Raw genomic sequence first — 54,681 nt, 5'->3', positions numbered from 1 at the left:
CGTAGGGGCTGTCGCAATGCTCGCCGGGCTGGATTGCCGGCTCGTCTTCCTGGGCGGCGACGGCCTGGGCGCGGGCGATCCAGGACGCGACCTCGGCGCCGCGCGCGAAGGCCTCGGCGCTCAGATCCTCTTCCACCAGCAGGCCGCGATAATCGCCCTTGCCCGGATAGGTCCAGCGGCTGTCGATGCGGGCCAGCGCGATGCCCTCGAGCTGCACGCCGGCCGCACGCGCTACATAAGCCTGGATGGCGGCGTCTTCGCGGTGGTAGTCCTTGACCGAGGTCGAGGACTTCACTTCGACCATGCGCCAGCGCCGCGCCCCGCCGTCGACCGGCAGCAGGATGTCGGCGAAGGCGAGGGCGCCGGCCGCCGCGAAGCCGGCCTCGAACACCGGTTGCGCGCTGGCGAGCAGTTCCCGGCTGCGCGCCAGCGCCGCATCGAAGCCCTCGGTTTGCGGGTCGAGCAGCACGCCCAGGCGGCCGGGATCGTACAGGCTGCGCGCCAGGTCGCCGACCTGGTGGCCGACCGCGAAGGCGGCCTGGCTGGCGCCGTCGTCCTGGCGCAAGCGGGGACGGTGGAGTTCGAGCCAGAGACGGCGCTCGCATTGGCGGAAGGCCAGCAGTTTCGATTTCGACAGGCGGATGGGCATGATCTGGTAGCTTGAGTTGGTTGACCGATTATTGCATTTTTGTTGCTAAAATGAAATAAAATTGCATGGCTTTTCATCAGGCCAGGAAGCCGATCGAGGCCGGCTTGCCGCCCTTGAGCGCGCACTCCTGTTCCAGGGCCGCCACCAGCCGGGCGGCGTCCGCGAAGGACGCGAAGCGGTGGCGGCGCGCGAGGGCGGCGAAATCGCCGGGCGTGAGGCGCTCGAGCCGGCGCACCCGCTCGAGGTCCGCGGGCAGCGGCGCGTCCAGGCCCAGCGCCGCGCACTGGCGCGCCAGCATCAGCGCGGCCTGGCCGGCGCCGAGGTAATCGAGGCGGATCTTGATGTCGAAGCGGCGCAGCGCCGCCGGATCGATGTCGTCCATCAGGTTGGTCGAGGCGATGAAGACGCCGCCGAAGCGCTCCATGCGGGTCAGCATCTCGTTGACCCGGGTGACCTCCCAGGAGTGGCGCGCGCCCTCGCGCTCGCGCAGGAAGCTGTCGACCTCGTCGATCATCAGGAGGGCGCCTTCGCGCTCGGCCTGACGGAAGGCGGCGGCGATCGCCTTTTCGCTGTCGCCGACCCACTTCGACATCAGTTCGGAGGCGCTTTTCAACAGCAGCGGCATGCCGAGGTGCCCGGCCAGCCAGCGTCCGAAGGCGCTCTTGCCGGTGCCGGGCGGACCGTAGAGGCAGAGGCGGGCGCTGCGGCCGGCGGCGAGACCCTTCGCCAGCGCGGCCAGGTCGGTGTCGGCATTCAGGATCGCCGGGTCGTAGTGGGACGGCAGTTGCACGGCGGCGCCGGCTTCCAGCCCCGGATGGCCCTGGGCCTCGAGGGTGCGGCTGGCCAGCCATTCGAGGGCGCGGGCGCTGCCGGCTGCGTCGAAGCCGCCGCGAATCGCACGCACCACCGAGGCCGCGCGGTCGACCACGGCCGGGGCCAGCGCCTCGGCCTGGGCCAGGCGCGCCAGGGTCGGTCCATCCACCAGGTCGCCGCATGCGGCCTGCAGGATGCGTTCGCGCTGGGCGCGCGGCGGGACCGGCACCTCGACCAGCACGTCGAAGCGGCGCATGAAGGCCGGATCGATACCGTCGATCTCGTTCGAAAGCCACAAGGTCGGTACGCGATTCTGTTCCAGCGCGCGGTTCAACCAGCCCTTGCGCCGCTGCGCCAGGCCGCGGCCGCCGAGCGGGCTGGCGCAGTCGCTGAATACGTCCTCGACCTCGTCGAACAGCAGCAGGGCGCGGCGGCGGTCGAAGAAGCTCTGTGCGGCGCGGTAGGCGCGCAGGCGGCGTTCGCCGTTGACCGGGTCGCCGTCCTCGTCTTCGCTGGCGACTTCGAACAGCTCGCAGCCGAGGGCCGCCGCGAGGGCGCGCGCCAGTTCGCTCTTGCCGGTGCCGGGGGCGCCGTGCACGAAGATGTTCACGCCCTCGCGGCTGGCCGCCAGGGCCTGGGTCAGGTAGGGACGCAGGATCGCCAGCGCCTCGCCGAGGTGGGGAAAGTCGTCCAGTGTCAGGCGCGCCGGCGCGCTCGGCGCCACGGTGTCGCGCAGCAGCGTGATCGGATCGGTCTCGGATCCGACGATCGATTCGGCGAACTGCTTGGACAGCAGGTCGAGCTTGGAGGTGAGGGTGCCGGTGCTGGCGTGGTCGACGCTCAGCAGTCCCGAGCGCGCCAGGATGCCTTGGCCGGCCAGCGCGGCGCGCACCCGGTCGGCGGGAAGGCCGAGCAGCAGGGCCAGCACGTCGACCACGGCCACCGAGGACAGCCGGCCGAGCTTGTCGGCGGCACGGTCGAGGGCGGGCTCGTGGTGCAGCATGGTGGCGAAGCTGAGGATGGCGCGTTCGGCGGCGTCGAGGCCCACCAGTTCGGCCAGCCGCGCGATATTCGTCTCGAGGATCGCCGGCAGGCCGTGGCCCTTGGCGCGCTCGGCCTGGCGGTGCAGCTCGCGCAGGCGGGTGCGCACGGCCGCCGGGTCGAAGTCGCGGTCCTCGGGGTCGATCCATTCTTCCAGGCCCAGGGCCAGGGCCAGGGCGTCGTCCATGAAGGAACGGGCGCCCACCAGCTCGCGGTGGCCGGCCAGCGGGACCATCATGCGCAGGATCCACAGGCGGGTGAGGGGCACCAGGGTGCGCGGGGCGGCAGGGGCGGTACGGCGGCGATATGAGGTCATGCATTTCCTCCTTTGATGCCGCCATTCTCCAGCGCGCTGCGACAGGCCATGTCGCAGCGGATGCGCATCGGGATGTGCGCGGCGCCGGCGCCGAGTTATGCTGGCCGCCTTCTTCAAGCACAGGAGCGCCCATGTCGCAACTTACCCTCTACCGCGCCGAAGCGCGCAGCACCCTCAGGACCGGTGTCCCGTTCACGCGCCGCGCCGGCCGCCGCCTGCCATCCAACGTGCCCTTCGTGGTCGACAACATCTGGGAATTCACGCGCCCGGACGGCATGCCGTCGCGCCGCCACTGCGTGTGTGCGAGCCCGACGCCGGCCCTGGCGCTCGAGGGTGCGAGCCAGGGCGAGACCAGGCGCGAAGACTACGTGGCCTGCCGGCTGGAGCTGGTGGGCAGCCCGCGCCTGCTGCAGATCGGCGTCAAGGATGCGCGTTACCACCCGGATGTCGAGAAGGTGCAGCAGGCCGTGCTGGGCGCCTTGCGCAAGGATGGCTGGGCGGAGGCGCCGCTCGAACGCAAGCTGGCGCTGGCGCCGCTGTTCGTGCCGGGCCTGAGCCGGGAGGAACTGCGCGCGGCGATGGCGCGCGAGCCGCTGCTGGCCGAGGTGGTGGAGAGCGCCGCGGCCAGGGTCACGCTCTGGACCCCGCTGGCGGCGCCGCATCCGGAGGGCGAAGTCTTCTTCGAGCTGGACGAAGGCCAGGCCTTCATCCTGCATCCGCTGGCGGACCAGGCCTCAGGCGGGCGCGCCGCAGCGTGCTAGGAAGGCGCCGAACAGCTCGCGCAGCAGGGGAATGCCGGCGTTCAGGCGGTGGTCGCCCTGCACCAGGTGCAGGGTGCAGCCGCGCAGCCGCGCAAAATGGATCGCATTCCCGCAGGGGATGACCTCGTCGTCCCAGCCGTGCACGATCTCGGTGTGCGCGGCCGGTACCGCCGGTTCCTGGCTAGGGTAGGCGGGAATGCCGAGGGCCGGCGCCAGCAGGAAGACGCCACGCGCGTTGAGCCGCATGGAAGCTTCGGCCGCGACCCAGCCGCCCATGCTCGACCCGACCAGCAGCAGCGGACCGCGCACGCCGGCGCAGGCGTCCATCAATTGCGCCAGCCGGGCCGCCGGATCGGTGGTGTGCGAGTAGTCGAGAGAGGCGGTGTCCCAGCCGTGCTGCTGCGCCACCGCGGCAAGGGCGACGATCTTGCTGCCGCCCGGGCCGCTTTCCTTCCCGTGCATGAAATGGACCAGTCCTCGGGTCATCGGTGTTCTCCTTCAGCGGCCGGCGATCAGCGATGCCAGCAGGTTGCCATGGCCGACCAGGTGGTGGCGCGCGTCGCGCGTGGTGTCGCTGCGCGGGTCATAATAGCCGACGACGTGGTGGCGTGCGTCCCTTGCGGTCTGTTGGCCGTCGGCGGCGGTGTCGATATAGCCGATGGTGTGGTAGCGCGCATCGGTCAGGGTTTGTCTGCTCATCGTTTCTCCTGGTGGGGGCGGGGTCCGGCCAATGTAGGGCCGGCGGCGACAGGCGGTGTCGCAGCGCGCCTGGGACGCCGCCTGTCGCGGCCGGCCCCAGACTGTCGCCTCGTCGAATCGAAAGGAACAGGCATGGATGAGATTTACGTGGCCGGCGACGGCTTCATGGTGGTCGCCGGCGGGCAGACCGGCGCCGACCGCGCGGCGCTCGACTGGGCGATCGAACAGGGCATCCCGCACGGCGGCTGGTGCCCGCGCGGCCGCAAGACCGAGGACGGCGTGCTGCCCGAGCGCTACCGGCTGAAGGAGACCCCGGCCGCCGCCTATCTGCAGCGCACCGAATGGAATGTGCGCGACAGCGACGCCACCCTGATCTTCACGCTCGACGACCGCCTCGACGGCGGTTCGAAACGCACCGCCGCCTTCGCGGACAGCCTGGGCAAGCCCTGGCTGCAGGTGCGTCCCGGCGTCCATCCGAAATACGTGGCGCGCTTCCTGGCGCGGCATGGCGTAAAGGTGCTGAACGTGGCCGGCAAGCGCGAATCGTCGGCGTCGGGAATCGGCGAACTGGTGCGGCAGGTGCTGTCGCAGGCGATACAGCGATAAGGAGACGGAGATGGCGCATATCGTCCTGCTGGGGGATTCGATCTTCGACAACGCCCCCTACGTGCCCGCCGGGACCGAGGTCCAGGCCCGCCTGCAGTCGCTGCTGGAAGGCAGCCACCGCGTCTCGCTGCTGGCCCGCGACGGCGCGGTGCTGGCCGACATGCTGGAGCAGGTGGCGCGCCTGCCGTCGCTGCCGCAGGCGGCCGACTGGCTGGTGGTGAGCTGCGGCGGCAACGACGTGCTCGGCCTGGTGGGCGCGATGCAGTCCAGGGTCGGCTCAGTGATCGAGGCGGCGAGCCTGCTGGCCGACTGGCAGACCGGCTTCCGACGCGACTACCGGCGCATGCTGAACGTCGTGCTGTCCAGGCGGAGGCCGGTGGCAGTGGCCACGATCTACGATGGCGTGCCCGGCCTCGAGCCGGGATTGCGCACCGCGCTAGCGCCCTTCAACGACGTGATCCTGCGCGAGGCCGTTGCGCACCGGTTGCCGGTACTCGACCTGCGCCTGGTCTGCGGCGAGGCCGGCGACTATTCGACGGTCTCGCCGATCGAGCCCTCGGCGCAGGGCGGCGCGAAGATCGCCGCTGTGATCGCGCAACTGGTGCGCGAACAGGATCCGGCCGCGCCGCGGACGGTCGTATATGGCGGCGCCTCATCCTGATTGCATGGGATTTCCCGTTGGCAATATTTTTGGTAACATGAGATTTTGAACCGATGGCCGCTGGCACGCCCGGCGCCACTCAATCACCATGCCCGGACAGATCGAACACATCGACGCCATCGCACGCCGGAAGGGGCGCGCCGTGCTGTATCTCGAATTCCATCCCCAGCCTTTCGAGGAATGGCGCGACTATCGCTATGAAAAGGATCCGATGCGCGCCACCGTGCTGGCCTGGCTGGACGCGCACGCCGTGCCCTGGACCCCATGCGGCCCCTTTGCCAATCCAAACGTGATGGCGCCCTGGCTGGGCCAGGTCTACCTGGACGTGCCCTACGACGAGTCCTTGCCCGCTTACCGCGTGCTGTGCGACTACCTCGAGCATCCTGACGGGACGATCCGTCACGAAGGAGTGCGCTTCTACGCCATGCCGCTGGACCACGCGATGCGCAACGCCGCGCACGACGAACCCGGTTTCTGGGAACGCTGGGCGGAGGACTTCTGATGCCGACCAACCAGCAATCCCTCCTGCGCCAGTGGCATATGCTGCGCATGGTGCCGCGTGCGCCCGCCAAGGTCTCGGCCAAGGATTTGTGCGAACGCCTGTGCGCAGCCGATTTCAACGTGACCAAGCGGACCGTCGAGCGCGACCTGAAGGAATTGTCGAACGTGTTCCCGATCGCCGTCGACAACCGCGACAAGCCCTACGGCTGGAGCTGGCTGCGCGACGCGTCCAGTTTCGACCTGCCGGGCCTGACCCTGCCGGAAGCCTTGACCCTGACCCTGGTCGAGCAGCACCTGCGTCACCATCTGCCGCCCAGCGCGGTAGACGCCCTGCGCCCGCACTTCCAGTCGGCCGCCCGCACCCTGTCGACGGTGGCCGACAGCACGCCCTCGCGCGCCTGGCTGGACAAGGTGCGCAGCGTGCCGCCCCAGCAGCCGCTGCTGCCGCCGCGCCTGGACGACGACTGCCAGCGCGGCATCTACCTGGCGCTGATGCAGGACCGCCAGCTCAAGCTGCATTACCGCAAGCGCGACGCAGAGGCCGCGACCGTCTACCCGTCCGTGCATCCGCTGGCCGTGGTGCAGCGCGGCGGCCTGGTCTACCTGGTCTGCATGTTCGCCGGCTATGACGACGTGCGCACCCTCGCGCTGCACCGGGTGCAGCAGGCCGAGGTGCTGTACGAGCCGGCGCGCCGGAATGCCGGTTTCGACATCGACGCCTATATCGCTTCCGGCCAGTTCGGCGTCATCGCCGGCGCCCCGGTCAGGCTGCGGGCGGTCTTCACGCGCGCCGCCGGCGAACACCTGTTCGAGACGCCGCTCAGCGCCGACCAGGTGCTCACGGGCGATGGCGACGGCCGGCTGCAACTGACGGCCACGGTGCCGAATACCCGCGAACTGGTGTGGTGGCTGCTCGGCTTCGGCGACGGCGTGGTGATCCAGGAGCCGGCCGGCCTGCGCGAGGAACTGGCCGGGATTGCGCAGCGGATGGCGGCGGCCTATGCCTGAGACGCGCCAGCGCCTCGATTACTCTCAACCCGAAAGTACTGATAGATGAAGAAACCACACGCACACCGCGCCATCCTGGTGCTCGAATCGCCCTGGGGGCTCGACGACGCGGACGCCAACCGCAGCAGCGTCATCCCGTTCATCGAGGGAGTGGCAAAGCTCGCCGGCGACACCGAGGTGTTCCACGCGAACTTCTATGACAAATCGAGTTTCGCCAAGGCGCTCGACTGCCTGTGCAAGACCCGTTACCGCAACACGACGGTCTACATTGCCGCCCACGGCAGCGAACGGCGTGTCGGCAACGTCGATCTGCTGGAAGCGCTCGTCCAGATCAACAGCAGGTCGCGCGACTACAACATCACCGGCGTGCTGCTCGGCGCCTGCTATGCCGGCAAGGCATCGAGCACGCTGCAGGCCTGCATCGAAGAGAGTGCGATTCGCTGGTGTGTCGGCTATGCCTCGAGCGCCAAGTGGATGGAAGGCACGCTGATCGACTGCGCCATTCTTTCCGTGATGAGCGAATTGACGGAGGCGGACCACCGCGATGCGGACCGCCTGACGGAGGCGCTGGCGGAAGCGCTGGCGCCATTCTCGGCCAGCTATCCGATCGGCGAAGACGGCAAGGACCGTCCGGTTACCTTGAAAGATTCGTTGCAAGCGGTGGTCCAGCCTGCCGGCCAGGGATACAAGGCGCGCAACGTGAGTGGGCAGGTGTTTCAGGCGCATGCGCGGCGCCAGATCTGACGGCGCATCGAGATGAAGAAACACGAATACCTGCGCGATCCCGAAGTCGCTGCTTTCGTCGAATGGATGGGAGCTAACCTGGGGGCCGACTCGACGCGCGGCCACGGCTATGTCCTTCCGCGCGAGCAGCGGCTGTGGTTTCGCAACCTGGCCGATGCATTCGCCCTGTACGCATGGCGCTTCAATTTCCTGCGCCTCGACGGGCGGCGCTGTTCCGGCATGAGCTTCGCGGAAAGCAAGGCGGTGCTCGACGTCTTGCAGGCACAGTTGCGCACTGCGCTGGAAGCGGGGGACGATGCCCTGGTTCGCGATGCGGCCGTCGAAGTGGTGCGCTGGGGCGGCGTCGCGCCGCATAACGAGGAGTGGTTGCGCGTCAATAAGAACGGCCTCGCCGCGCTGATCGGTCGGGTCAGGGTGGCGATCGGGCAGCAGGACGACGCGGCGGACTTCTGTCCAGGCCTGCGCTTCAATGCGGGCATGACGAAAGTGTATTCGCTGCTGGTCGACTATTTCGTCATCTACGACAGCCGGGTGGCCGCCGCGCTGGCCTGGTTCGTGGCGGCATGGGCGACCGAGACGGGAAGGGGCGTTGTCCCCGCATTGCTGCAGTTTGTTTGCATGGATGCGAAGGAAGCGCCGAACGCGGCGCGGCGCAAGCTGCGCAACCCGCGCACCGATACCCTGCAGTTCCCGCCGCTGCGGAACGACCCCTATGCCCACATGCGCTGGAACCTGCGGGCCAGCTGGATCGTCGAGCAACTGTTGCAAACGCAGCGTGGTACGCCTTTCGGCACCGGCCCGGACGCCAGCCGCAAACTGGAGGCGGCGCTGTTCATGTGGGGTTACGATCTCGCGGAGCCAGCACCGGCGCCGGTGCTGGGCGCAGCCTAGTTACCGGCAGCCTGGCTGAGCATCGCCGCCAGGCAGCGTTCCGCCGCAACCGACAGCACCAGCTCCGCCGCCATCTGCGCTCGCGTCAGGGCCACGAACAGGCGCCGGCGCGCGGCGTCGTCCAGCGACGCGAAATCGAACTCGGCGATCACGACCGCCGGCGCGCTCTGGCCCTTGTAGCGGTAGACCGATTCGACCAGCAGCTCGCCCTCGCTCCAGCGCGGCTCGCCGTTGCGGTCGTATTCGCCGGTGAAACGTCGGGTGCGCCACGGGCCGATGGCGACCCGGTTGAGCAGGGCGGAACGCTCGCGGCCACGTCCGCCGACGACCGCGATGTCGGCCAGCGCAAAGCCGCGCGCCAGCAGCGCGGCGACCGCGGCCTCGGTCTGGGCCAGCAATTCCTCGTCGGAGCCGTAGCGACGGATGCCCGGCAGCTCGCCCGGATAGGGGTTCAGGCTGCGGACCGGCGGATCGACCAGGGAGAAGGCATTGATGGTGTCGCAGATCGCGCGCGGGCTGCGAAAGTTGTCGCTGCAGCGGATCGTGACCGCCTCGCCCAGCTCGAAGCCTTCGTGCTGGTACAGGCGCTGGGATTCGTCCTCCAGCACGTAGAGCTTGCCGCCGGGGCGCAGGCGGCTGCACAGGCTTGCCACCCAGGCGGCGTCGAAGTCCTGGGCCTCGTCGATGACCAGCAGGTCGAGGGAGGGCGCGAAGCCTGCGCTGGCCTCCAGGTAGGCCGCGGTGGTGCGCTCGAAACCTTGGGGAGAAAACTCCGGCTCGCCGTGCACGCGGCGAACATGGTCGACGCAGAGTTCGTGGAAGTTGACGACTTCGGCTTTCGGCGAGGCCAGCCGGCGCACGTGGTCGGCCAGGGTCCGGTTGAAGCATACATAGGCGGCATTCAGGCCGGCGCCGGCCGCGTCTTCGAGCAATTGCAGGGCAAGCTGGGTCTTGCCCGAACCCGCGGTGGCCTGGATGCGGAAGACCCCCGACGGCGCCTCGATGCGCGGCACCCAGGTCGCCAGGCCGTCCGACAGGCGCCGCACGGCACCCTGCAGCTGGTCGCGCATCGCCGCCAGGTCGGGCGTGACGCGGAACTGGTTCAGCAGCAGGCGCCGCAAGGCTTCACGGTCGGCGCCTGCCTGCGCCTCGTCCAGCCAGGCGCGGACGGTCGACACCATCTGGCCGTAGCGGGAGGCGTCGATGATGCGTTCGCGCGGCATCGAGATCACCTGGCTGTCGCCGAGTTCGTAGTCGGGCAGGACCAGGCAGCTCATCAGGGTGCCGTCGAGTCCCGCTTCCTGCAGGCGTCTCTGCATGGCGACGCGCTGCAGGCGGCCCTGGCGCGCGACGTCGGATTCGCCGTCGCCGTAGAGCTTGAAGATCCCGCCATCGCGCAGCACCACCGCGCCGGCCTTCACCTCCAGCAGCAGCAGCGCGCCGGCCGGCGACAGCACGGCGATGTCGATCTCGCCATAGCAATCCCGCCCGCCGTTCAGCGTATGCAGGGCGATGTTGTGGAAGACGTCGAATCCGGCAGGCAGGTGGTCGCGCAGGCGCTCGAGGACTTCGAGTTCGCGGAAGCGGCCGCCGTCGATGCGCAGGGGAGGAAGCAGGTGGGGAGAAACGGTGGCCATGGCACGCGGCGGAGTAAAGAACTTACCTATTATCAGTAAAGATGACGGACTTGCCCAGTCTTGCCTGTGAGATATTTTTATGGCAATGTGCGATTTCACGTGCGCGGATGGCAAGCTTTTCCGTGTATCCATGAATTGATAAGACGGAGAAACCCCATGCAGGGAAAACACCTCGCGTACGCCCTCGTGAGCACGACGCTCGCGATCGGCATGACGACCGCCGCGATCGCCGCGCCGGCCAATACGGCCCAGTCGCCGGCCAGCGCGGCCGCCGCCAGCGCCTACAACCAGCCGCCGAAGGAAATCCTCGACGTCATGCGCGCGCCGCCGCCGCCGTCGCCCTCGCTCAGCCCGACGCGCGACAAGCTGATGCTGATCACGATGGAGGAATACCCGTCGATCGCCAAGGTGGGCACGCCCTTCCTGCGCCTGGCGGGCGTGCGCATCGAACCGGGCAACCACAGCCAGCACGACACCCCGGGCGGCTATGGCATCCCACCCTGCGTGAGCGCCATCGACCTGGTCCAGGTTGCCGACGGCAGGCAGACGAAGGTGAAGCTGCCGGCCGGCGCCTGCCCGCGCCGCCCGGTGTGGAGCGCGGACGGCCAGCGCTTCGCCTTCGAGAACATCACCAACGAAGCGGCTGAACTGTGGGTCGGCGACGCCAAAACCGGCGCCGTGCGCCGCCTGCCTGGCGTGCGCCTGAACCAGATGTTCGGCGACCAGATGCAGTGGATGCCCGACCAGAAGACCCTGCTGGTCAAGCTGGTGCCGGCCCGCAAGGCGCCGCCGCCGGAAGCGCCGGGCGCCGCCGGCCCCGGCATCCAGGAATCCATCGGTGCGACGGGCCAGAGCAGCACCTACGAAAACCGCGACACCCTGCGCAACCGCTACGACGAAGAGCTGTTCAACTACTACGGCACCTCCCAGCTGGCGCTGGTCGATGCCGCCAGCGGCAAGGTCACGCCGGTCGGCAAGCCCGGCATGTACGAGGAACTGGATGTGGCGCCGGACGGCCGCCACGCCGTCGTGGTCGAGATCCGCACCCCGTACTCCTATGTCACCACCTTCGACCGCTTCCCGAAACAGATCGATATCTGGGACCTGAGCCAGCGTACGGCCAACGGCGCCAACCCGGTGGTGCGCGAAATCGCCGCGCTGCCGCTGGCCGACCGCGTGCCGAACCGCGGCGTGCCGACCGGTCCGCGCAACTTCAGCTGGCGTCCGCTTGATCCCGCGACCCTGGTCTGGGCCGAAGCGCTGGACGGCGGCAATCCGAACGTCCAGGCGGCCGAGCGCGACAAGCTGATGATGCTGAAGGCGCCGTTCAATGGCGCGCCTAGCGAAATCACCCGCACCCAGCAGCGCTTCGGCGGCCTGGCCTGGAGCGAGCAGCCGGGCGTGGCCCTGCTGAGCGACTACGACGTCAACCGCAAATGGGTCCGCACCTGGCAGATCAATGTCGACGATGCGAACAACTCGCGCCGCCTGCTCTGGGATATGTCGAGCGACGAGAAGTACGCCGATCCGGGCCGCCCGGTGCGCCGGCAGCTGGCCAACGGCTTCCCGGTGATCCGCGTCGACGGCGACACCATCTTCCTGTCGGGCACGGGTTCGTCGCCGGACGGTGACCGTCCTTTCCTCGACAGGTTCAACCTGAAGACCCAGCAGGCCGAGCGCCTGTTCCGCAGCAGCAAAACCTCGTATGAGCAGTTCATCGGCTTTGCCGGCAACGACACCGGCCGCCTGCTGACCTGGTACCAGTCGGCCACCGAGACCCCGAACGCCTTCGTGCGTACCCTGGGCGCGAGCACCACGGCCGCCGCCGGCGAGCCAGGCTACGCCTCGTCGAGCGCGGCGCTGACCCATCTGCTCGACCCGACCCCGCAGGTCCGCGAGATCAAGAAGCGCCTGGTCAAGTACAAGCGCGCCGACGGCATCGAGCTGTCCTTCACCCTGTACACCCCGCCGGGCTACAAGGAAGGCACGCGCCTGCCGACCATCCTGAACGCCTATCCGCTCGACTACGCGGACGCGTCCAAGGCCGGCCAGACCACCGGCTCGCAAGCCACCTTCACCCGCCTGCGCCAGTACCGCCTGCTGCTGCTGTCGGGCTATGCCATCATCGACAGCGCCGCCTTCCCGATCGTCGGCGATCCGCGCAAGGCCTACGACACCTATACCGAGCAGCTGGTGGCGAACGCCAAGGCGGCCGTCGACGAAGCCGTGCGCCTGGGCGTGACCGATCCGGACCGCATCGGCGTGACCGGCCACAGCCACGGCGCCCTGATGACCGCCAACCTGCTGGCGCATTCGACCCTGTTCAAGGCCGGTGTGGCCACCAGCGGCTCCTATAACAAGTCGCTGACCCCCTTCGGCTTCCAGAACGAGCGCCGCTCGGTGTGGGAAGCGCCGGACGTCTACACCAAGGCCTCGACCTTCTATTACGCGGACAAGCTGAAGACCCCGCTGCTGCTGGTGCACGGCGCCGACGATGCCAACCCGGGCACCACGCCGCTGCAGTCGGTCAAGCTGTATGAAGCGATCCGCGGCAACGGCGGCGTGACCCGCCTGGTGATGCTGCCGCACGAGCCGCACTGGTACGCGGCGCGCGAGTCGAACGAACAGCTGGTGTACGAGATGCTGCGCTGGTTCGACAAGTACGTGAAGAATGCCGCACCGGCAGGCGCGGCGACGCAGACGGCCAGCCGCTGATCCGCTGAAGCTCCGCCACATTGAAAAGCCTGCTTCGGCAGGCTTTTTTTTCGCGCGGATATTTCTGGCAAACTAAGAGCTATCGCGCACCAGCGCACTTTGGGGAGTCAGCAGATGTCCACCATTCCCGCGACCCTGGAGCAGGGCATCCAGGCCGCCGGCGTCGGCCGGTTCCAGTACCGGCTGTTCGTCATCTTCGGCCTGGTCTGGATGGCCGACGCCATGCAGGTGCTGTCGATCGGCTTCAGCGCGCCATCGATTGCCCGGACCTTCGGCATCGCCATGCCGCGGGCGCTCGAGAGCGGGACCTTGTTCTTCATCGGCATGCTGGTCGGCGCCTTCGTCTTCGGCCGCCTGGCGGACCGGATCGGGCGCCGCCCGGTGCTGATGGGCGCGGTCATCATCGATGCCTGCTTCGGCGTGGCGTCGAGCTTCGCGCCCGATTTCGCCTGGTTGCTGGCGCTGCGCTTCCTGACCGGCATCGGCGTCGGCGGCACCCTGCCGGTGGACTACACGATGATGGCCGAATTCCTGCCCAGCGACCGGCGCGGCCGCTGGCTGGTGCTGCTCGAATCCTTCTGGGCGGTCGGCACCCTGCTGCTGGCGGTGCTGGCCCTGGTGGCGCTGCGCTGGGGCGTCGACGCCTGGCGCGTGATTTTCTTCGTCACCGGCATTCCGGCCCTGATCGGCGTCGTCCTGCGGCTCTACGTGCCGGAGTCGCCGATGTACCTGAACCGCAACGGCATGCCGGACAAGGCGCGCATGGTGCTGGAGCGGGTCGCCAGGGTGAATGGGCGAGAGGGCGCGATTCCAGCGCTGCATCCCGAACAGCCGGCGCCGACCTCGCTGCTGGCACTGTTTTCCGCCGGCCTGCGCCGCAGGAGCATCTGCCTGTTCCTTGCGTGGGCCCTGATCTCGATTGCGTATTACGGCGTGTTCGTTTACCTGCCGGTCCGTCTGAGCGGCCAGGGTTTCGGCTTCATGCGCGGCCAGGAGTTCCTGATCCTGCTGGCGCTGGTGCAGCTGCCCGGCTTTGCGCTGTCGGCCTACGGCGTCGAACGCTGGGGGCGCAAGCCCACCCTGGTCGGCTTCCTCTTGCTGAGCGCCGCCGGCTGCATGTTCTACAGCTTCGGCAGTTCCACGCTGGTGGTCGTCGGATCGACTTTGCTGATGAGTTTTGCGCTGCTGGGCACCTGGGGGGCGCTGTATGCCTTCACGCCGGAAGTGTATCCGACCGGCCTGCGCGCCAGCGCCATGGGCACGGCGGGCGCCCTGGCGCGCTTCGGCGGCCTGTTCGCGCCGGCCATCGTCGCGCCCGTGATGGCGACCCGATTCACGCTGTCGCTGGTCATGCTGGCGGCCTTCTTGGCGGCCGGCGCGGTCGCGGTGCTGTGCGTCGACGTCGAATCCCGCAAGCGCGCACTGGATTAAGGCCGCGGCTTTTTGCCGATCGTGAGCCCGGCGCCCAGCGACGACGCCAGCGCCAGCAGCGCGGACAGCGCCATGACCCGGCGGAAGCCGGCGACGAAGGATTCCGCGACGGCGCGCTCGACGGCTTGCCGCTCGCTCGGCGGTGTCGAGTCGGGCAGGCGGATCGCCGCCAGCTTGCCGCGCTGGGCCTGGACTTCCGCCCGCAGCGGGGCGGGCAGCGTCAGCTCGTTCAAGCGCTGCGCCAGGGCGCGGTCGAAGGACTGGCTCATCACGATGCCCAGCAGGGCGATCGCCAGCAGGCCGGCCGCGCGCGACACCGCGTTGTTGACGCCGGAGGCCAGGCCGGCGCGGCCCGCATCGAGGGTGTTCATGACCATGGTCGTCAGCGGCGCAACCGTGACCGTCATGCCAAAGCCCAGCACCAGCACGGCCGGAAACCAGGCGCTCCAGTAACTGCCGCCGATGCCGGGCAGGGCGAACAGGGCGAAGCCGGCGGCCGCAATCGCCGGTCCGGCCACCAGCGGACCGCGGGCGCCGAAGCGGTCGACCAGCCCGCCCGCCCAGCGCGACAGCGAGAACATCAGCAAAACGAAAGGCATCAGGGCGGCGCCGGCCGCGGTGGCCGAATAGCCCTGCACCTGGATCAGATTCAGCGGCAGGAAGAACATCAGGCCCCCCAGCGCCGCATACAGCAGCAGGGTCAGCAGGTTGGCACCGCTGAAATCGCGCGAACGGAACAGGGCCAGCGGCAGCATCGGCGCCGGATGCCACAGCTCGACGAGGACGAAGGCGGCAAAGGCCAGCGGCGCCAGCAGCAGGGCCGCGACCACGCTTGGCGCGCCCCAGCCGCGCGTGGACGACTCGATCAGGCCGAACACCAGGCAGCCGAGGGCCGCGCTGACGAGCAGGGCGCCGAGCCAGTCCGGGCGCCGCGGCGCATCTTGGCTGCGGCTTTCGGGCACATGCCGGAAGGTGAGGAAGAGGACGATCGCCACCAGCGGCAGATTGATCCAGAAGGCCAGGCGCCAGGACACGTGTTCGATCAGGAAGCCGCCCAGCACCGGGCCGAGGGCGGCCGTAATGGCGCTGTAGCCGGACCAGGTGCCGATGGCGCGGCCGCGTATGTTCTCCGGGAAGGAGGCGCTGATCAGCGCCAGGCTGCCCGGCACCAGCAACGCGCCGCCGACTCCCTGCAGCGCCCTGGCCCAGATCAGCTGCTGGATGCCGTTCACCAGCCCGCACACGGCGGAGGCCGCGCCGAAGACGACCACGCCAATGGCGAATACCCGGCGCCGCCCGTAGCGGTCGCCCAGGCTGCCGCCGAGCAGCAGGAGAGCGGTCAGCAGCAGGGTATAGGATTCGATCACCCACTGCGCCTGCGCCACCCCGGCGTTGAACTCCCTTTGCAGGGCGGGCAGGGCCACGTTGACGACGGTGCCGTCGATGAATACCATGCCGGAAGCCAGGATGCTGTTCGCCAGCACCCACACCCGCGCCGCCGGCGCGCAAGCCTGGCCGTCATCCTGCACAGCTTTCGAGTCGGCATCCATGTCCGAACTCTAGCACTTGGCGCGCGTCTTGGGCGCTCCTTGGCCGCCCCTGGACTTTCCGCTATCAGGCGTTTCCTGCCTGCCGCACGGCCGCGACCAGGCTGTCGAGCCGCGTTCCTTCGCAGCTGATCGCCACCCCGTCCGGGAACGCCGGCGCGGTCAGTTTGGTAAGCACCGAGCCGCTGGGCATTTCCACCGCCAGCCGCGCCCCGCGCTCCCAGGCGTGGCGCACCGTGTCCGCCCACAGGACCGGCCTTGCCATGTTGGCGGCCAGGTCGGCACCGATGCGGCGGCCGTCGAAGAGTGCGCGCGCGAGGCTGCTGCTGATCCAGGCGATGCGCGGACGTTCCAGCGCCACCTGGTCCATGGCGCAGGCAAGGGTGCGCGCCTGCTCGTCCAGCAGTTCGCAGTGCGAGGGCACCGGCACCGCCAGGCGTTCGGCGCGTTGGGCGCCCTGGCCGAGTGCGAGTGCGGCCACCGCATCGAGGGCGGCGCCGGCGCCGGCGATCACGACCTGGCGCGGCGCATTCAGGTTGGCCAGATAGACTTCGCTGCCGGGACCATGGACCCGGGCCACCAGCGGCTCGAGCTGCTGGCGGGTCAGGCCGCCGATTGCCGTCATGCCGTAGCCTGACGGGTAGGCGTCTTCCATCAGGCGCCCCCGCAGTTCGACCAGGCGGACCGCGTCGCTGAAAGCCAGGACCCCGGCCGTCACCGCCGCCGGCCAGGCGCCGATCGAGAGGCCGGCCACCATCTTCGGCGCCGCTTCGTGGGCCGCCAGTACCCGCGCCGTCGCGACGCCGGCCACCAGCAGGCCAAGCTGGACCGCCACCGTGGAGCGCAGCGCGTCTTCGCTGTCCAGCGCCAGTACGTCCCGCGACAGTGCGGCGGAGGCCTCGGCCAGCGTGCGCGCGGTTTCCGGATGATCCGGCAGCGTGTGCAGCATCCCGGGTTTTTGCGCGCCCTGGCCCGGGAAGGTGAACAGGACGCTCATGCCGCCTCGCTCGCCGCCGGCTGCGACTGCGGCTGCGGCTGCGGCTCCCAAGGGTTGTCGACCAGTTGCGGGCCGTGCTCGGTTTTCAGCATGGTCTTGCCGCCGCGCGCGTATTCCATCAGCGCGAAGCCGCCGACGCCGGTGTCGATCTGGATGTCGATGCGGCAGCCGTCGTAGTCATGCAGGGTGCATAATTCGGCCGTTAATGCAGGCGACAAGGGCTGCGGCGACCGCACCAGCAGATCCAGGTCGCTGGTGGGCCGCAGCACGGGCAGGCCGCTGGCCAGCCAGAAACCGGCGCCGCCGGCCGGACCCCAGTCCAGGTCCAGGTCCCGCAGGCGCGGCGCCAGCGCAAGCAGGGCGGCGATGCAGGGAAGGGCATCCGCGAAACCTTCGACGCGGCCCGGCGCCCGCAGCAGCTCATGGGCCAGCTGCCGCGGCGTGATCCTGCGTGCGATGTCGGCCAGGGCGATGTGGCCGGCGCAGCGCTCGTTGCGCTGCAAGCCGCGCGCGCCGACCGCCACACGCTCCGGCCCGGCCGCCGCGCGCCGCACCACCACCGGCGCCTGCTCCAGCCAGAGCGCGTCCAGCCAGCCGGGCCGGGTAGCGCAGGCGCAGGCATCGAAGGCGTCGGGATGGCGCAGGAACAGCAGGTCGTGCGGCCGCGGCATTTCCATCTCAGCCCACCAGAGAACGGGTCGCGAAGAACAGCAGCGAGGGTCCGAGCAGGCAACCGAGGCCGGTGTGGAAGGTCGCGACCAGGGCGCCGTAGGGAACCAGGGCGCGGTCGGTGGCCGCCAGGCCCGCCGAGACGCCGCTGACGGTGCCGGCCAGGCCGCCGAATACCATCGCCGAGCGCGGCGTGCGCAGGCGCAGGAAGCGCGCCGCCGCTGGCGTGCCGACCATCACCATGATCGATTTCACCAGACCGGTGGCGATGGACAGCGCCATGATGTCGGACGGTGCGCCGATCGCGGCGCCGGTCACCGGGCCGACGATGTAGGTGACGGCGCCGGCGCCGATGGTGGTGATGCTGACGGCGTCGCGGTAGCCGAAGCTCCAGGCCACGCAGGCGCCGACGATGAAGGGCAGCACGGTTCCCAGCAGCAGGGCGGCAACGCCGACCATGCCGGCCTTGCGCGCCTCGACCACCTGCACCTCGAAGGCAGTGGCGGTGATGGCGAAGTCGCGCAGCATGGCGCCGCCCATCAGGCCGACGCCGGCGAACAGCGAAACGTCGGCCAGGCCTTTCTGGCCGCCGGTCTGGATGCCGCCCCAGTAGGCCAGGATCAGGCCGATCAGGATTGCGATCGCCGAGCCGTGCACGCGGCCGAAGGTGAGGCGCTTCGACAGCTGCATGGAGACGATCATCACCACGCCGACCAGCGCGAAGGCCAGTACGAGTCCATTGTGTTTGACGGTTTTTTCGAGCAGTTCCAACATGATCGTCTCCTCAGGCGCGATGCGGCGCGGCGTGTGCCTTGGCTTCCGCCTCGGGCACGTTGCGTTCGGTACGGTTGATCAGCGAGACGAAGCAGGCGCACACCAGTACGCTGCCGAACGCCGCGAGCAGGGCCACCGGGCCGCCGCGCAGGGCCGCGACCACGTTCTGGGTGGCGGCCATCGCCACCACCACCGGGATATACATCGCGCCCCAGAAGCCCACGCCCATCTCGGTGGTCTGCGGCATCAGTCCGCGCTTGTGCAGCCAGAGCCGCGCGCAGATCAGCAGGATCATGGCGATGCCGACCCCGCCGACGTTGGTTTTGACGCCCAGCAGCGCCCCGAGCAGGTCGCCCAGGAAGATGCCGAGCAGGTGGCACACGGCCAGCAAAGCGGTTCCATAGATAATCATGTCTGTCTCCTGTACTTCGTCCAAGAAATGGGGCGGGCGCCGGATGTTGTTATTGGAGGCGTCCCGCGGGTTCACGCGGCGGTCGTCAGTCGGCGTCCTCCCATTGCGCTTGCAGGAGTTCGCGCACGCGGCGCGAAGCCTGGCGGTGCTGTCCGTTCAACCGGCCGGAGAGATCGCGTTCGCGGTCTTCCAGGATCTCGGCCAGCGCCGCTTCGAGTGCGGCCTGGACGAGGGCGATGTCGCGCTCTCCGGGCAGCGCCAGGTCGTTCAACCGCAGCACCTTCCACAAAATACCCAGCGAGGCGAAGCTCTGGATGTCGTAGGCCATCGGCGGCACGGTGGCGGCCAGCTTTTCCAGCGCCTCGACCGAGCGCAGGGTCACGCGCGCCGCCGAGGCCTTGCCCATTGCATGCACCATCACCGCCGGGTCGTCCAGCGCGATCAGGCGGTTGGCCTGGTAGCCGTGTGCCAGGAAGGCGCCCGACATCGCCAGACCGACGATCAGGCCGATGACCGGATGGCCGGCCTGGCGCGCCTGGGCATAGGCGCCGGCAGCGCCGGCCAGGGCCTGGTGGATGCCGAAGGCTTCTTCGCGCCGGCCATAGGCCTGGCTCGGCACGTCGATCACGGCGACGATAGGGCGTTTCACCGGGGCGTCGCGGTCCATGGCGACCACTTCCTGCACCGCGCTGGCCAGCTGCCAGCCTTCGACCAGGCCGACTTCGCCGTTGCGGGCGCGCGGGAAGCGGTTGTCCGGATCGGGGACCACGGCGATATAGCGGGCCGGCTGGCCGGCCAGCACGGCATCGCAGACCTGGACGGCGGCCCAGTCATGCGCGGTGCGGGCGCCGCCGGTGAGCAGGCGCAGCCACGTGTCGCCACGGGTGAGCTTCTGTTGTTCCATCATGCGTCTCCCTGGATCGGGTTGTAGATTGCGCGCACCTCTTCCGGCGTCGCCTGTTCGCGCGTGTCGACGCGCCGCAGGCAGGCCAGGTAGTGGTCGGCGCGTTCGCTGCGGTGCCGCGCCGGCACGCCCCGGGCGAACAGGCGCAGCACGGTGGCGCGGATTTCGTCGGTGTCATCCGCCACGCAGGCGTCGGCCAGGCCGCTGGCGACGCGCTGCTCGCCGCCGGTCAGGCCCCAGATCAGGCCGCGCTTCTTCGAATCGAACTCCGCGACGCCGGCTTCCTGCTCGATCACCTGCGGTCCGTTCAGGCCGAGCCTCGCTTCCCGTGTCAGCACCAGCCAGGAGCACAGGCCGGCGGCGATCGACATGCCGCCATAGCAGCCCACCGTGCCCGCGCTGACGCCGATCACCGGCTGGTAGCGGCGCAGGTCGACGATGGCGGACTGGATCTCGGCGATGCTGGCCAGGCCCAGGTTGGCTTCCTGCAGGCGCACGCCGCCGGTCTCGAACAGGATCACGGCGCGGGTCGGGATGCCGCGCCGGTTGTCGCGCGCCGCCAGTTCCAGCGCGCCCGCGATCTTGGCGCCGGCGATCTCGCCCATGCTGCCGCCCTGGTAGGCGCCTTCGATGGCCAGCACCACGGTCGGGTGGCCATCCAGCTTGCCCTTGGCGACCACCACGCCGTCGTCGGCCTGGGTCACCAGCTTCTGCATCGCCAGCCAGGGCGAGTGCAGGCGATCGAAGGGGCCTGCCAGCTCGCGCATGCTGCCTGGATCCAGCAGCGCCTGGGCGCGGCTGCGGGCGCCGCGCTCGATGAAGCTGTCGCGCTTCAGCAGGCGGTCGATATTCGGGTCGATGTCGGTGCTCATGGCGTATTTCCTCCTTGCGTCACCTCTTCGAAGGCCTGCTCGATGCGCATCCGCACCACGCCCGGCGTGGCGCCGTTGTCGTTGATCTCGATGCGTGCGGCCGGCAGGCTGCCCGGACCGAGCACGCGTTCCAGCAGCGCCTTCCAGGTGCCGCCGTAGCCGTCCACCGACGTCTGCACCGCCACCGTGGTGCGGCCGGCGTCTCCGGGTTCCAGCAGGACCTCGAGGTCGCCCGAGGCCACGACCCCGGCCACCGTGCGTCCGGCAAGCGGCTGGCCGGCGCCGAATTCGAATTGAAGTCTTTCCATGATCTACGCGTCTCCTTGCGACTGTTCTGTTTCGATGCGGTCGAGCAGCAGCGCCGCCGCCAGCWGGTCGGCGGCGCCGCCCGGCGACACATGCAGCAGGCGCATGCGCGTCTCCAGGGCGCGCAGGGCCTTGCGGCCGTTCGGCGTGCCGATGCCGCCCAGCGCCAGCACGCGTCGCGCGCCGGCCTGGGTGGCGTCCAGGGCCTTGCGGCCGCCGCGCGCCAGCAGGCAGGTGTCGTCCAGCCGGGCCATCACGGCCAGCAGGGCGTTCACGCGCGCCTGGGCTTCGCTGTCGCCGCGTGCGCGCGACAGCTGCAGCATCGGCAGCGCCTGCCGCACCACGGACGGGAAGCCGGCTCTCGCCTGGCCGCGCGCGCCGCCGACGCCGTGTTCGCGGCAGGCCAGCTCGCCCTTGTTGCCGGTGTCGGCCGGCGCGTCCGGATCGACGATGCGGGCCAGCAGGCCGGCGCCGCCGGCGATCGCCGCGGCGTCCGGCTTGCCCTGGTGGCGCGCGGCTGCGGTGACCAGCAGGCCCAGTGCCCAGATCGCGCCGCGGTGGGTATTCACGCCGCCGGTGGCCGCCATCATCAGGTCTTCCGCTTCGCGGCCAATGGCGCCGATCTCGCGGCGCAGCGCCGTCGCGTCCGGGATCGCCGCACCTGCTTGCGCCATCCGCAAGAAGGCCGGCCGCAGGGCATTAGCCGAGCGGCACATCAGCAGCCAGGTGAGGTCGCTGTGGGCGCCGCTGCCGCGCATGTCCACCAGGCCGGGTTTCGGGGTCAGCATGGCTTCGTCGACCAGGGCGTCGACGGCCAGCGCGGCCAAGCGCTTGGCCAAGCCGTCCGCCAGACCGGTTGCGCCATGCTGCCGCAATGGATTAAGCGCCGTCATTACCAGCTCCTGAACTTGGCCGGCGGATCGTAAAGGCCGCCGGACCAGTCGACCAGCTCGGCGATGCTCTTGGCCGCCAGCAGCGAGCGGGTGGCCTGGCTGCGCTGCACTTTCAAGTCCTCAGGCAGGGCGATCAGGCCCTGCTCGCGCATGCGGGCGGTCTGCTTCGGATCGTGGCGCAGGCCGATCGGCGTGACGCCGGCCACCGCCGCCAGCATCGCCTTGCGCTCTTCCAGCGAGCGCGCCTTGTACAGGTAGGCGATGCCTTCCTCGGTCAGCACGTGGGTGACGTCGTCGCCGTAGATCATCACCGGCGCCAGCGGCATGCCGCAGTCCTTGCCGACCTCCACCGCATCCAGCGACTCGACGATGGTCGGCGCGCTGCCGTCCTGGAAGGTCTCGACCATCTGCACGACCAGTTTCTTGCCGCGCGCGAGGGGATCGTCGGTTTCGACGAGGTCGAGCCAGGCCGGGGTCGCGTGGCGGCGGCCGTGCGGGTCGTGGCCCATGTTCGGCGCGCCGCCGAAGCCGGTCAGGCGGCCGTGGGTGACGGTCGAGGAGTTGCCGAGACCGTCCATCTGCAGGGTCGAGCCGATGAACAGGTCGACCGCGTACTGGCCGGCCAGCTGGCAGAAGGCGCGGTTCGAGCGCATCGAGCCGTCGCGGCCGGTAAAGAAGATGTCGGGCCGGGCCGCCGTGTAGGCTTCCATGCCGAGTTCCGCGCCGAAGCAGTGCACGCTCTCGACCCAGCCGGATTCGATGGCCGGGATCAGGGTCGGATGCGGGTTCAAGGTCCAGTTGCGGCAGATCTTGCCCTTCAGGCCGAGCTGCTCGCCATAGGTCGGCAGCAGCAGTTCGATCGCCGCCGTGTTGAAGCCGATCCCGTGGTTCAGCGACTGCACCTGGTGGCGCTCGTAGACCCCGCGGATCGCCATCATCGCCATCAGGATGTGCACCGGCTTGATCAGGCGCGGGTCGCGCGTGAACAGCGGTTCGATGTAGAAGGGCTTGTCCGACTGGACCACGAAGTCGATCCAGGAACCGGGGATGTCGACCCGCGGCAGGTCCTTGGGATCGTCGACGATCTCGTTCACCTGGGCGATCACGATGCCGTCGCGGAAGGCGGCCGCTTCGACCAGCGCCGGCGTGTCCTCGGTGCTGGGGCCGGTGTACAGGTTGCCGGCGCGGTCGGCCTTGTAGCCGGCCACCATCACGACGTTCGGCGCCAGGTCGACGTAAAGACGGGCGTATAGCTCGACGTAGGTGTGCAGGGCGCCCACCTGCAGCGTGCCCTCCTGCAGGAATTGCGAGATGCGCAGGCTCTGCGGACCGGCAAAGGCGAAATCGAGCTTGCTGGCGATGCCGCGCTCGAACAGGTCGAGGTGTTCCGGCAGGCTCACGCTCGGCATGATCATGTGCAGCCTGCTGACCCGGTCGGGGTCGACCTGTACCAGGCTGCGCGCCAGGAAATCGGCCTGTTTCTGGTTATTTCCTTCGAGGACCACGCGGTCGCCGCTGACGACCAGCTGTTCCAGCGCCTCCACCAGGCGGCTGCTCTGCAGCACCGGGCCGTCGGCCAGGTGGGCCACCCTGGCCATCCGGCGCTGCTTTTCCTGGCGCCGCGTGTCCCACTGCCGCGGCTGAGGGGCTATGCTTCCCATGGTGTCTCCTTGCATTCGAATTTGAGAGTCTGGTCCCAGCATAGGGAGGCCGGGCTGGCGTTTCAATCAACATGCATAACGAACGTTTACTCTCAGGTTAACGATTTGCGCTAAGCTTGCAGCCATGATCGACGACGAAATCACCCTCAAGAAGCTCGAGGTCTTCCTGGCCTTCATGCGCCTGCACAGCTTAGCCAAGGTGGCGGAAGCGCTGGGCCAGAGCACGGTCAGCGTGCACCGCGCCCTGCATTCGCTCGAGGAGGGCCTGCACTGCCCGCTGTTCGGCCGCGAAGGCCGCAACCTGGTGCCGCTGCCGGCCGCCTTCGTCTTCGCCCGTCACGCCCAGCGCGCGGTCGAGGAAACCGAGGAGGGCATCCGCAGGGCGCGGGAATTGGCCGGGGTGGCCGGCAGCCGGATGAAGATCGGTTCGCTGTATTCGCTGACCCTGCGCTGCGTGCCGCAATTGCTGATGGGCCTGAAGATGCGCCGTCCGGACTTGCAGATCGACCTGACCCTGGGCTCGAACCAGGAACTGCTGCGCAGCCTGACGGAAGGGAAGCTGGACGCCATCGTGATCGGCCTGCAGGCCCCGGTCGAGGATCCGCAGCTGCTGGCGGTGCCGCTGTTCGACGACGAGGTCCACCTGGCGGCGCCACGCGAGTCGCCCTACGCCGGCCGCGACTACGTCGACCTGCGCGAGCTGCGCGGCGAAAAATTCATCACCCTGGGCGGCGGTTTCGTCACCTCGGACAGCTTCGACCACGCCTTCCAGCAAGCCGGCTACGTGCCCGAGACCATCATGCGGGTCGGCGACATCTTCTCGCTGATTAACCTGGTCGGCGGCGGCATGGGCTACAGCCTGCTGCCCGGCCGCGTGGCCGGCTTCAGCAGCCGCATCGACCTGATCCCGCTGGACGCCCGGTACGGCTCGCGCCAGACCATCACCTTGCTGCTGTCGCGTTCGCGCGAGCGCGACCCCAACCTGCTGGCGCTGGCGGCCGAATGCCGGATGTACGGGACGCGCAGGGACGATCTGCCGCCCGGCTGAGCGGCGCGCTGCCGCTGCGCCGTGATCAGAATTCGACCAGGAACAGCCCGATCGACAGGAACATGGCCACCGCCACGCCGATGCGCTTGCGTATGCGGCGCCGGCGCGCCAGCAGGTCGTTCAGGGAGCGGTATCCCAGTGGCCGCCGCATCGACGGCATGCGCTCGCCGATATGTCGCATCTTACGAAAACTCTTCATGTGCTTACCTCCATCCGGTCCCGCAGGACGATAGTCGACAGCCGCCCTACGGATCGGGCGGCACGAAACGTTGTTTGTCTGGAGCTCGGCAAGCGGCGCAACAGGCCCTTGCCGAGCTTAATGAAGCCGGGCGAGGTGACGCGGCGTCTGGAAGGACAGGCCGCTCGAAAAGGAAAATGCGTGACTGAAGGTCATGTTGGCCGGGTAGGTGGTTTGCCATCTGCTGAGCAGCCTGTATATTAGCCCACATTGCCGGATTTTCAAGACCCCGCGTGCCACGGAGGCGAGAATGCGCGATGCGATCGTAGTCGGAGGCGGCCACAATGGCCTGGTGTGCGCCTTTTACCTGGCGCGCGCCGGGCTGAAGGTGACGGTGCTGGAGCAGCGCGGCGTGGTCGGCGGCGCGGCGGTGACCGAGGAATTCCATCCGGGTTTCCGCAACTCGGTCGCGTCCTACACCGTCTCCCTGCTGAACCCGAAGGTGATCCGCGAGATGGACCTGGGCGGCCACGGCCTGCGCGTGGTCGAACGCCCGCTCTCGAATTTCCTGCCGCTGGACGAGTCGCGCTACCTGAAGGTCGGCGCCGGCAGGACGGCGGCCGAGGTGGCGAAATTCTCGCCGCGCGACGCCGAACGCCTCGACGACTATGCGCGGCACCTCGACGCCGCCGCCGACCTGCTGCGCGAACTGGTGCTGCAGACGCCGCCCAACCGGGTGCAGGGCGGCTGGCTGGACGCGCTGCCGGAACTGCTCAAGGCGGGACGGCTCGGCAACCGGGTGCGCAAGCTGCCGCTGTCCACCCAGCGCGAACTGCTCGACCTGTTCACCAAATCGGCCGGCGACGTGCTGGACGGCTGGTTCGAGAGCGCGCCGATCAAGGCGGCCTACGGCTTCGACAGCGTGGTCGGCAATTACGCCAGTCCCTACACGCCGGGATCCGCCTACGTGCTGCTGCACCACGTGTTCGGTGAAGTGAACGGCAAGAAGGGCGCCTGGGGCCATGCGATCGGCGGCATGGGCGCCATCACCCTGGCGATGGCGAAGTCGGCGCAGGCGCGCGGCGTCGAGATCCGCACCGGCTGCGCCGTACGCGAAATCCTGCTGGACCAGGGCCGCGCCACCGGCGTCGTCACCGCCGCCGGCGAGCGCCTCGATGCGCGCGTGGTCGTGTCGAACCTGAACCCGCGCCTGCTCTACACCCGGCTGGTCGACCCCGCCGCGCTGCCGGACGATTTTTTGCGGCGCATGCAGGCCTGGCGCTGCGGCTCCGGCACCTTCCGCATGAACGTGGCGCTGTCCGAGCTGCCCGATTTCAGCTGCCTGCCGGGCCGGCAGATGGCGGAACACCACGCCAGCGGCATCGTCATCGCGCCGACGCTGCACTACATGGAGCGTGCCTACCACGACGCCCGCGCCCTCGGCTGGGCGCGCGAACCCATCGTCGAAATGCTGATCCCGTCGACCCTCGACACGACCCTGGCGCCGCCCGGCCAGCATGTGGCCAGCCTGTTCTGCCAGCACGTGGCGCCCCAGCTGCCCGACGGCGCCAGCTGGGACCAGCACCGCGAGCAGGTGGCCGACCTGATGATCGCCACCGTCGACCGCTACGCGCCCAACTTCAGGCGCTCGGTGCTGGGCCGCCAGATCATGAGCCCCCTCGACCTCGAACGCACCTTCGGCCTGGTGGGCGGCGACATCTTCCACGGCGCGCTGGGGCTCGACCAGCTGTTCGCGGCGCGGCCGATGCTGGGCCATGCGGACTACCGCGGGCCGGTGAAGGGGCTCTACACCTGCGGCGCCGGGACGCATCCGGGCGGCGGCGTCACGGGGGCGCCGGGGCACAACGCGGCGCGCGAGGTGTTGCGGGACCTGGCGCGCCGGGCCCGGCGCCGCGCCGGCCACTGAGCTCGCGCAGCAGGCTGGCCGCCTGGACCAGGGCCGCTACATTCCCATCTCGACGAACTGCGGCGGTTTCCACTTCAGCAGCCTGTTTTCGACGGCCGTCAGCAGGTACTCGGCCGCCAGCGCCACTACCGCCAGGACGATCATGGCCGCGAAGACGCCGGCGGCGTTGAACGTGCCCTGCGCCGTCGAGATCAGCAGGCCGATGCCATGGCGCGCGCCGAGGAATTCGCCGACCACGGCGCCGACCAGTGCGAAGCCGAAGCTGACATGCAGGCTGGCCAGGATCCAGCTCAGCGCCGAGGGAAGAACCACCGAGCTGGTCACCTGGCGCGCGCTGGCGCCGAGGATGTAGGCGTTGGCGATCATGTTGCGGTCCGCTTCGCGTACGCCCTGGAAAGCGTTCCCGAACACCACGAAGAACACCATCACGACGGCCAGCGCCACCTTCGAGCCCATGCCCAGGCCGAACATGATGATGAAGATCGAGCCCAGCACCACGCGCGGTATCGCGTTGGCGACCTTGATGTAGATGCTGAAGACGTCGGCCGCCAGCTTGTTGCGGCCCAGGGCAATGCCGCAGACGATGCCCAGCACGCTGCCGATCAGGAATCCGAGCACGGTTTCCTCCATCGTCACCAGGAGTTCGTGCCACAGCGGGCCCTGCGCCGTCCCTTCGGTGAACCAGGCCAGCAACTGCTCGTAGATCGCACTCGGCTGCGAAAAGAAGAAGGGGTCGAGCCAGCCGATCCGGACGCTGGCTTCCCAGGCCGCGATTGTCGCCACTGCCAGGCCGCCCCGCAGCCCGATCACCAGGCGCCTGTAATTCCGTGCGCGCCGCAGGGCATGGCGCTCTTCGGTGCCCGGCGGGGCGGAAGTCATGCTAGTTGTTGTCGTGTTCATGATGTGCTTCGGTTAGATGCTGACTTCGGCCTTCAGATCGGCCCAGATCTGGCGGGACAGCGCGACGAACTCGGGGGTGTAACGCGCTTCCGCCGCGCGCGGACGCGGCAAGGGAATCTCGTACACGCTCTTGACGGAACCTGGCCCCCTGGTGAGCACCACCACCCGATCGGCGAGGGTGATCGCCTCGTCGATGTCGTGGGTGACGAAGACGACCGAGGCCTTGCGTTCCGACCACAGGCCGAGCAGCTCTTCCTGCATCATCGCGCGCGTCTGTACGTCCAGCGCCGAGAACGGTTCGTCCATCAGCAGGATGGCCGGTTCGTTGATGAAGGTCTGCGCCAGGGCTACACGCTTGCGCATGCCGCCCGACAGCTGGTGCGGATAATGGTGCTCGAATCCTTCCAGGCCGACCCGGCGCACCCAATCGGCCGCCTTGGCACGCGCGGCGCCGGGGTCGAGGCCGCGGAAGATCGGGCCGCACGCCACGTTCTCGAGCACGCTCTTCCAGGGGAAGACCGCATCGGCCTGGAACACGAAGCCGATGCGCGGATCGATGCCGGTGACGGGCTTGCCGAACACCTTCACCGAACCGGACGACGGCGGATTGAGCCCGGTGATCATGCCCAGCGTGGTCGACTTGCCGCAGCCGGTCGGGCCGACGATGGCGCAGAACTCGCCTTCCTTCACGTCCAGGCTGAAGTCGCGCAGCGCCTGCGTGACCTTGCCCTGCGGGCTGACGAATCTGCGTCCGACATTATTCAGTTCGATGACGGGAGTGCTCATTACCTGGCTGCTTTCACGAATTCCGTCGTATAGGTCGCCGCCAGGTTGATCGATTTGCCTTCGACCGCCTTGTCGAAGCTGGACAGCACCTTCAGGACGGTGGGGGGACCGTCGGCCGGCATCACGCCGTCCGCGGTAAACATCTGCTTGCCGCTTTCGAGCGCCTCGATGTAGAGCTGCTTGTTGCCCGCATAGTATTCGGGCGGCAGCTTGTCGGCGATCTCCTTCGCGCTGTGGGTGTTGATGTAGCGGAGCGTCTTGACGAAGGCGGCCGCGATTTTCCGCACCTGCTCCTTGTGGCTGTTGACCCAGGACGTCTGCATGTACAGCGAAGCGGCCGGATACGGACCGCCCAACGCTGCCGTGGTGCTCTTCAGGCTGCGCAGGTCGACCAGAACGCTGGCCGCATTGGTCGAGACCAGGCGCGCGATGGTCGGTTCGGTGGTCATGCCTGCATCGATCTTGCCTTGCGCCATGGCGGCAATGAAGGTCGAGCCGGCGCCGACCGGCAGCGTGGTGAATTCGCTGTACTTCACGCCGGCGCGCGAAGCCAGGTACTGGGTCAGGAAGTTGGTGGACGAACCGAGGCCGGTCACGCCCAGGGTCTTGCCCTTGAAGTCGGCCGGCGACTTGATGCGGTCCGCCGCCGCCTTCGACACCAGGATCACTTCGCCCGGTGCCTGGCTGAACTGCACCACCGATTCCACCATCTTGCCGCGCGCCTGCAGGTCGATCGTGTGGTCGTAGAAGCCGACCACGCCCTGGGCCGCACCGGACAGCATTTCGGTCTCGGCGTTGACGCCGGCCGGTTCGCTCAGCAGCTCGATGTCGAGTCCGGTTTCCTTCAGGTAGCCAAGCTGCTCGGCCAGCTTGGCCGGCAGGTAGATCTGCTTTTCCATGCCGCCCACCATGATGGTGATCTTGTCGGCGGCGGCTGCCTGCCCGGCCAGCAGTGCCAACGCGACGGCAGCCAGGGTCTTGTACGGAACGTTCATGAAGTCTCCTTGTTTATTGTTGTCAGGCCGGGACGGCGCAGCAGCGATTCTGCCGCCGCCCGTCCGGCTCGTCGATACGTACTTGCCGCGGCTCAGAAGCGGAAGCGCAAGCCGGTGGCGAGCTGGAACTGCGAGTCCGCGCCATGCGCCTGCGCGGCCTTGTAGCTGCCGTCGGTGCTGAGGTAGTCGGACGCCAGGTACAGTTCGGTACGCTTGTCGAAGTGGTAGAACACCGATCCATACCAGGTCTTGCGCTTGCCGGTGCCGGTGGCCTTGGCGGCCGAGGTGTCGGCATACGCGTTCAGGACGTAGCCGGCGCCGTTGACGGCGGCGTTGGTGGCGTTCATCGTCTGCCAGCCCAGCTCGTAGTCGACGTGGCCGCCCGGGGCAAACTTGGCGGAAATTGTGTAGGCATTGTCGTGGCGGTCACCGATGGCCTTCGGTTGTTCGGCCGTATAGTGGACGTAACCGGTATTCAGGCGCACCATCCCGATCTTGTAGTTGCCGCCGATCGACCAGGAGGTGTGGGTATAGTCGCTGACCACGGCGGTGTTGTAGAAGCCCGACACGTTCAGGGCGCCGCCGTTGTAGGCCAGGGCGACCGACTTGGTCGTGGCTTCACGATTGTTGCCCGGCTCGCCGCCCACCTGGTAGGCCAGGCCTGCCATGATCTTGCCGTAGGCTTTCTTCCAGACGATACCCTTGTCGTAGCGGGTGCCGGTGGCGCTGCCCGAGTAGAAGATGAACTGCTTGAAATCGTTGTTGTTGGTGTAGCCACCCTCGTCATAGGTCACACCGGCGCTGCCGTAGGCGTCGCCGTAGATCTTCGAGAATTCGCGCGCCAGCGTGTTCTGGCGGCCGAAGGTCAGCTTGCCCAGCGTCGGGCTTTGCAAGCCCAGCCAGGCATCGCGGTTGAACAGCACGCCCGGTGTGTCCATATTGCCGGTCGGGATTTCGTATTCGCTTTCGAGCTTGAAGACCGCCTTCAGGCCATCGGTATCGGCGAGCAGGTGCTCGCCCTCGATACCCCAGCGGTTGCCGCTGAACCAGGCCACCGACATGTCGTTCTGGCTGTGGCCGGCGGCGTCGGCATTGGTCTGGCGGCTCATGCTCAGGTCGATCAAGCCGTACAGGCGCACGGTATCACCGCCGCGATGGTAGACCAGGCCGCTGGGGCCCGCGGAGGCGGAGCCCAGCGGGTCGGCCTGATGGCTGGGCTCGTCCTTGGCCGTGGCAGCGCCGGCCGCCGCGGACGCCTGGGCGTCGCGCGCGGCCTGCTGCACTTGCACCAATGCCTGTTGCGCCTGGGTTGCCGCCAGTTGCGCATCGGCGGCCGCTTTTTGCGCCTTCGACAAGGCATCCTGCAATTCCTGAACAGACTGGGCCTGCGCCTGCGCGGCGACGCCCAGGGTACCGAGGACGGCGATTGCCATCAGCTTTTTCATACGGACTCCATCGTTGTTATAGGTGTGGGTGGCTGTAGCCTTTGTTGTTTCAGGCATACGGAACCCACTATAGGGAGGTCAACCCTACAGAATGCCTACAATCAACTTTCTGTCTAAAAAGTAATCTTCAAGACTTGATGTGCGTGGCCGCAAGGGCCATTATTGTTAAGATGAAACTCCTGCTCACCGAAGACAATCGCGACCTGTCGGCCTGGCTGACCCGGCTCCTGAACCAGTCCGGCTATGCGGTCGAACAGGCCTTCAGCGGCGAAGAAGCCGACCTGCTGCTGCGGACCCAGACCTACGATGCGATCCTGCTCGACCTGACCCTGCCGCTGCTGAGCGGGCAGACCTTGCTGCGCCGGCTGCGCAGCCAGGACAACGGCGTGCCGGTGCTGATCATCAGCGCCCAGGATTCGCTGCAGGACATCGTCGAGCACCTGAACCTGGGTGCCGACGACTACCTCGCCAAGCCCTTCGACATCGAGGAGCTCGAAGCGCGCCTGCGCTGCCTGTTGCGACGCGCCAGCGGCACGGCCAACCCGATCTCCCGCTGCGGCAACCTGTGCTACGACAGCAACTCGAAAATCTTCTGCGTGCGCGAGCAGAACCTGCAGCTGACCCCGCGCGAGCACGCGGTGCTGGAGACCCTGATGCGCAAGGTCGGCAAGACGGTATCGAAGCGCGACCTGGCCGACAGCCTGGTGCCGCTGAACGACATGGTCACGCCGAAGGCGCTCGAGGTGTATATCGTGCGCCTGCGCAAGAAGCTGGAAGGCAGCAGTGTCGCCATCATTACCTTGCGCGGCCTTGGCTACATGCTGAGCGCGGTCGAAGGCTGAGCGGATGCACAGCCTCAAATCGCGCCTGGCGGCATGGGTTTTCGTGCCGATCCTGGCCTGCTCGGCGATCGACCTGGTGGTCACCTACCGCAGCGCCGACCGCGTCGCGGCCGAAGTCCAGCACCAGCTGCTGAAAGGATCGGCCCGCATCATCGCCGAGCAACTGGCCGCCGACGGCGGCGCGAGCCCGGCCGGGGTCCCGCCGGCCGCGTTCGAGCTGTTCGCCGACGAAAATCAGGACCGCGTGTTCTATGCGGTGCGGGACGCGGACGGTCGCCTGGTCGATGGCGATGCCGGGCTGGCCGCGCCCTTCCAAATCGGCCGGGGCGAGCAGGACATCTATTTCAAGAGCCGGGTCCGCGGCCAGGCGGTGCGCGTCGTCGCCTATGTCCAGGAACTGCGGGATGGCGGCCGCATCACGGTCGAGGTGGCGCAGACCATGCGCGGCCATGCGGCATTCCGCAAGCGTCTGTTCCTGATCACCGCGCGTGAGCATCTGATACTGCTGGCGATGGTGCTGGCGGCGCTGGTCGTCGCCTTCCGCTCGATCTTGCGCCCCCTGATGCGATTCAGCGAACGGGTCGCGCAGCGCCAGCCGGGGTCGCTCGAGCAACTCGACGCCGATGCCGTGCCGCGCGAGCTGCTGCCCGTCATCGGCGCCCTGAACGGCTACGTGGTCAGGCTGGACCAGACCTTGTCCGCCTATGAGCGCTTCGTCGCCAGTACGGCGCATCACCTGCGTACCTCGTTCGCAATCCTGACGTCGCAACTGAACTACGGCATGCGCGACGAGCGCGTAACGCCCGAACAGAAGACGCTGCTCGCCGCGATGCAGAACACGACGCTGCAGGGCGCGAAGGTGATCAACCAGCTCCTGATACTGGCCAGCATCGAACAGGGGCGCCAGCACGCCGCCCGTGCTCCCGCGTCCCCGGCCACCACGCTGGGGGACATCGTGACCTCGGTGATCGAGGAGCTGGCACCGCTGGCGCAGCGCCATGACGTCGAACTGGGCCTGGACGCATCCGACGCCAGCCTGGCCCTGCCGACACCGCCGCACCTGCTGCGCGAGATCGCCTTCAATCTGATCGACAACGCCATCAAGTACATGGACGGGCCAGGCGTGGTCAGCGTGCAGGTACGGCGGGCCGGCGAATTCGCGCTGCTGCGCATCGTCGATACCGGCCCGGGCATCGCACCGGCCCATCTCGACCGCGTGTTCGAACGCTTCTACCGTGCCGATCCGGGCAAGCCGAACAGCTTCGGCCTCGGCCTCTCGATCGTCAAGGAGATCTGCGATTCGCTGCAGGGCGAGATCCGTCTGGGCACGCCGGAGCAGGGCAGCGGACTGCAAGTCGACGTGCGGCTGCCCCTGGCGGCGGCCATGCCGGCTTAGCCGCCGTTTGCGCACCGCGGCGCGGGCGCCGGGTCAGCCGCGCAGCCGGTCCAGCCGCAAGCGCTGGCGCTCGTCGCTCAAGGCCCGCACCGCCAGCAGCGCCGCGCCGACCGAGGCCAGGCCGCTGGCGCCGGCCAGCAGGAACATCAGCAGGATCTGGTACTTGACCGCTTCCATCGGATCCATCCCCGCCAGCAGCTGGCCGGTCATGATGCCGGGCAGGGTGATGATGCCGGCCGCCGACATCTGGTTCGCCACCGGGATCATGCCGCGCCGCGTGGCGTTGCGGACCAGCGGCCCGATCGCTTCGCGGAAGGGCGTGCCCAGCGCCAGCCGCGCCTCGATGCGGCCGCGTTCGCGCACCACGCCGTCGAGGATGCCGTCCAGGGCCAGCGAGGCCGCATTCAGCACGCTGCCCAGCACGATGCCCATCAGCGGAATCGCATAGCGCGGCGCATACCAGGGGTCGGGCCGCACTGCCGTGGTCAGGGCCAGCAGCACTGTCGCGAAGCCGGCGCAGGCGACCACCACCGCGCTGATCTGGTAATTCATGTGGCGCTTCAGGCGCTGCTTCGGGCGGGTCGCCACTTCGCGCGCGGCGGCGCCGATCATGAACAGGATCACGGCGGCGGTCGCGGCCGGCGAGGCGCTGGCGAACACGCTGCGCAGCACCAGGCCGACGATGGCCAGTTGCACCACCATCCGCACCGCCGCGACCAGGATCTGGCGGTGTACGCCCAGGCGCAGCGCCAGCGACAGGACGGCGTCGAGCAGGATCAGGAGGGCGGCCGCCAGCAGGTCCCAGGCGCCCAGGTGGATGGCATTCATGGGGTCCTCAGCTTTCCCTGTTCGAGGCGGAAGATGCGGTGCGCCATGCGGCGCGCCTGTTCGGCCGAGTGGGTGACGATCAGGATCGCCATGCCGTCTTTCAGGCGCGCGGCCAGCAGGCTTTCGGCGCGCGCCACCGAGTCCGGATCGAGGGCCGCGGTCGGCTCGTCCAGCAGCAGCACGCGCGGCTGCGTGGCCAGCGAGCGCACCAGCGCCAGGCGCTGGCGCTCGCCGGTGGACAGGCGCTCGATCTCGGTGTCGAGCAGGCTTGTCGCGAGGCCCAGCGCGGCCATCGCTTCCTCCACGAAGCCGCGCTGCGCAGGCGCGAAATGCTCGCCGGCGCTGGCTTCCCACCACGCCGGCTCGGCGGCCTGGTAGACCACCTGGGAGCGCCATGCGGGCGCCGGCATCGAGCTGCCGGCGCGGCCGTCGAGCACGGCCTCGCCCTCGTGCGGATCGAGGTCGGCCAGCATGCGCAGCAGGACGCTCTTGCCGGCCCCGGACGGTCCCTGGATGGCCACGCATTCGCCGGCCTGGACCTCGAAATCGAAGGGGCCGCCGAAGTGCGAGCGCAGGCCGCGCACGCACAGCAGAGGGGAAGGCGCGCTCAACGCAGCCAGGCCCGCAGCACGTCGGCGCTCTGTTCCATGCCCGATTTCAGGCGGCGTCCGGCCTTGGCCGCGATCCCGAAGGCGAGGACGGCTTCGTCCCAGTTCAGTCCCGACGCCAGCGCCCGTTCGACCACGTGAGCGGTCAGCGTCCCGAGGCGCTCGACCCGCTCGCCATCCATATTCCCCAGCTTCAGCATGTTGTCTCCCATCGATCACCCGGCCAGTTCCGGCCCGGTCGTTGTATCACGGACGGCGCGTGCGACACGATCCGTCTGAAAACGTTATATTTATATCAATATATTGCATCGTACCGTATTTGGAGGGAAATGAACGCATCCGCCACATCCTGCCGGCCGCGCGGCCGTGCCCAGGCACTGCTGCTGCTGGCACTGGCCACCGGCAGCGCCCGGGCCCAGCTGGTCGCGCCGGCCGATCCGTCCGCCGATCCGCTCGCGGTGCCGAAGCCGGCCACCATCCAGCATCCGCCGGAGGTCGACCCGCGCCCCTACAAGAGCTATGGCGCGGCGGCGCTGGAAATCCTCGCCTTCCAGGTCGCCCTGAACCGGATCGACCATGCCTTCGTGAAGCCGGACGATTACGGCGTCAGCGTCGGCTCGATCCGCCGCAACCTGCACGGCAGCTGGGTCGAGGACCGCGATCCCTTCGAGATCAACCAGTTGGGCCACCCTTACCAGGGTTCGGTCTACTTCAACATCGCGCGCAGCAACGGTCTGACCTTCTGGGAATCGCTCGGCTACGCCTTCGGCGGCAGCGCCGTGTGGGAAATCGCCGGCGAGACCACGCAGCCGTCCCGCAACGACCAGATCACCACCAGTTTCGGCGGCAGCTTCCTGGGCGAAGCCCTGTACCGGATGGCGAACCTGGTGCTGGACCGCGGCGACGGTGCGGCGCCGCTGCTGCGCGAGACCGGCGCCGCCGTGGTGTCGCCGGCGCTGGGCTACAACCGCCAGAGCGGCCGCGCACGGCGCGCCGCGGCGTTGTGGGCCGGCGCCGTCCCGGCCACCTACGGCCGCCTGCAGCTGGGCGCCAGCAGTCCGACCAGCAGCAACGTCGGCCCCTCGCTGGCGACCAAGCGCCGGGAGGTGGCGGCCGACTTCGCGCTCGAATACGGCCTGCCCGGCAAGGACGGCTACACCTGGCACAAGCCCTTCGACTACTTCCTGTTCCGGGCCCGCGTCTCGAACGTGAACGGCGTCGAAAGCCTGAGCTCGCGCGGCCTGCTGTTCGGCGCGCCGTATGCGTCCGGCTCGATCCTGCGCGGCGTCGCCGGCATCTACGGCAGTTACGATTACCTGTCGCCGCAGCTGTTCCGGATCGCCAGCACCGGGGTCACGCTGGGCAGCAATGCCCAGCTGTGGCTGACCGACCGCCTGGCGCTGCAGGGCCACTTCTCGGCCGGCGTCGGCTACACCGCCACCGGCACCATCCGCGCCAGCTCGAGCGGCCAGTACCACTACGGCGTCGCGCCCCAGACCAATCTGGGCCTGCGCCTGATCGGCGGCGAGCGCTTCTCGCTGGACCTGAATTCGAGCGCCTTCGTCGACGGCAAGATCACCAGCCCGGATACCGGCGGCAGCGACCGCGTGCTGCGCGGCGACGCTGCGCTGACCTACCGGATCTCGGGACCGCATGCGCTCACGCTCAAGTACCTGACCTCGCGCCGCAAGTTCTCCTTCCCGAACGTGGCGGAGCGGCAGCAGCGCTACGACTCGGTTGGCCTGTACTACACCTGGATACCGGGGCGCCGCATGGGCGCCGTCAGCTGGTGAGGCCGTCGAGTTCGACGTGACTGGCCGGCAGGAACCAGTTCATCAGCACCGCGCAGATGCCGCCGGTCGCGACGCCCGACTCCAGCACGTGGCGCAGGGCCGAGGGCATGTGGGCGAGGAATTCCGGCACCTGGGACACGCCCAGGCCCAGCGCCAGCGACACGGCGATGATCAGCAGGGCGCGGCGGTCCAGGTGCACGCTGGCCAGGATGTTGATGCCGGCCGCGGCCACCGCGCCGAACATCACCATCGCCGCGCCGCCCAGCACCGGTTCCGGCACCGCCTGGATCACGCCGGCGACGCTGGGGAACAAGCCGAGCACGACGAGGAACAGGGCGATCCACATGCCGACGTGGCGGCTGGCGATGCCGGTCAGCTGGATCACGCCATTGTTCTGGGCGAAGATCGAGCTGGGGAAGGTGTTCAACAGGCCCGCCAGCAGGGAGTTGGCGCCGTTCACCAGCACGCCGCCCTTTATGCGGCGCATCCAGGTCTCGCCTTCGACCGGTTCGCGCGAGACCTTGCTGGTTGCGGTGACGTCGCCGATCGCTTCGAGCGAGGTGACCAGGTAGATCACGATCATCGGGATGAACAGCGACCACGAGAAGCTCAGGCCGAAGTGCAGGGGCCGCGGCACCTGGAACCAGGCCGCCTGGTGCATGCCGGTGAAGTCCAGGCGTCCCAGCGAGCCGGCCAGAAGATAGCCGACCGCCAGCGCGATGATGATGGCGCCGCTGCGCATCCACACCACCGGAATACGGTTGAGGACCACGATGATGGCCAGGACCACGCCGGACAGCAGCAGGTTCTCGCCGTTGGCGAAGGTTCCGTTCGACATCGCCGCGAAGCCGCCGCCCATGCTGATCAGGCCGACCTTGATCAGGGTGAGGCCGATCATCAGCACCACGATGCCGGTGACCAGCGGCGTGATCATGCGGCGGATGAAGGGCAGGATGCGCGACACGCCCATTTCGATGAAGGAGCCGGCCACCACCACGCCGAAGATCGCCGCCATCACGGCTTCGACCGGCGTGCCTTGCTTGACCATCAGGGTGCCTCCGGCGATCAGCGGGCCGACGAAGTTGAAGCTGGTGCCCTGCACGATCAGGAGTCCGGCGCCGAAGGGGCCGAAGCGGCGGCACTGGACGAAGGTGGCGATGCCGGACACCACCAGCGACATCGAGACGATCAGGTTGGTGTCGCGCGCCGACACGCCCAGAGACTGGCAGATCAGGAGGCCGGGGGTGACGATGGGGACGATGATCGCCAGCAGGTGCTGGAGGGCGGCGAGGATGCCGACCATGGCGCGTGGCTTGTCTTCGAGTCCGAGGACCAGGTCAGGGGTGGGATGTGGATGCGTGGCGTGGAGCGGCGGTCGTGTGGTCATGGGCGCGGGCTGGGCAAAAAGCGGATTCTACACTTTCGCCTGAACCATTTCTCCAACCGGGGCCAGCGCACGCTTGCCGCGTGCTCCTGAACGGAAGTGCTGGATGTTCTAGAATTATCTGCCTGCCGGTCCGCCGACATGGAGGATGACGCATGAACTTGCTTGATGCCATCAATGATCCGGCCGAGCTGCGCAGGCTGCCGCGGTCCCGGCTCGCGCCCCTGGCCCGCCAATTGCGCCAGTTCCTGCTCGAATCGGTGTCGCGCACCGGCGGCCACCTGTCGTCCAACCTGGGCTCGGTCGAACTGACGATCGCGCTGCACTACGTGTTCGACACCCCGCGCGACCGCCTGGTGTGGGACGTCGGCCACCAGTCCTACGGCCACAAGGTGCTGACCGGCCGCCGCGGCCGTATGCACACGCTGCGCCAGTTCGGCGGCATCTCCAGCTTTCCCCGGCGCTGCGAAAGCATCTACGACACCTTCGGCACCGCCCATTCGTCGACGGCGATCTCGGCCGCCCTCGGCATGGCCGAGGCCGCGAAGCTGGCCGGTGAGGATTGGCTCACGGTGGCCGTCTGCGGCGACGGCGCCATGAGCGCGGGCATGGCCTATGAAGCCCTGAACAACGCCGGCCACGACCCCGACCTGCGCCTGCTGGTGATCCTGAACGACAACGGCATGTCGATTTCGCCCTCGGTAGGCGGCTTGAGCCGCGCCCTGGATCCGGCACGGTCGCGGCCGGCCCTGTTCGAGGATTTCGGGTTCGGGTACGCCGGGCCGGTGGACGGCCACGATCTCGATGCCCTGATCCCCGCCCTCGAGGCCGCCGGGCGGCGCAAGGGACCGCAATTCCTGCACGTGCTGACCCGCAAGGGCAAGGGCTATGCACCGGCCGCGGACGCGCCCACCCTCTACCACGGCACCGGCAAGTTCGATCCGGGACTGGGGCTGCCCGCGCCGGTGCGCGCCAAACCGACCTATACCGAGGTCTTCGGCGACTGGCTGTGCGATATGGCGGCGCTGGATCCACGCCTGGTCGGCATCACGCCGGCGATGCGCGAGGGTTCCGGCATGGTGCGCTTCGAGCAGTTGTTTCCGGAGCGCTATGTCGACGTCGGCATCGCCGAACAGCATGCCGTGACCTTTGCCGCCGGCCTCGCCACCGAGGGGATGAAGCCGGTGGTCGCGATCTACTCCACGTTTCTCCAGCGTGCCTACGACCAGTTGATCCACGACGTCGCGCTGCAGAACCTGGACGTGACCTTCGCCATCGACCGCGCCGGCCTGGTCGGTGCGGACGGCGCCACCCATGCCGGCAACTACGACATGGCCTTCCTGCGCTGCATCCCGAACATGGTGCTGATGGCCGCCTCGGACGAAGGCGAATGTCGGCGCATGCTGACCACCGCCTATCGGCATCCCGGACCGGCCGCGGTGCGTTATCCGCGCGGCAGCGGCACCGGTGTCGGGGCGGGGGCGGAACTGGAGGAGATCCCGATCGGCCAGGCCGAACTCCGGCGGCGCGGACGCGATACCGCCATCCTGGCTTTCGGCTCGATGCTGGCGCCCAGCCTGGCTGCCGGCACCGAGCTCGGTGCGACGGTGGCGAACATGCGCTTCGTGAAGCCGCTCGACGTCGACCTGCTGCTGCGCCTGGCGCGCGAGCACGAACAGCTGGTGACGGTGGAAGAGGGCGCGGCCATGGGCGGGGCCGGATCGGCGGTGGCGGAAACTCTGGCAGCGGCCGGCATCGCCAAGCCCCTGCTGATCCTCGGCCTGCCCGACGCCTTCATCGAGCATGGCGACCCGGCCCAGCTGCTGGCTGCCGTGGGACTGGACGCCGGCGGCATCGCCGCAGCGATCCGGCAGCGGTTCGGCATCACGGAATCGCGGCTTGTGGTGAACGCTGACTGAGGCAAACCGCGATGCTCCCCGATGCCACTGCCAGCCTGCCGGTGCAGCCGGCCGCCAGCTCCTTCTCGATGGCGATGCGGATCCTGCCCGCCGCGCAGCGCGCCGCCATGCAGGACATCTACGGCTTTTGCCGCGCCGTGGACGACGTCGCCGACGGCGATGGCGCGCCGAGGGAGAAATGCGTGGCGCTGGAGCGCTGGCGCGAGGATGTCGACGCCTGCTTCCTGGGCACCGGGCCGGCGCCGCTGGCGTCGCTGACGCGCCACCTCCGGCGTTACGGGCTGGCGCGCGAGGACTTCCACGCCATCATCGACGGCATGCTGATGGATGCCCAGCCAAGCCCGATCTGCGCGCCGCCGGCCGCCATCCTCGACCTGTATTGCGATCGCGTCGCCAGCGCCGTCGGGCGGCTGTCGGTGCGGGTGTTCGGCCTGCCGCCCGGCGACGGCATCCTGCTGGCCCACCACCTCGGCCGCGCACTGCAGCTGACCAACATCCTGCGCGACATCGACGAGGATGCCGCCATCGGCCGCGCCTACCTGCCGCGCGAGCTGCTGGAAGACGCCGGCATCGGCGACATCACCTGCGCCTGGGGGGCCGGTGCGATCGCGGCCCATCCGGGATTGTCGGCGGCCTGCACCGGGCTGGCGGCCCAGGCCTGCGGACATTACGGCGCCGCCCGGCAGGTGCTGCGCCGCCACCCTGGTGCCTGTTCGCGGGCGCCGCGCCTGATGGGCGCCATCTACCAGGCGCTGCTGGCGCGGCTGCTGGCGCGCGGCTGGGACAGTCCGCGCGAGCCGGTGCGGATCGGAAAGCTCGAACGTATCGGCATCCTGCTGCGGCATGCGGTCGTCTGAGTCAGCGCCCCTCTGCGACCGCGTGCGAAACCATCCGCACCAGCGAAGCGCCGTAGGGATTGCTGACGCTGTGCGTGACGAGGATGTCGACCGGCGTCGCGGCCCGGCCGTAGTCGGCGGTGCCGACCCCGATCGGCCCGGCCGCGACGCTGACGTCGCCGCCGATCTTGAACGAGGTCGAGAGCAGGGAGTTCAGCGCCTTGTCCGTCATGATCAGCGCCACCATTTCGGATTCCTGGGCGCCGGCCTGCAGTATCCGCGGACCGATCATGACCGCCTTGGCCTCGCCCACGTGGTCGCGGAACCAGCTCATGTCGGGATCGCGCATCTTGAACATGATGACCTCGCAATGCTTGCCCGGAAGTGGCGACAGTCTGAGGGCATCTCGCACCGCCGCGCAATTGGACTTTCGGCCATCTGTGGCTATCATGAGTACAGCGCTATGGGAGAAAATATGGACGGGTCCGTACCGCTCATCTATCTGGTCGACCGGGACCGCGGTGCCCTGCAAGGCATGTCGAGCCTGCTGCGGGCCGAAGGTCTTGCTGCGCGCGAGTTCGCAACGTCCGCCGCCTTCCTGAGCGCCCACGATCCGCAGGCGGCCGGCTGCGCGGTCGTGGACATCGGCATGCCCGGGCTGGACGGCCTGGCGCTGGAGCGCGCGGTGGTCTTCGTCAGCGGCGACGGCGACGTCGGCCAGGGCGTGCGCGCGATGAAGGCCGGCGCCGTCGATTTCCTGACCAAGCCCTGCGAAGCCGGGGAGCTGCTCGGCGCGGTCCGGCGCGCACTGGAAAGGGACGCACGCGAGCGCGCGGTGCGGTACGAACTGGCGCGCATCCGCGCCCGGCTCGACTCGCTGACGCGGCGCGAGTGCCAGGTGCTGCGGCAGGTGGTGGCCGGGCGCCTGAACAAGCAGATCGCGTCGGACCTCGGCATCGCGGAAAAGACGATCAAGGTGCACCGGGCGCGGGCGATGGAGAAGATGGGGGCGGGCTCGCTCGCCCAACTGGTGCGCGAGATGCTGGAGCTGGATGCGGGCGCCGTGTTCGGCGCCCAGTATGCCGACCTGCACTCAGCGAACGAGGGTGCCTGAGATCCTGAACCGCACGGTCACCAGCAACCCCCGTCCGGTCGGCCCATCGCCGAGCGTGACCGTGGCACCATGCGCGTTGGCCACGCTGCGCACGATCGACAAACCCAGCCCGCTCCCCCATTCGGCATGGCCCGCGCCCCGGTAGAAACGGTCGAATACCCTTTCACGCTCCGCCGGCGGGATGCCGATCCCGTCGTCGGCAACCTGCAGCAAGACCTCCTGGCCGGTATGGGCGACGGTGACGTCGACCCGGCCACCGGAGGGTGTATAGCGCAAGGCATTGTCGAGCAGGTTGCCGATCAGGATATGCAGGCTGTCGGCGTTACCGGACAGGGAAGGTCCGCCGGGGTCCGTTTCGCTCTCGACGATGCCCAGGTCGATGCGCCTGGCGCTGGCCTGGTCGTAGCGCTCGCCGATGCAGGCGCGCGCCAGCTCGAGCAGATCGACCGGCGCCGGGGCCGCGTCGGCCGTGCCGCCTTCCTGCCTGGCGGCGGTGAGCAGCTGCTGGACCAGGCGGATTGCACGATCGAGGCGCTGGTGCAGCTTGGTGAAGGCGACTGCGCGCTGCGCGCCGTCGGTGGCGCGCTCCGCCAGCTGCAACTGCAGCTGCAGGGCGGTCAGCGGCGAACGCAGTTCATGCGCCGCGTCCGCCACGAAGGCGCGCTGGCTGTGCAATGCATGGTCGAGGCGCAGCAGGAGGTCGTCCATCGCCGCCACGACGGGCTTCAGTTCGGGCGGCTGGTCGCGCTCCGCAAGCGGCTGGAGGTCGCTCGGCGAACGGCGGCCCAGCGCCTGCGCGAGCCGGTTCAAGGGCTTCAGGCTGCGCCCGACGACGGCATAGATCAGCACCCCCAGGATCGGCAGCATGGCGAGGAAGGGGAGCAGCGAGCGCAAGGCAAGGCGCGCCGCCAGTTCCTCACGCGCGGACACGGATTGCGCCACCTGTACCCGGTCGCCTTCCCGCTCGGCAAGATACACCCGCCATCTGTCGTCGCCGCCGGCCAGCGTCGAATAGCCGGGCCGCGCCGCCGCCGGCAGGCCATGCTCGGCGGTGGAGATGTATTTGAGCCGGCCGTTGCGGTCCCAGACCTGGATGACCACTTCTTCCTCGGGGTCGCCGTGCTGGCGCCGCGCCGGCGACGCCGCCTGGGTGGTCGGCAAGGTCGTCGCCATCTGGCGCAGCTGGTAGTCGAACAGCTCGTTGGATTCCTCCAGGACCTTGAAGTAGATGGCGCCGCCCGCAAGGACGGTGCAGGCCAGGGTCCCGCCCACCAGGCCGAGCAGCAGTTGGCTGCGGATTGTCCTCATGCGGTCCTCATCGGGTGATCATGAGGCCAGCGGCGCCAGATAGCCGACGCCGCGCACATTCTTGATGAAGTCCGCGCCGAGTTTCTTGCGCAGGCGGTGCACGTAGACGTCCACGGTATTGCTTTCGACTTCCTCGTTCCAGCCGTAGAGCTTCTGTTCGAGCAGTGCCTTCGACATCACGCGCCCGGGCGGGTCGAGCAGCGCCGCGAGGAGGGCGAATTCGCGTGCCGACAGCGGCAGCGGCTGTCCGTCGAGCAGGGCTTCGTGGGCGGTCATGCGCAGGATCACGCCGCGATGCACGATGTCGGGCTGGGTGCGGCCGGCGCCGCGCCGGAGCAGGGCGCGCACTCTCGCGAACAGCTCTTCCAGGTCGAAGGGCTTGACCAGGTAGTCGTCGGCGCCGCCATCCAGCCCCTGTACGCGGTCGGCGGTGCTGTCGCGCGCGGTGATGATCAGTACCGGCGCCTGGCCGCCACGGCTGCGGTACTGGCGCAGCACCTCGAGACCGTCGCGGCCCGGGAGGCCGAGATCGAGCAGCAGCAGGTCGTAGACGTCCGTCACCAGCGCCAGCAGCGCGGCCTGGCTGTCCTGTACCCAGTCGAGCGCATAGCGTTCGCCGCGCAGGCCTTCGGCGATGCTGTCGCCGATCATCGGGTCGTCCTCGATCAGCAGCAGGCGCATGGAAACCCCTTTACTTAGACACGTTGAAAATCGCGCCGCCAGCTTACCGCAAACCGCGCCCTCACGGGCCGACCACGACCATCGTGAAGGTCTTGTCGACCGCGGTCGGCAGGAATACCTTGCGGCTTGCCGGATCGAAGGCCATCGTGCGGGCGCCCTTCAGGGTCGGCACCTCGACCGCCGGCGCATAATGGTCGGCGTCCAGCTGGCGCACCACGCTCAGCGTGCCCGCGCCGTTCGAGGAAAACACGGTGGCGCTGCCGGCATCGTAGTAGGCGGCGTCCGGATGGTCGCCGATCGCGACGCGCGCCACCACCTTGCCGCTGGCGCTGTCGGTGACCATCATCGTGCGGTTGCCGCACACCGAGAACAGGCGGGCATGGGTGGTATCCAGCGCCAGCCCGCTCGGTTCCTCGCAGCCGGCCAGCGGCCAGTGCGCCAGTACGCGATCGGTCCCGGCGTCGATCGCAACGATCTCGTTCCTGTCCTCGATGTTGACGTAGACGCGCTTGCCGTCGGTGGCGGCGAACTCCGGCTTGCCGCCGACCGCGATAGTGGCAAGCGGCTTGCCGCTGGCGGCGTCGAACACGCTCACGTCCTGGCTCTTGCCGTTGAAGGTGTACAGCTTGCGGGTGGCGGGATCGTAGAGGATGGCGTCCGGGTTCGCGCCCTTCACCGGGAGCTCGCGCTTGACCTGCAGGGTGTCGAGGTCGAACACCGTGACGCTGTTGGCGCGGCCGTTGCTGGTGAAGCCGAGCTTCAGGTCCTGTGCGAAGGCCACGCCGTGCACGCCGGCCGTGCCTGCGATCTCGCCGACCGGCTTGCCGGTCCCGGCGTCGAGCACCTGCACGTGGTCGCCGCGCGTGACGAACAGGCGTTCGCGCTGCGGATCGAGGGCGAGATAGTCCCAGCGCGTGGCGGGACCGAGGTCCCAGCGCTGCTGCACGGCGTAGCGGGCGGCTTCGGCGGCGGCGGCAAGCGGGGCTGCCGATGGCAGGCAGGCCAGCAAGGTGGCGACGGCGAGGAAGGGCTTGGTCAGGACGGTTTTCACGGTTTCTCCTTGGGATGAACAACGTTGAACAGGACCGGCATCAGCAGCAGCACCAGCGGCAGCTGCACGACCAGCCCGGAAATGATGGCGATCGCCAGCGGCTGCTGCATCTCGGAGCCGCGCCCGAGCGCGAAGGCCAGCGGCAGCAGCGTCAGGATGGCGGCCAGGGTCGTCATCGCGATCGGCCGCATGCGGTTCAGCCCCGCCTCCAGCAAGGCCTGTTCGCGCGGACGGTCAAGCGCGAGTTCCTGCTGCTCCGAGTAGTAGAAGATCGCGACCTCGGTGGCCATGCCGATGATCATGGTCATGCCCATCATGGCCGAGATGTTCAGCTCGATCTTCGTCAGCCACAGGCCGATGAACACCGCCGACACCGCCAGCAAAGCCGTAACGAGGATCGACAAGGCCAGGCGGAAGCTCTCGTACATGAACAGCAGCAGCAGGAATACCAGGGCGCTGGCGGCGGCAAACACCGCCATCAGGCCGTGGAAGGCGATCTGCTGCTGCTCGTACAGCCCGCCCAGCTGGTAATAGCTGGCGGAAGGCAGCGCACCCGGCCGGGCCATCATCGTGCGGACGTCGGCGATCACCGAGCCGAGGTCGCGCCCGCTGATGCGAGCCGTGACGGCCACCATGCGCTTGAGGTTTTCACGCGTGATCTGGGGCTGGCCGGTGAGCGCATGGATCTCGGCCACGCGCTGCAGCGGGAATACGTGCCCATCCGGCGCCACCACGCGCAGCTGGCGCAGGTCGGTCTCGGTGGCGCGCAGGTTCCGCGGCACCCAGACACGCACATCGACCATCTTGACGCCGCCCGGCACCCGGGTCGCGACCGTGCCGCTCATCACGCTGCCGACGTAGCGGGTGATCGCATCGGCATCCATGCCTTCGAGCGCGGCCCTGGCCGGATCGACGCGGATATCCATGGCGTCGCCGGCCGGGTTGATGCCGTTCTTGACGTCGACCACGCCATCGATCTTGCCGAGGCGTTCCGCCACCGCGCGCGCGCTTGCAGCGAGGGCGTCAGGACGGTCGCCGAAGATCTTGATCTCGACCGGTTGCGGCACCGCGGTCAGGTCGCCGATCAGGTCTTCCATGAGCTGGGCCATCTCGACCTCGATGCCCGGCACCTGGTGCTCGATGCGGCCGCGGATGTCGTCCATGACCTGGTCGACCGGGCGCCGTCCCGAGGGCTTGAGGCGGATGAAGAAGTCGCCCTCGTTGGCCTCGTTGATGCTGCCGCCCAGGCCGGCGCCGGTACGGCGCGAATAGCTGGCGACATCGGGCGTGGCGCGCACGATGCCTTCGACCTGGCGCAGCAGGCGGTCGGTTTCGGTGAGCGCGGTGCCGGGCGCGGTGCGGTAGTCGAGCACGAAGCCGCCTTCGTCCATCGCCGGCATGAAGCCGGAGCCGACCGCGCGGTAAGCGAAGAAGCCGGCCAGCAGCAGCGGGGCCACGCCCACCAGCACCAGCCAGGGGCGCGCCAGCAGTGCGCCGAAGATGCGCCGGTAGCGCGCGTGCAGCCAGCGCACCAGGCGCGAATCGGGCGCGTGCTCGGCGTCGCGCGCGTTCAGGAAGTGGTCGGCCAGCAGCGGCACCGCCAGCCAGCTGATGAGGAAGGAGATGAACAGCGCCGCCGCCATCGTCAGCGAGAGGGCCTTGAAGAAGGCGCCGGTCACGCCGCTCAGGAAAGCCAGCGGCACGAAGATCACCAGGGTCGAGGCGCTGGAGCCGGCCAGCGGGCGCAGGAACTCGAGGGCGGCGGCCATCACGCGCTTGTGCACCTCGCCGTCGCCGCCCTGCAGGCGCCGCATGATGTGCTCGATCATCACGATCGCATCGTCGATGATCAGGCCGACGGCCGCCGCCATGCCGCCGAGGGTCATGATGTTGAAGCTCATGCCCAGTACGTAGAGCAGCACCACGGTGCTGGCCAGCACGGCGGGTACGACGACGATCGCGATCAGCGTGACCTTCAGGTTGCGCAGGAACAGCAGCAGCACCGCCGCCGACAGGCCGATGCCGATCAGGACGGCATCGCGCACGCTGGAGGCCGACGCCGTCACCAGCTCGCTCTGGTCGTACCAGCTGGCGATCTGCACACCTTTCGGCAGCTGGGCGCGCAAGCCGTCCAGCCGGGACTTGATGTCTTTCGCGATCTGCACGCTGTTGCTGCCGGGCTGCTGGTAGACGGAGAACAGCACGGCGTCGCGGCCGTCGGCGGTGACGCGGGTCCAGTTCGGGGCCGCCCCAAGCTCGACGCTGGCGACGTCGGTGAGCCGCACCAGGGCGCCGGAGGGGTTGCGCAGCACCAGCGCGCGCAGCCGCGCCAGTGAGTCGAGGCGGGTGTCCGACACCGCGAGGTAGAGTTTGTAGTGGTCTTCCAGGCGGCCCACCGCGCTGATCACGTTGGCGCTCGATACGGCCTTGGCGACGTCGTCCAGCGCCAGGCCGACCGCCGCCAGGCGAGCCGGATCGACCGTCACCCGGTACTCCTCGACCGCGCCGCCTTGCACCTGCACACGGGCGACGCCGTCCACGCTCGACAGCGCGGGACGCAGCTGGAATTGCGCCAGGTCGTGCAGCGCGGTCGCCGACAGCGTCCGCGAGACCAGGCTGTAGGCGATGATCGGGAACACGGTCGGGTCCATGCGCCGCACCAGCACCTGGGCCGACGGCGGCAAGCTGCCCTGGACCTGGGCGATGGCGGCGTTCACCTGCAGTGCCGCGGCCGCCATGTCGAGGCCCCAGTCGAAGTTGATCGAGACCTCGGCCGCGCCACGGCTGGTGGTCGAGCGCACGTTGCGCACCCCCGGCACCCGGCGCACCGCTTCCTCGACCGGACGGGTGACCAGCATTTCCATTTGCTCGGCCGGCTGGTCGCCGGCATCGATCGAGACCACCACGCGCGGGAAGTCCACGGTCGGGAACAGCGATACCGGCAGCCGGAACGCCGCGACCAGGCCGGCCAGCGCCAGCATCGCGAGCAGGAATAGGATCGAGCGCCGATGCGCCTGGGTCCATCCGGCCACCGTCATCGCGCGCCCTCGCGTACCGGCATGCCGTCCTGCAGCTCATAGTTGCCGAGCACGACCACTGGCAGTTGTGGATCGAGCCTGCCGTCGACGCCATAGCTCGGGCCGTTCTCGCCCGCCACCGTCACCGCGACGCGGCGCGCATGGCCGTTCGCGACCTGGAACAGATAGCTGCCCCGGTCGTCGCTCAGCACCGCCTGGCGCGGGACGCTCCAGGCATTGTCCTCGCCGAGCGTGATGGCCGCCTCCACGCGCGTGCCGACCGCCAGGCCCGCGGCCTGGCTGGCCGACAGCTCGACGTTCGCGGTCACCATCTGGGTCTTCGGATCGACGATGCCGTCGACCATGGCGACCCGTGCCGCGATCGGGGCGGCGCCATCCAGCAGCGGCCTGATGGTCACGGCCATGCCGGGCTTCACGGCGGCGCTGCGCGCCGGTTCGATCGCCAGCAGCGCGCGCGGGTGGCCCGTCGGACCAAGCTGGACGACCGCTGCTCCGGCGGCGAGCCGGTCGCCCTGGGCTGCCGGCAGCGCGGCTACGACGGCGTCGAACGGCGCCGTCAAGCTCAGCGTCGCGTGGGCGCCGCCCAGCCTTGTCTGCGCCGCCAGCGCGGCCTGGCTGTCCTCCAGCTGCTTGCGCGCCGCGTCGACCTGGGATTGCGTCGCAAGCTGCAAGCCTGCCAGTTCCTGCTGGCGTTTCAGTTCGCGCTGGGCGAAGCCGACCGCATTGCTTGCCTGCGTATAGGCGGCCACGGCATTCGGATCGGTGCCGATCACGGCGAGCGTATCGCCGCGTCGTACGCGCTGACCCAGCACCAGGGGCAAGCGCAGCAGCTGGCCGGCTTGCGGAAAGCTGAGCGTTTCCGGCTTGGCGCTGGCGATTTCGCCGAAGGTCGCGAGGGTCCTGGCCAGGGCCTTCTGGGCCACCGCCTGCGATTGAACCAGCACGCTGGGGGCGGCCGCCTTTTCGGGCGCGGTGTCAGGCGCGGCGGCACCGGCATGCCAGTGCCAGGCGGCCCCCGCGCCCAGCGCCACGGCCAGGGTGCCGATGACGAGAGTGGAAGTCTTCATTGTTGTTGATGTCCTGACGTGGATGCATCGGGGGCGATCCCGAGCAGGGTTTGCAGCGCGACGCGCTGTTCGGCGATCTGCTGCCGCAGGGCGATCCGCTCGGCCTCCTTGGCCAGCAGCGCCGCGCGTGCATTCGCGTAGGCGAGCGCATCGACCAGGCCGGCGCGACCGGCGAGTTGGCTGTTCCGGATAAGCGGCTCCAGCCGGGCCAGCGCGGCGTCGACGGATTCGAGCTGCCGGCGGTCCAGGCGCTGCTGGTCGAGGATGGCGCGGATCTCGTTTCGCGCGGCCTGGACGCGTACCTGGTACTCGTCGTGCAGCTTCTGGCGCGTGGCCTGTTCGATGGCGATGTTGCCGCGGTTGCGGTTCAGCAGCGGCAAGCTCAGTGTGATGCCCAGGCTGTTGGAATAGACGTTGCTGTTGTCGCGCGAGCGGGTCAGGCCCACGTTCAGGGCAGGGAACTGGGCCAGCAGCGCGGCGCGGTAACGCTGGTCCTGGGCCGCGTAGCCGGCCACCAGTGCGCGCAGGTCGGGACGGCGCTGCGGCAGCTCGGCCAGTGCGGCCTGCGCCGCATCCTCGTCCGCGAAGGCGTCCGGCGCGCCGTCCTGCAGGCGCAGTTCGTAGCGGGCGTCCAGCCCCAGCAAGGTATTCAGCTCGTGCGCGGTCTGGTTCAGCTGGCGCTGCAGGTCGAACATCTGCTTATCGATGTCCTGCAGTGCGGTGAGATTGGGCAGTACAGCGTCGCTGGTGAGCAGGCCGCGCTGCTGCGCCTGTTCGGTACGGGCGGCACGGTCGGCGAACAGCTTGCGGTTCTCCTCCAGCACGGCCAGCAGGCGCCGGCCATGGCTCAGGCGAACGAAGGCCAGGCGCGCTTGCGAAACGACCTGCCATTCCTGCCACAGCAGCGCCAGATCGGTCTTCCGCACCTCGGCCTGGGCGGCGCGCTGGCCGGCGGCATGGCTGATCAGGGCGCCGACGTCATAGCTCAGGCCGAAGCTGAAGGCGCGCGTGGCGCCGGGACCGCCGGCACTGCTGGACAGGTCGCCGGCCAGCGCCAGCTGCGGATCGGGCAGCAGGCCGGCGGCGAACGCCTGTGCGCGCGACACCGCAAGATCGGCGCGCGCCAGTTTCAGGTCGGGATTGTTGACCACCGCGAGCGTGGCCACCTCGATTTCATCGAGGCCGTCGCGCGGGTCGAAGGGGTGCGCCGCCAATACGGCAAACGGCAGGCTGTGCGTGTCGACCTGGATCAGGCCCGGATTCCCGGGGAGTTCCGGGACCGGTCCGAGGGGCAGCGGCCGGTAGTCCGCACAGCCGGCCAGGGCCAGGCAAAGAATAGTTGAAACGAATCGTTGGGCCATCGTAACTGGACATGAATAGCATCGATGCCCAGCTTACGGATCGAACAATGAACAGATTATTAAAGGAGCGCGGCGTGGATCCTTCCGGTCGCGTCAGCGTCCGCCTTTCTTCCTGAGCAGCTCGTCGCCGCACAGGCCGATGCACAGCAGGGCTGCCGCCGCCAGCTGGCACCATGCGGCGGGCAGGGCGGCCATCAGGTGCAGCGGCTGGCCGGCCAGGGCCTGGGCCAGCGTAGAGCCGGCCGTCACCGCCAGGAAGGAGAGGAAAAGGTGCAGCTGGTGGGCGCCCAGCCGGGTCCAGGGCGTGCAGCAGCACAGCAGGGCCGGGAGGACCAGCAGGGTCATCGAACCGCTGCCGGCCACCGTCCCGCAGACGGCCCCGAGCCCGAACAAGGCCGCCAGCGCCAGGCCGCCGGCTTTGATCCCACCGCGGCGCCGCGTCCGCGCCCGCATGTGGGGCGGGCAGGCAGCGCGAAAGCGCCGCAGCGAGCAGGCCAGCAGCGGCGCACAGGCCAGGGTATTGATCAGGTGGGGCAGGGGGCCGGTGCGGGCGCCGAAGCTCCAGCGCTCGAGGATGGCCCAGCCGAGGAAGGAAAACAGCAGGGCGGCGAAAGCAAGGTTCGCCGGCGACCGCCTGGCGGCGGATGGAACTGTAACCACGGTTTCAAACTTCATGTCAGCCGCTCCCGGTATTGACACAAGGCTTCAGCATGCGTCAACGATGTTCCGGGGCAACTGAGCTGAATCAATCTTCGGGCGTGCGCGCCACCGGCAAGTGCCAGTCGTAGCGGATGGCCGCCATCCGCAGGCCGAAGCACAGGGCGGCGCCGGCGCAGGCCATCGGCGCCGACGGCAGCCCGAGCACATGGCCGATCACCACCACGCTGGCGCCAGCCAGGGCGGCCACCGCGTACACCTCGGCGCGCAGCACGGCCGGCACCTCCGACAAAAGCACGTCGCGCGCGACTCCGCCGCCGACGCCGGTCAGCATGCCGAGCAGGGCCGCCATCATCGGCTCGAGGCCGAACACCAGGGCCTTCTGGGCGCCGGCGACGCAAAACAGTGCCAGGCCGGCGCCGTCGAACACCATCACCGGGCTTTTCAGGTGACGCAGCTTCGGATACCAGAAGAAGATCAGCAGGCCGGCCAGCACCGACACCACCAGGTAGCGCCAGTCGCTGAAGGCGGCCGGCGGTGTGGCGCCGATCAGCACGTCGCGCACGATGCCGCCCGAGTTGGCGGCCACGAAAGACAGCACCAGCACCCCGAAGATGTCCAGCCTGCGCCGGACGCCGGCGGTGGCGCCGCTCAGGGCGAACACGAAGGTGCCGACCAGGTCGAGGGTCAGCACCAGCGTTTTCAGGGCCGCCGCCACGTCGAGGGAAACTGCGGGGAACATCGGGACGTCTTTACTGTTCAGTCAAAGGGGGCGAACACTATAGCATCGCAGCCGGGAAATCAAGCGCCCGGCCCGCCCATGCGGGATGATTTCGTCGTACACTGGACAATACGATAAGAACAAGCACCCACCAGCCTTTCGCGACCCATGATCATCTCATCCGCAACCGACTTCCGCGAAGCCGCGCGGCGCAAGCTGCCGCCCTTCCTGTTCCACTACCTCGATGGCGGCGCCGGCGCCGAGCAGACCCTGCGCGCCAACGTCGACGACCTGCAGCGCGTGAAGCTGCGCCAGCGTGTGCTGCGCGGCTCCGAGCAGCTCGACCTGACGACCCACTGGTTCGGCCAGGACCACGCGCTGCCGATCGCGCTGGCGCCGGTCGGCCTGGCGGGCATGTATGCGCGCCGCGGCGAAGTGCAGGCGGCGCAGGCGGCCGGCCGCTTCAACATCCCCTTCATCCAGTCGACGGTGTCGGTGTGCCCGCTGGCGGAGGTGGCGGCCAAGGCGCCGAAGCCGATCTGGTTCCAGCTGTACGTACTGAAGGACCGCGGTTTCATGCGCGACGTGATGCGCCGCGCCAGCGAGCTGGGCGCGACGACGCTGATCTTCACCGTCGACATGCCGGTGCCGGGCAACCGCTACCGCGACCTCCACAGCGGCATGAGCGGGGACGCCGGACCGCGCCGCCGCATGTGGCAGGCGATGCTGCACCCGCGCTGGGCCTGGGACGTGGGCCTGTTCGGCCGCCCTCACGACCTCGGCAATATCTCGGCCTACCGCGGCCACGCGACCGGGCTCGAAGACTATATCGGCTGGCTCGGCTCCAATTTCGATCCGGGCATCAGCTGGCAGGACCTGCAGTGGATCCGCGACGAGTGGAAAGGCCAGCTGGTCCTGAAGGGCATCCTGGACGTCGAAGACGCGCGCGACGCCCTGGCCTTCGGCGCCGACGGCATCGTGGTCTCGAACCACGGCGGCCGCCAGCTCGATGGCGCGCCCTCGTCGGCCAGCGTGCTGCCGGCGATCGCCGACGCGGTGAAGGACAAGATGACGATCTTCGCCGACGGCGGCGTGCGCACCGGCACCGACGTGTTCCGCATGCTGGCGCTGGGCGCGGACGGCGTCCTGATCGGCCGCGCCTTCATCTACGCGCTGGCGACCCAGGGCCAGGCCGGGGTCGAGCGACTGCTGGCGATCATGGAAAAGGACCTGCGGACGAACATGGTCCTGACCGGGGTGAAGAGCGTGAGCGAGATCGGTCCCCACCTGCTGGCCGCATAGACGGGAGCCGCCGCCATGCTGCTGCTCCTGGTCTTTTTCGCGGGTCTCTGGGCCGGCGTCCAGAACACCCTGGCCGGGGGCGGCTCCTTCGTCACCCTGCCGGCGCTGATTCTGTCCGGGATGTCGCCGCTGGCCGCCAACATCACTTCCACGGTCGCCCTGTTCCCCGGCCAGCTCACGGCGGGCTATGCCGGCCGCAGGTTGGTGAGCGGGGCGGCCGGGCTGCGCTTCCGCACGCTGTTCGTGCTGAGCATCCTCGGCGGCGCGGTAGGCGGATTGCTGTTGCTGCATACTTCGCCGAAGGTGTTCGCGCGTCTGGTGCCCTGGCTGGTGCTGTTCGCCACCGCCGTCTTCACCTGGGGCAGCTTCTTCCGCAAGGCGTCCGCCGAGAAGGCGGCGCATTTGGGGCCCATCGCCACCGGCGCCGCGCAATTCCTGATCGCGGTCTACGGCGGCTATTTCGGCGGCGGCATCGGCATCCTCATGATGGCGGCGCTGACCATGGCGGGACTTTCGGCCCGCAATGCCGGCGGCACCAAGAATGTGCTGGCGGGCGTGATGAATGCGTCGGCGGTGGCGCTGTTTTTGACCTCGCCGGAACTGCACTGGCTGCAGGCGGGCGTGCTGGCGATCGGCGCCATCCTCGGCGGACTGGCGGGCACCTGGGCGCTGCAGCGGGTGAACGAGAAGGCGCTGCGTATCGCCATCGTCTGCATCGGCGTGGCCCTCACGGTCGGGCTGTTCCTGCGGCCCTTGTAAGGTCCGGGTCCAGCCAGGTGAAGATCGCCGGCCAGATCCGCGCATGGGCGCTGCGCCCGACCAGCACGCCGACGTGCTGCAGGTTGACGCCGATATCGCCTTCGTAGTGCAGCACCTGCTTGCGCGGGCTGGCAGTCGCCTCGTGGAAGGGCAGCACCGCCGCCGGCGGGATCAGTTTGCTGCGCGGATCGATCACGCTCAGCAGCGGCGTGCTGAGCTCGCGCGGACCGATGCGGCGGCCGCCGATGTCCAGCTCGCCCTGGGTCAGGGCATCCCGGCGGTAGAGCGATTCGACCAGTTCGGCGAACAGCCTGCCCGGCAGCGCGAACTCGTCGTGGGTCCAGTGTTCCACCTGCATATGGGTGGCGAGGGCTTTCGGGTCGGCCATCGACAGCCAGCGATCCAGCAAGCGCTCCCACTGGAAGGCCTGGGGCTCGGCCATGGCGCTCATCGTGTTCAGGAAGACGCCGGGGACGTGGCCGAAGGTCTCGGCGATCTGGCGCGCATCCGGCGTCGCCTTCACCAGCTTGTTGAAGCAGCAGAAGGCCGGCTGGAAATGCAGCGGCGACTCCAGCAGGACGGTGGCGCGCAACTGGTCCGGATACAGGCAACTGTGGACGGCGGCCAGGATGCCGCCGAGCGAGTGGCCGGCAATTACGGGTTTGCCCTCGGCGCCATCGGCGGCGATCGCCTGGCGGCAGGCGCCCAGCAGGCGGTCGGCGTAGTCGGCCAGGCCATAGTCCTGCGCCGTGGCGTCGTCGTCGAGAGGGAGCCACTCGGCCAGGTAGACCCGGTAGCCGCGCTCCAGCCAGCGCTTCACCACGCTGACCTCCGGTGCCAGGTCCCAGATATAGGAACGCTTGATCGGCGCCGGCACCAGCAGCACCGGCGGCGCCTCGGCCGCATGCGGACCGTAGCGGCGCAGGTTCAGGCCCGGCTCGGAGTGCAGGATGGTGGACGGCGTGGGCCTGGGGCCGTAGCCGGCCCGCTCCAGCATCTGGCCGCGCGCCTGGCGGCTGCGGTCCATCTGCTTCAGGGCCATGGCACCGATGGCGCCGAAGGAATTCCAGTTGGTCGGATACATGACAGCCTCGTCTCATTCAGGAAGAATGCAAATGTACGCGATGCTTGCGGGCCTTCCAATCGGCGTCCGGATGAATGACGCTTGCGCTTGAGCTCGGCCAAATGTTTGGCTTCAAGGACAGTTCCTATCAACAAATTGCGGGCCC

Annotated in this window: 53 protein-coding genes (1 of these 53 cut by a window edge); 19 read left to right on the top strand and 34 right to left on the bottom strand. The window is 68.8% G+C overall.

Translation table 11 applies throughout. The annotated features are described in order from the left end of the window. Positions 1 to 649, bottom strand: partial view of a DUF2779 domain-containing protein gene (locus tag AB4Z32_RS18530; RefSeq protein ID WP_442123337.1) — the 5' end (the start) only. The gene continues 842 nt to the left of window position 1, outside the view; only the first 649 of its 1,491 coding nucleotides appear in the window; it begins with the start codon at positions 647 to 649; its stop codon lies beyond the left edge, outside the window. 76 nt (positions 650 to 725) lie between these two features. Continuing rightward, the gene (locus AB4Z32_RS18525; RefSeq protein WP_442123336.1) at positions 726 to 2,819 is read right to left on the bottom strand and encodes an AAA family ATPase; all 2,094 of its coding nucleotides are present in this window, start codon (positions 2,817 to 2,819) and stop codon (positions 726 to 728) included. Positions 2,820 to 2,950: 131 nt separating this feature from the next. On the opposite strand from AB4Z32_RS18525, the gene AB4Z32_RS18520 reads away from it, so the two are divergent. Further along, a complete protein-coding gene (locus tag AB4Z32_RS18520; protein WP_442123335.1) occupies positions 2,951 to 3,580 on the top strand; it encodes a hypothetical protein in 630 nt (209 codons plus the stop codon). Here the strand turns inward: AB4Z32_RS18520 and AB4Z32_RS18515 are convergent. After that, a complete protein-coding gene (locus AB4Z32_RS18515) occupies positions 3,554 to 4,066 on the bottom strand; it encodes a YqiA/YcfP family alpha/beta fold hydrolase (protein ID WP_442123334.1) in 513 nt (170 codons plus the stop codon). The two genes, AB4Z32_RS18520 and AB4Z32_RS18515, sit on opposite strands and share 27 nt — an antisense overlap. A 12-nt stretch (positions 4,067 to 4,078) precedes the next feature. Then, positions 4,079 to 4,279, bottom strand: a complete 201-nt coding sequence (locus tag AB4Z32_RS18510) for a hypothetical protein (RefSeq protein WP_442123333.1) — start codon at positions 4,277 to 4,279, stop codon at positions 4,079 to 4,081. A gap of 132 nt (positions 4,280 to 4,411) precedes the next feature. Here AB4Z32_RS18510 and AB4Z32_RS18505 point away from each other — a divergent pair, with 132 nt between their 5' ends. The 6 genes from AB4Z32_RS18505 to AB4Z32_RS18480 all read left to right on the top strand — a co-directional run bounded on the left by AB4Z32_RS18505 (position 4,412) and on the right by AB4Z32_RS18480 (position 8,690). Next, a complete protein-coding gene (locus AB4Z32_RS18505; RefSeq protein WP_442123332.1) occupies positions 4,412 to 4,885 on the top strand; it encodes a putative molybdenum carrier protein in 474 nt (157 codons plus the stop codon). 10 nt (positions 4,886 to 4,895) lie between these two features. Beyond that, entirely contained in the window at positions 4,896 to 5,546 is a 651-nt protein-coding gene (locus tag AB4Z32_RS18500; protein ID WP_442123331.1) for an SGNH/GDSL hydrolase family protein, read from the top strand. An 88-nt stretch (positions 5,547 to 5,634) separates the two neighbouring features. Then, positions 5,635 to 6,048 carry a hypothetical protein gene (locus AB4Z32_RS18495; RefSeq protein WP_442123330.1) on the top strand — a complete coding sequence of 138 codons (414 nt, stop codon included), beginning with the start codon at positions 5,635 to 5,637 and terminating at the stop codon, positions 6,046 to 6,048. Continuing rightward, on the top strand, positions 6,048 to 7,055 hold the full coding sequence (locus AB4Z32_RS18490; RefSeq protein ID WP_442123329.1) for a helix-turn-helix transcriptional regulator: 1,008 nt from the start codon (positions 6,048 to 6,050) through the stop codon (positions 7,053 to 7,055). The genes AB4Z32_RS18495 and AB4Z32_RS18490 overlap by 1 nt, the downstream gene beginning before the upstream one ends. A 45-nt stretch (positions 7,056 to 7,100) precedes the next feature. Continuing rightward, on the top strand, positions 7,101 to 7,799 hold the full coding sequence (locus tag AB4Z32_RS18485) for a hypothetical protein (RefSeq protein ID WP_442123328.1): 699 nt from the start codon (positions 7,101 to 7,103) through the stop codon (positions 7,797 to 7,799). 12 nt (positions 7,800 to 7,811) lie between these two features. Continuing rightward, complete coding sequence (locus AB4Z32_RS18480; RefSeq protein WP_442123327.1) at positions 7,812 to 8,690, top strand: hypothetical protein; 879 nt, start codon at positions 7,812 to 7,814, stop codon at positions 8,688 to 8,690. Here the strand turns inward: AB4Z32_RS18480 and AB4Z32_RS18475 are convergent. Next, a complete protein-coding gene (locus tag AB4Z32_RS18475) occupies positions 8,687 to 10,327 on the bottom strand; it encodes an ATP-binding domain-containing protein (RefSeq protein WP_442123326.1) in 1,641 nt (546 codons plus the stop codon). The two genes, AB4Z32_RS18480 and AB4Z32_RS18475, sit on opposite strands and share 4 nt — an antisense overlap. A 156-nt stretch (positions 10,328 to 10,483) precedes the next feature. Here AB4Z32_RS18475 and AB4Z32_RS18470 point away from each other — a divergent pair, with 156 nt between their 5' ends. Further along, a complete protein-coding gene (locus AB4Z32_RS18470) occupies positions 10,484 to 13,042 on the top strand; it encodes a prolyl oligopeptidase family serine peptidase (RefSeq protein ID WP_442123325.1) in 2,559 nt (852 codons plus the stop codon). Positions 13,043 to 13,156: 114 nt separating this feature from the next. Next, positions 13,157 to 14,473, top strand: a complete 1,317-nt coding sequence (locus tag AB4Z32_RS18465; protein WP_442123324.1) for an MFS transporter — start codon at positions 13,157 to 13,159, stop codon at positions 14,471 to 14,473. Here the strand turns inward: AB4Z32_RS18465 and AB4Z32_RS18460 are convergent. From AB4Z32_RS18460 to mdcA, 10 genes are all read right to left on the bottom strand, one after another. Further along, positions 14,470 to 16,023, bottom strand: coding sequence for an MFS transporter (locus AB4Z32_RS18460; protein WP_442123323.1), 1,554 nt, complete (start codon positions 16,021 to 16,023; stop codon positions 14,470 to 14,472). The two genes, AB4Z32_RS18465 and AB4Z32_RS18460, sit on opposite strands and share 4 nt — an antisense overlap. A 64-nt stretch (positions 16,024 to 16,087) precedes the next feature. Next, the gene (mdcH, locus tag AB4Z32_RS18455; protein WP_442123322.1) at positions 16,088 to 17,017 is read right to left on the bottom strand and encodes a malonate decarboxylase subunit epsilon; all 930 of its coding nucleotides are present in this window, start codon (positions 17,015 to 17,017) and stop codon (positions 16,088 to 16,090) included. Further along, positions 17,014 to 17,694 carry a malonate decarboxylase holo-ACP synthase gene (locus AB4Z32_RS18450; RefSeq protein ID WP_442123321.1) on the bottom strand — a complete coding sequence of 227 codons (681 nt, stop codon included), beginning with the start codon at positions 17,692 to 17,694 and terminating at the stop codon, positions 17,014 to 17,016. Before AB4Z32_RS18450 ends, mdcH begins: the two co-directional genes overlap by 4 nt. Before the next feature lies 1 nt (position 17,695). After that, on the bottom strand, positions 17,696 to 18,460 hold the full coding sequence (madM, locus tag AB4Z32_RS18445; RefSeq protein WP_442123320.1) for a malonate transporter subunit MadM: 765 nt from the start codon (positions 18,458 to 18,460) through the stop codon (positions 17,696 to 17,698). Between the two features lie 10 nt (positions 18,461 to 18,470). Beyond that, positions 18,471 to 18,872, bottom strand: coding sequence for a malonate transporter subunit MadL (gene madL, locus AB4Z32_RS18440; RefSeq protein ID WP_442123319.1), 402 nt, complete (start codon positions 18,870 to 18,872; stop codon positions 18,471 to 18,473). An 85-nt stretch (positions 18,873 to 18,957) separates the two neighbouring features. Continuing rightward, positions 18,958 to 19,779: a biotin-independent malonate decarboxylase subunit gamma gene (gene mdcE, locus AB4Z32_RS18435; protein ID WP_442123318.1), complete on the bottom strand. Its 822-nt coding sequence runs from the start codon at positions 19,777 to 19,779 to the stop codon at positions 18,958 to 18,960. Beyond that, the gene (locus tag AB4Z32_RS18430; RefSeq protein ID WP_442123317.1) at positions 19,776 to 20,648 is read right to left on the bottom strand and encodes a biotin-independent malonate decarboxylase subunit beta; all 873 of its coding nucleotides are present in this window, start codon (positions 20,646 to 20,648) and stop codon (positions 19,776 to 19,778) included. The genes mdcE and AB4Z32_RS18430 overlap by 4 nt, the downstream gene beginning before the upstream one ends. Further along, the gene (locus AB4Z32_RS18425) at positions 20,645 to 20,956 is read right to left on the bottom strand and encodes a malonate decarboxylase subunit delta (protein WP_442123316.1); all 312 of its coding nucleotides are present in this window, start codon (positions 20,954 to 20,956) and stop codon (positions 20,645 to 20,647) included. The genes AB4Z32_RS18430 and AB4Z32_RS18425 overlap by 4 nt, the downstream gene beginning before the upstream one ends. Positions 20,957 to 20,959: 3 nt before the next feature. After that, positions 20,960 to 21,847: a triphosphoribosyl-dephospho-CoA synthase gene (locus AB4Z32_RS18420; protein WP_442123315.1), complete on the bottom strand. Its 888-nt coding sequence runs from the start codon at positions 21,845 to 21,847 to the stop codon at positions 20,960 to 20,962. Continuing rightward, positions 21,847 to 23,508: a malonate decarboxylase subunit alpha gene (gene mdcA, locus AB4Z32_RS18415; RefSeq protein WP_442123314.1), complete on the bottom strand. Its 1,662-nt coding sequence runs from the start codon at positions 23,506 to 23,508 to the stop codon at positions 21,847 to 21,849. The genes AB4Z32_RS18420 and mdcA overlap by 1 nt, the downstream gene beginning before the upstream one ends. A gap of 124 nt (positions 23,509 to 23,632) precedes the next feature. Between mdcA and AB4Z32_RS18410 the strand changes: the two genes are divergently transcribed. Continuing rightward, positions 23,633 to 24,556, top strand: coding sequence for a LysR family transcriptional regulator (locus tag AB4Z32_RS18410; RefSeq protein ID WP_442123313.1), 924 nt, complete (start codon positions 23,633 to 23,635; stop codon positions 24,554 to 24,556). Between the two features lie 25 nt (positions 24,557 to 24,581). On the opposite strand, the gene AB4Z32_RS18405 is transcribed toward AB4Z32_RS18410, so the two are convergent. Then, complete coding sequence (locus AB4Z32_RS18405) at positions 24,582 to 24,755, bottom strand: hypothetical protein (protein WP_442123312.1); 174 nt, start codon at positions 24,753 to 24,755, stop codon at positions 24,582 to 24,584. A 289-nt stretch (positions 24,756 to 25,044) separates the two neighbouring features. Here AB4Z32_RS18405 and AB4Z32_RS18400 point away from each other — a divergent pair, with 289 nt between their 5' ends. Further along, on the top strand, positions 25,045 to 26,661 hold the full coding sequence (locus AB4Z32_RS18400) for a phytoene desaturase family protein (protein WP_442123311.1): 1,617 nt from the start codon (positions 25,045 to 25,047) through the stop codon (positions 26,659 to 26,661). A gap of 36 nt (positions 26,662 to 26,697) precedes the next feature. Here AB4Z32_RS18400 and AB4Z32_RS18395 read toward each other — a convergent pair whose 3' ends face one another. From AB4Z32_RS18395 to AB4Z32_RS18380, 4 genes are all read right to left on the bottom strand, one after another. After that, positions 26,698 to 27,561, bottom strand: coding sequence for an ABC transporter permease (locus AB4Z32_RS18395; RefSeq protein ID WP_442123310.1), 864 nt, complete (start codon positions 27,559 to 27,561; stop codon positions 26,698 to 26,700). Positions 27,562 to 27,573: 12 nt separating this feature from the next. Beyond that, complete coding sequence (locus tag AB4Z32_RS18390; RefSeq protein WP_442123309.1) at positions 27,574 to 28,347, bottom strand: ABC transporter ATP-binding protein; 774 nt, start codon at positions 28,345 to 28,347, stop codon at positions 27,574 to 27,576. After that, on the bottom strand, positions 28,347 to 29,342 hold the full coding sequence (locus AB4Z32_RS18385; protein WP_442123308.1) for an ABC transporter substrate-binding protein: 996 nt from the start codon (positions 29,340 to 29,342) through the stop codon (positions 28,347 to 28,349). Before AB4Z32_RS18385 ends, AB4Z32_RS18390 begins: the two co-directional genes overlap by 1 nt. 92 nt (positions 29,343 to 29,434) lie before the next feature. After that, positions 29,435 to 30,787 carry a porin gene (locus AB4Z32_RS18380; RefSeq protein WP_442123307.1) on the bottom strand — a complete coding sequence of 451 codons (1,353 nt, stop codon included), beginning with the start codon at positions 30,785 to 30,787 and terminating at the stop codon, positions 29,435 to 29,437. Positions 30,788 to 30,957: 170 nt separating this feature from the next. Here AB4Z32_RS18380 and AB4Z32_RS18375 point away from each other — a divergent pair, with 170 nt between their 5' ends. Both AB4Z32_RS18375 and AB4Z32_RS18370 read left to right on the top strand, forming a co-directional pair. Further along, positions 30,958 to 31,629: a response regulator gene (locus tag AB4Z32_RS18375; protein ID WP_442123306.1), complete on the top strand. Its 672-nt coding sequence runs from the start codon at positions 30,958 to 30,960 to the stop codon at positions 31,627 to 31,629. Between the two features lie 4 nt (positions 31,630 to 31,633). Continuing rightward, complete coding sequence (locus AB4Z32_RS18370) at positions 31,634 to 33,025, top strand: sensor histidine kinase (RefSeq protein WP_442123305.1); 1,392 nt, start codon at positions 31,634 to 31,636, stop codon at positions 33,023 to 33,025. A gap of 33 nt (positions 33,026 to 33,058) precedes the next feature. Here AB4Z32_RS18370 and AB4Z32_RS18365 read toward each other — a convergent pair whose 3' ends face one another. The 3 genes from AB4Z32_RS18365 to AB4Z32_RS18355 are packed head-to-tail and all read right to left on the bottom strand — an operon-like array spanning position 33,059 to position 34,661. Continuing rightward, positions 33,059 to 33,853 carry an ABC transporter permease gene (locus tag AB4Z32_RS18365; RefSeq protein ID WP_442123304.1) on the bottom strand — a complete coding sequence of 265 codons (795 nt, stop codon included), beginning with the start codon at positions 33,851 to 33,853 and terminating at the stop codon, positions 33,059 to 33,061. Further along, positions 33,850 to 34,464, bottom strand: coding sequence for an ABC transporter ATP-binding protein (locus AB4Z32_RS18360; protein WP_442123303.1), 615 nt, complete (start codon positions 34,462 to 34,464; stop codon positions 33,850 to 33,852). Before AB4Z32_RS18360 ends, AB4Z32_RS18365 begins: the two co-directional genes overlap by 4 nt. Beyond that, complete coding sequence (locus AB4Z32_RS18355) at positions 34,461 to 34,661, bottom strand: hypothetical protein (RefSeq protein WP_442123302.1); 201 nt, start codon at positions 34,659 to 34,661, stop codon at positions 34,461 to 34,463. The genes AB4Z32_RS18360 and AB4Z32_RS18355 overlap by 4 nt, the downstream gene beginning before the upstream one ends. A gap of 129 nt (positions 34,662 to 34,790) precedes the next feature. On the opposite strand from AB4Z32_RS18355, the gene AB4Z32_RS18350 reads away from it, so the two are divergent. Continuing rightward, positions 34,791 to 36,254: a DUF3943 domain-containing protein gene (locus AB4Z32_RS18350; RefSeq protein ID WP_442123301.1), complete on the top strand. Its 1,464-nt coding sequence runs from the start codon at positions 34,791 to 34,793 to the stop codon at positions 36,252 to 36,254. Here the strand turns inward: AB4Z32_RS18350 and AB4Z32_RS18345 are convergent. Next, a complete protein-coding gene (locus AB4Z32_RS18345; protein WP_442123300.1) occupies positions 36,244 to 37,641 on the bottom strand; it encodes a nucleobase:cation symporter-2 family protein in 1,398 nt (465 codons plus the stop codon). The two genes, AB4Z32_RS18350 and AB4Z32_RS18345, sit on opposite strands and share 11 nt — an antisense overlap. Positions 37,642 to 37,793: 152 nt before the next feature. Here AB4Z32_RS18345 and dxs point away from each other — a divergent pair, with 152 nt between their 5' ends. Next, entirely contained in the window at positions 37,794 to 39,557 is a 1,764-nt protein-coding gene (gene dxs, locus AB4Z32_RS18340) for a 1-deoxy-D-xylulose-5-phosphate synthase (RefSeq protein ID WP_442123299.1), read from the top strand. A gap of 11 nt (positions 39,558 to 39,568) precedes the next feature. After that, positions 39,569 to 40,414: a presqualene diphosphate synthase HpnD gene (gene hpnD / locus AB4Z32_RS18335; RefSeq protein WP_442123298.1), complete on the top strand. Its 846-nt coding sequence runs from the start codon at positions 39,569 to 39,571 to the stop codon at positions 40,412 to 40,414. A gap of 1 nt (position 40,415) precedes the next feature. On the opposite strand, the gene AB4Z32_RS18330 is transcribed toward hpnD, so the two are convergent. Beyond that, on the bottom strand, positions 40,416 to 40,751 hold the full coding sequence (locus AB4Z32_RS18330) for a YSC84-related protein (RefSeq protein WP_442123297.1): 336 nt from the start codon (positions 40,749 to 40,751) through the stop codon (positions 40,416 to 40,418). A 117-nt stretch (positions 40,752 to 40,868) separates the two neighbouring features. On the opposite strand from AB4Z32_RS18330, the gene AB4Z32_RS18325 reads away from it, so the two are divergent. Beyond that, entirely contained in the window at positions 40,869 to 41,507 is a 639-nt protein-coding gene (locus AB4Z32_RS18325) for a response regulator transcription factor (protein WP_442123296.1), read from the top strand. Here AB4Z32_RS18325 and AB4Z32_RS18320 read toward each other — a convergent pair. The 8 genes from AB4Z32_RS18320 to AB4Z32_RS18285 form a co-directional block, all read right to left on the bottom strand. Next, complete coding sequence (locus AB4Z32_RS18320) at positions 41,487 to 42,815, bottom strand: ATP-binding protein (protein ID WP_442123295.1); 1,329 nt, start codon at positions 42,813 to 42,815, stop codon at positions 41,487 to 41,489. The two genes, AB4Z32_RS18325 and AB4Z32_RS18320, sit on opposite strands and share 21 nt — an antisense overlap. Before the next feature lie 18 nt (positions 42,816 to 42,833). Further along, entirely contained in the window at positions 42,834 to 43,496 is a 663-nt protein-coding gene (locus AB4Z32_RS18315; RefSeq protein ID WP_442123294.1) for a response regulator, read from the bottom strand. 61 nt (positions 43,497 to 43,557) lie between these two features. Beyond that, the gene (locus AB4Z32_RS18310; protein ID WP_442123293.1) at positions 43,558 to 44,547 is read right to left on the bottom strand and encodes a YncE family protein; all 990 of its coding nucleotides are present in this window, start codon (positions 44,545 to 44,547) and stop codon (positions 43,558 to 43,560) included. Beyond that, entirely contained in the window at positions 44,544 to 47,585 is a 3,042-nt protein-coding gene (locus AB4Z32_RS18305; RefSeq protein ID WP_442123292.1) for an efflux RND transporter permease subunit, read from the bottom strand. The genes AB4Z32_RS18310 and AB4Z32_RS18305 overlap by 4 nt, the downstream gene beginning before the upstream one ends. Then, complete coding sequence (locus tag AB4Z32_RS18300) at positions 47,582 to 48,652, bottom strand: efflux RND transporter periplasmic adaptor subunit (RefSeq protein WP_442123291.1); 1,071 nt, start codon at positions 48,650 to 48,652, stop codon at positions 47,582 to 47,584. The genes AB4Z32_RS18305 and AB4Z32_RS18300 overlap by 4 nt, the downstream gene beginning before the upstream one ends. Then, a complete protein-coding gene (locus AB4Z32_RS18295) occupies positions 48,649 to 50,013 on the bottom strand; it encodes a TolC family protein (RefSeq protein ID WP_442123290.1) in 1,365 nt (454 codons plus the stop codon). Before AB4Z32_RS18295 ends, AB4Z32_RS18300 begins: the two co-directional genes overlap by 4 nt. Before the next feature lie 93 nt (positions 50,014 to 50,106). Then, the gene (locus tag AB4Z32_RS18290; RefSeq protein WP_442123289.1) at positions 50,107 to 50,688 is read right to left on the bottom strand and encodes a hypothetical protein; all 582 of its coding nucleotides are present in this window, start codon (positions 50,686 to 50,688) and stop codon (positions 50,107 to 50,109) included. Between the two features lie 70 nt (positions 50,689 to 50,758). Next, positions 50,759 to 51,412, bottom strand: a complete 654-nt coding sequence (locus AB4Z32_RS18285; RefSeq protein ID WP_442123288.1) for a trimeric intracellular cation channel family protein — start codon at positions 51,410 to 51,412, stop codon at positions 50,759 to 50,761. Between the two features lie 147 nt (positions 51,413 to 51,559). Between AB4Z32_RS18285 and lldD the strand changes: the two genes are divergently transcribed. Beyond that, a complete protein-coding gene (gene lldD, locus AB4Z32_RS18280) occupies positions 51,560 to 52,693 on the top strand; it encodes an FMN-dependent L-lactate dehydrogenase LldD (protein ID WP_442123287.1) in 1,134 nt (377 codons plus the stop codon). A gap of 15 nt (positions 52,694 to 52,708) precedes the next feature. Further along, a complete protein-coding gene (locus AB4Z32_RS18275) occupies positions 52,709 to 53,452 on the top strand; it encodes a sulfite exporter TauE/SafE family protein (protein WP_442123286.1) in 744 nt (247 codons plus the stop codon). Here the strand turns inward: AB4Z32_RS18275 and AB4Z32_RS18270 are convergent. Next, a complete protein-coding gene (locus tag AB4Z32_RS18270) occupies positions 53,421 to 54,536 on the bottom strand; it encodes an alpha/beta fold hydrolase (protein ID WP_442123285.1) in 1,116 nt (371 codons plus the stop codon). The genes AB4Z32_RS18275 and AB4Z32_RS18270 overlap by 32 nt on opposite strands. Between the last annotated feature and the right edge of the window lie 145 nt (positions 54,537 to 54,681).

Origin of the sequence: Massilia sp. 2TAF26, from assembly GCF_052115005.1 — a bacterium.
In the GTDB taxonomy this organism is placed as follows: domain Bacteria; phylum Pseudomonadota; class Gammaproteobacteria; order Burkholderiales; family Burkholderiaceae_D; genus Telluria.
The sequence above is the reverse complement of the archived record's forward strand: the minus strand, read 5'-3'. Positions and strand labels throughout refer to the sequence as shown.

Coding starts and splice junctions, on each gene's coding strand:
- AB4Z32_RS18390 (WP_442123309.1), bottom strand. CDS start 28,347: ATGAGCACTCCCGTCATCGAACTGAATAATGTCGGACGCAGATTCGTC.
- AB4Z32_RS18505 (WP_442123332.1), top strand. CDS start 4,412: ATGGATGAGATTTACGTGGCCGGCGACGGCTTCATGGTGGTCGCCGGC.
- AB4Z32_RS18385 (WP_442123308.1), bottom strand. CDS start 29,342: ATGAACGTTCCGTACAAGACCCTGGCTGCCGTCGCGTTGGCACTGCTG.
- AB4Z32_RS18495 (WP_442123330.1), top strand. CDS start 5,635: ATGCCCGGACAGATCGAACACATCGACGCCATCGCACGCCGGAAGGGG.
- AB4Z32_RS18330 (WP_442123297.1), bottom strand. CDS start 40,751: ATGTTCAAGATGCGCGATCCCGACATGAGCTGGTTCCGCGACCACGTG.
- AB4Z32_RS18465 (WP_442123324.1), top strand. CDS start 13,157: ATGTCCACCATTCCCGCGACCCTGGAGCAGGGCATCCAGGCCGCCGGC.
- AB4Z32_RS18295 (WP_442123290.1), bottom strand. CDS start 50,013: ATGGCCCAACGATTCGTTTCAACTATTCTTTGCCTGGCCCTGGCCGGC.
- mdcA (WP_442123314.1), bottom strand. CDS start 23,508: ATGGGAAGCATAGCCCCTCAGCCGCGGCAGTGGGACACGCGGCGCCAG.
- AB4Z32_RS18395 (WP_442123310.1), bottom strand. CDS start 27,561: ATGAACACGACAACAACTAGCATGACTTCCGCCCCGCCGGGCACCGAA.
- lldD (WP_442123287.1), top strand. CDS start 51,560: ATGATCATCTCATCCGCAACCGACTTCCGCGAAGCCGCGCGGCGCAAG.
- AB4Z32_RS18285 (WP_442123288.1), bottom strand. CDS start 51,412: ATGTTCCCCGCAGTTTCCCTCGACGTGGCGGCGGCCCTGAAAACGCTG.
- AB4Z32_RS18510 (WP_442123333.1), bottom strand. CDS start 4,279: ATGAGCAGACAAACCCTGACCGATGCGCGCTACCACACCATCGGCTAT.
- AB4Z32_RS18350 (WP_442123301.1), top strand. CDS start 34,791: ATGAACGCATCCGCCACATCCTGCCGGCCGCGCGGCCGTGCCCAGGCA.
- AB4Z32_RS18410 (WP_442123313.1), top strand. CDS start 23,633: ATGATCGACGACGAAATCACCCTCAAGAAGCTCGAGGTCTTCCTGGCC.
- AB4Z32_RS18320 (WP_442123295.1), bottom strand. CDS start 42,815: ATGAGGACAATCCGCAGCCAACTGCTGCTCGGCCTGGTGGGCGGGACC.
- AB4Z32_RS18325 (WP_442123296.1), top strand. CDS start 40,869: ATGGACGGGTCCGTACCGCTCATCTATCTGGTCGACCGGGACCGCGGT.
- AB4Z32_RS18405 (WP_442123312.1), bottom strand. CDS start 24,755: ATGAAGAGTTTTCGTAAGATGCGACATATCGGCGAGCGCATGCCGTCG.
- AB4Z32_RS18425 (WP_442123316.1), bottom strand. CDS start 20,956: ATGGAAAGACTTCAATTCGAATTCGGCGCCGGCCAGCCGCTTGCCGGA.
- madL (WP_442123319.1), bottom strand. CDS start 18,872: ATGATTATCTATGGAACCGCTTTGCTGGCCGTGTGCCACCTGCTCGGC.
- AB4Z32_RS18305 (WP_442123292.1), bottom strand. CDS start 47,585: ATGACGGTGGCCGGATGGACCCAGGCGCATCGGCGCTCGATCCTATTC.
- AB4Z32_RS18380 (WP_442123307.1), bottom strand. CDS start 30,787: ATGAAAAAGCTGATGGCAATCGCCGTCCTCGGTACCCTGGGCGTCGCC.
- mdcH (WP_442123322.1), bottom strand. CDS start 17,017: ATGAGCGTCCTGTTCACCTTCCCGGGCCAGGGCGCGCAAAAACCCGGG.
- AB4Z32_RS18300 (WP_442123291.1), bottom strand. CDS start 48,652: ATGAAGACTTCCACTCTCGTCATCGGCACCCTGGCCGTGGCGCTGGGC.
- dxs (WP_442123299.1), top strand. CDS start 37,794: ATGAACTTGCTTGATGCCATCAATGATCCGGCCGAGCTGCGCAGGCTG.
- AB4Z32_RS18375 (WP_442123306.1), top strand. CDS start 30,958: ATGAAACTCCTGCTCACCGAAGACAATCGCGACCTGTCGGCCTGGCTG.
- madM (WP_442123320.1), bottom strand. CDS start 18,460: ATGTTGGAACTGCTCGAAAAAACCGTCAAACACAATGGACTCGTACTG.
- AB4Z32_RS18365 (WP_442123304.1), bottom strand. CDS start 33,853: ATGAATGCCATCCACCTGGGCGCCTGGGACCTGCTGGCGGCCGCCCTC.
- AB4Z32_RS18430 (WP_442123317.1), bottom strand. CDS start 20,648: ATGAGCACCGACATCGACCCGAATATCGACCGCCTGCTGAAGCGCGAC.
- AB4Z32_RS18460 (WP_442123323.1), bottom strand. CDS start 16,023: ATGGATGCCGACTCGAAAGCTGTGCAGGATGACGGCCAGGCTTGCGCG.
- AB4Z32_RS18525 (WP_442123336.1), bottom strand. CDS start 2,819: ATGACCTCATATCGCCGCCGTACCGCCCCTGCCGCCCCGCGCACCCTG.
- AB4Z32_RS18290 (WP_442123289.1), bottom strand. CDS start 50,688: ATGAAGTTTGAAACCGTGGTTACAGTTCCATCCGCCGCCAGGCGGTCG.
- AB4Z32_RS18470 (WP_442123325.1), top strand. CDS start 10,484: ATGCAGGGAAAACACCTCGCGTACGCCCTCGTGAGCACGACGCTCGCG.
- AB4Z32_RS18370 (WP_442123305.1), top strand. CDS start 31,634: ATGCACAGCCTCAAATCGCGCCTGGCGGCATGGGTTTTCGTGCCGATC.
- AB4Z32_RS18490 (WP_442123329.1), top strand. CDS start 6,048: ATGCCGACCAACCAGCAATCCCTCCTGCGCCAGTGGCATATGCTGCGC.
- AB4Z32_RS18400 (WP_442123311.1), top strand. CDS start 25,045: ATGCGCGATGCGATCGTAGTCGGAGGCGGCCACAATGGCCTGGTGTGC.
- AB4Z32_RS18345 (WP_442123300.1), bottom strand. CDS start 37,641: ATGACCACACGACCGCCGCTCCACGCCACGCATCCACATCCCACCCCT.
- AB4Z32_RS18275 (WP_442123286.1), top strand. CDS start 52,709: ATGCTGCTGCTCCTGGTCTTTTTCGCGGGTCTCTGGGCCGGCGTCCAG.
- AB4Z32_RS18450 (WP_442123321.1), bottom strand. CDS start 17,694: ATGGAAATGCCGCGGCCGCACGACCTGCTGTTCCTGCGCCATCCCGAC.
- AB4Z32_RS18515 (WP_442123334.1), bottom strand. CDS start 4,066: ATGACCCGAGGACTGGTCCATTTCATGCACGGGAAGGAAAGCGGCCCG.
- AB4Z32_RS18475 (WP_442123326.1), bottom strand. CDS start 10,327: ATGGCCACCGTTTCTCCCCACCTGCTTCCTCCCCTGCGCATCGACGGC.
- AB4Z32_RS18270 (WP_442123285.1), bottom strand. CDS start 54,536: ATGTATCCGACCAACTGGAATTCCTTCGGCGCCATCGGTGCCATGGCC.
- AB4Z32_RS18485 (WP_442123328.1), top strand. CDS start 7,101: ATGAAGAAACCACACGCACACCGCGCCATCCTGGTGCTCGAATCGCCC.
- AB4Z32_RS18315 (WP_442123294.1), bottom strand. CDS start 43,496: ATGCGCCTGCTGCTGATCGAGGACGACCCGATGATCGGCGACAGCATC.
- hpnD (WP_442123298.1), top strand. CDS start 39,569: ATGCTCCCCGATGCCACTGCCAGCCTGCCGGTGCAGCCGGCCGCCAGC.
- AB4Z32_RS18520 (WP_442123335.1), top strand. CDS start 2,951: ATGTCGCAACTTACCCTCTACCGCGCCGAAGCGCGCAGCACCCTCAGG.
- AB4Z32_RS18500 (WP_442123331.1), top strand. CDS start 4,896: ATGGCGCATATCGTCCTGCTGGGGGATTCGATCTTCGACAACGCCCCC.
- AB4Z32_RS18355 (WP_442123302.1), bottom strand. CDS start 34,661: ATGCTGAAGCTGGGGAATATGGATGGCGAGCGGGTCGAGCGCCTCGGG.
- AB4Z32_RS18480 (WP_442123327.1), top strand. CDS start 7,812: ATGAAGAAACACGAATACCTGCGCGATCCCGAAGTCGCTGCTTTCGTC.
- mdcE (WP_442123318.1), bottom strand. CDS start 19,779: ATGATGGAACAACAGAAGCTCACCCGTGGCGACACGTGGCTGCGCCTG.